Below are 56,787 nucleotides of genomic sequence, written 5' to 3' on the forward strand. Positions count from 1 at the left end.
GCGCTGCCCGCCCCCGCCGGCGCCGCCCGCGCCGAGACCGAGTGGATCGCCCCGCGCGGACTCACCGAGATGCGGCTCGCGGTGCTGTGGCAGGAGGTGCTGGGGGAGCGGTCCATCGGGGTCCGGGACAGCTTCTTCCACCTGGGCGGCAACTCGGTGCTCGCGGTGATGCTGCTGGCCGAGGTGGAGCGGCAGTTCGGCCGCCGGCTGTCGCTGGCCACCCTCATCCAGGGGCCCACCGTCGCCGAGATGGCCCGCACCCTGGACCGCAAGGGCGACACCGGCCGCCGCTCGCTGATCCGGCTGCGGCCCGGCGGCGAGGTGCCGGTGTACCTGCTGCCCGGGGCCGGCGGCAACCTGGTCTACTTCCACGAGCTGGTCGGCGCGCTGCCGGAACGGGTGGCGCCCTACGGCCTCCAGCCGTCGTTCACCCAGGACATCGCCGCCGCCACCCTCGTCCCGGAGCTGGCCGGTCAGTATCTGCCGCTGGTGCTCGAGGCCCAGAGCGAGGGCCCCTACCACCTCGTCGGCCACTCCTTCGGCGGCCACCTCGCCGTGGAGCTGGCGTCCCGGCTGCGCGGGCTGGGCAAGGAGGTCGGGCTGGTCGGCCTGGTGGACACCGCCGCGCCGCTGCCCGAGCGCCGGGAGCACTTCGAGGACTGGGACCAGGCCGCCTGGCTGGCCGCCCTGGCCCGGGTCTTCGGACGCGTCTTCAAACGCGAACTCGACCTGGACGAGACGGAGCTGCGGGCGCTGCCGGACGCCGGACAGCTGGACCGGCTGCGCCGGCTGCTGGCCGAACACCGTGTGCTGCCACCGGAGTTCGACGACGACGCCCAGCTGCGCGGCTTCGTCCGCGCCTACCTCGCCGACCAGCGCAGCCTGTACGCGCCGGCCGAGCCGCACGACCTCACCCTGACCTTCTTCCGCGCCGCCGAACTCCACCGCGACAACATGCCGCCCCAGGCGCTGTCCTGGCTCCTGGACGACCCGGCGCGCGGCTGGGGTCGCTTCTCCACCCGCCCGGTGGAGGTCCACGAGACACCCGGCGACCACCTGTCCATGCTCACCACCCCGCACGTCGACCGGCTCGCCGAGCTGATCGGACGACTCACCGGAGCCTGACGGCACCCACCCCACCCGACCATCCGTTTCCCCAGGAAAGCGAGACCCACCCATGCCGGTCCAGCTGCTGGATCTCCTCGCCTGCCCCGCCTGCGCGGGCACGGTCGAGCGCACCTCCGCACGGGAGATCACCTGCGCCTCCTGCGGTCGTGCCGCCACCGCGAGCGAGGGCTACCTCGACATGATCCGGGAACCCGGGAAGCCCGACCCGGCCGCCCCGACGACCGCCCAGAAGCTGATGGAGTCCCCGGCGTTCGTCCGGCTCTACGAGGTGGCCATGCGGCCCTTCTTCGCCCGGCTGTTCGCGGGCTTCGGCAGCCATGTGCCCGGATACTCCGAGGAGTTCGACGTCTACCACCACTGGCTGAAGCTGGAGGAGTCGCGCGAGGGCGCCTGGCTCGACCTGTCCTGCGGCGCCGGGTACTTCACCGACCGGCTGGCCGGCGCCGTGCCGAACGCCACGGTGGTCGGCCTGGACATCTCGGTGGCGATGCTGGAGAAGGCCCTGAAGGAGACCGTGGGCCGCCCCAACGTGCAGCTGGTCCGCGGCGATGTGCGGGGGCTGCCCTTCCGGGACGAGGTCTTCGACGGGGTCAGCAACCCCGGCTCGCTCCACCTGTACGCCGACCCGCAGGCGGCCTACCGCGAGGTGTTCCGCCTGCTGAAGCCCGGCGGCATCTACACTGCCTCCACGTTCGCGCTCAACGACTACCCGAGCAGTCGACTGGGGGTGAGGCTGACCGGCATCAGGCGCACCGATCTGCGGACGCTGCCGGAGGAGCTGGAGAAGGCCGGTTTCATCGACTATCGCCTGCGCAAGTTCGGTTCGGCCTTCATCTTCGCGGTCACCAAGCCCTGACCCGGCTTCCGGCCCGTCCGCTCGGTACGCCCCGGCCCGTACCGAGTCCCGTATCTCCCGCCCCCGGCTGAATCGAGGTACCGCATGTCGCTGCTCCTGCGCTTCTCCACCCGTCCCCGGCTGTTACTCTCCCTCACCGTCCTGCTGCTGATCGGCGCCGTGCTGGCCGGCGGGGGCCTCACCGACCGGCTGCAGCTGGGCGGCACCGAGGACCCGGCGGCGGAGTCCAGCAAGGCGGCGAAGGTCATGGACGCCAAGTTCCCGGCCGGCCGGCCGAACCTGGTGCTCCTGGTGGACGGGAAGGCCGACGATCCCCGGATCGCCGGGCAGGGCAAGCGGCTGGCGGACCGGCTGGCCGGGGAGAGCGGGATCACCGGAGTCGTCCACTACTGGCAGCGCAAGGACCCCGCGCTGCGCGCCGAGGACGGCGGGCACGCGCTGATCGTCGCGCGGATCAAGGGCAACGAGACGGAGGCCGGCAAGGTCTTCGACCGTCTGGACGACCACTACACGGGGCGGATCGGAGACCTGGACGTCTCCCTCGGCGGCACGGTGGCGGTGCGCAACGAGTCCCAGCGGCAGACCGCCGACGACCTGGTCAAGGCCGAGGTCATCGCACTGCCCATCGTGCTGGTGATCCTGGTGCTGGCCTTCGGCAGCGTGGTCTCGGCCCTGCTGCCGCTGGCCATCGGCGTGATCGCCATCATGGGCACCAGCGCGGTGCTCACCGGGATCACCGAGTTCACCGATGTGTCGATCTTCGCGCAGAACCTGACGACCGCCCTCGGCTTCGGCCTGGCGATCGACTACGCCCTGCTGATCGTCCGCAGGTTCCGGGAGGAGCTGAGGAAGGACCCCGATCCGGCCACGGCGCTGGCCGCCACCTTGCACACCGCCGGCCGCACCGTGCTGTTCTCGGCGTTCGTGGTGGCGGTCTCGCTGGCGGCCATGCTGATCTTCCCGATGTACTTCCTGCGCTCCTTCGCCTACGCCGGGATCTCGGTGGTGGTGCTGGCGGCGCTCGCCGCCCTCACCGTCCTGCCCGCCCTGCTGCGGCTCCTCGGCCACCGGGTGAACGCGCTGCGGATCGTCCGCGGCAGCCCGGAGGCCCGGGAGGCGGGGGCCGACCGGCGGTGGCGCCGCCTCACCGGCGGGGTGATGCGCCGCGGGCCGATCGTGGCGGTGTCCGTCACCGCGCTGCTGGTCCTGCTGGGGCTGCCGTTCTTGAAGGTGGAGTTCGGCACCGTGGACGACCGTCAGCTGGGCAGGTCGGCGGAGGCCAGGTCCGTCCACGACACCATCCGGGAGGACTTCGCGGCCAGCCCGACCGGCGGCGTCGACGTGGTCGCCGAACACCCCGAAAGCGGCGCCCTGGGCTCCTACGCCGCCAAGCTCTCCCAGGTGGCCAAGGTGGCCCGGGTCGACGCCCCCACCGGCAGCTACCGCGAGGGACAGCGCATCGCGCCGCCCGGTCCGGTCTCCGCGCAGCGCCAGGTCTCCGGCACCGGCTATCTGACGGTGTGGCCCACCCATGACGTGGAGGACATCTCCGCCGAGAGCCAGCGGCTGGTCAAGGACGTCCGGGCGGTCCCGGCGCCGTTCGACGTCAAGGTGGGCGGCCAGGCCGCCATGCTGGTCGACAGCCGGAAGGTCATCGGCGACCTGCTGCCCTACGCCCTGGTGTTCATCGTCGTGGTCACCCTCGTCATGGTCTTCGTGATGACCGGCTCACTCGTACTGCCGCTCCAGGCCGTCGTCCTCAACGCCCTCAGCCTCACCGCGATGTTCGGGGCCGCCGTCTGGGTCTTCCAGGACGGCCACCTCAGCGGGCTGCTCGGCTTCACCCCCACCGGTTTCATCGAGACCTCGCTGCCGGTGCTGATGTTCTGCCTGACGTTCGGCCTGTCGATGGACTACTCCCTGTTCCTGCTCTCCCGGATCAAGGAGAACTACCAGCGCACCGGCGACCACCGGGGCTCCGTGCTCGCCGGTGTCTCCCAGACCGGTGGCGTCATCACCGCCGCCGCCGTCCTGCTCGCCATCGTCATGATCGCCATCGGGACCTCCCAGATCGCGCTCACCAAGATGCTCGGCCTCGGCACCGCCCTGGCCGTCCTGGTGGACGCCACCCTCGTCCGCTGCCTGCTGGTCCCGGCCCTGATGGCCATCTTCGGCCGCACCACCTGGTGGGCACCGAAGTCCTGGCGCACCGAGCGCTTCACGCTCAGTGAGGAGGGACCGGCCGAGCGCCGGCCGGAGCCGACCGCGCCGCGGTGAGCCGGCCGGCGGACCGGCGTCACCGGGCGGAACGCCGTGGCCGCCACCGGGGGAGAACGCTCAGCCGAAGCCCTCACGGGTGATGTTGATGGCCTGGCGGAGGAGGTCCACGGCGTTCCGCTCGCCGCGCTCCAGGGCGGCCTGCCCGACGACACGGAGGGCGGCCAGCAGGGTCGCGGCGAGTACGTGGGCGCGCAGCGGCCCGTCCGGCCCGTCCGGGAGGCGCTCCCGCACGGCCTCCGCGAACCCCCGTTCGGCCGCGGCGTAGACGGCGACCAGCTCGGGCAGAAGCGCCGGATCCAGCCGCAGGGCCCGGTAGCGCTCCTCCCGCGCGGGGTCCGGGGTGTACTCGGTGGCCAGCTGTTCCGCGGCCCGCAGCAGCGCCGTCATCAGGGATTCCCCGGCGGGGCGGGTGCGGAAGAGCTCCACCAGCCGGGCCGTGAGCGCCCGGTCCTGGTGCAGCAGCGCCTGTTCCTTGCTGGCGAAGTAGTTGGAGAAGGTGCGCCGGGAGACGGTGGCGGCGTCGGCGATGGCCTCCACCGTGAGGTTCTCGACGCCGTGCTCGGTGGCCAGCCGCACGGCGGCGTCATGCAGCGCCTGGCGGGTGGCCGCCTTCTTGCGCTCACGCAGGCCGGTACTCATCGCGGACGAGCATACGCGAGCGGCCGTTCGTTTCCCACTGGGCAAGGTTGCGCATTGGGAACGTTTCTGTGAGGCTGACACCGCGTCACCGACCAGGAGAGGACGGCCCATGTCCACCCCCCGCGATCCGTCTCCCGCCGCCGGCTCTCCGGACCCGGCCGAGCCGGGGTTCGACCCGGAGGCCCTGCGCGCGAAGTACCGGGCCGAGCGCGACCGCCGGATCCGCCCCGACGGCAGGAAGCAGTACCGGCGCCTCACCGGGGAGTTCGGCGCCTACGCCGACGATCCGTACGTGGCGCCCGGCTTCACCCGCCGGCCGCTGACCGACCGGGTCGAGGTGGCGGTCGTCGGCGGCGGATTCGGCGGTCTGCTCGCCGGCGCCCGGCTGCGGCAGGCGGGTTTCCAGGACATCCGGATGATCGAACAGGGCGGGGACTTCGGCGGGACCTGGTACTGGAACCGCTATCCGGGGGTCCAGTGCGACATCGAGTCCTACGTCTACCTGCCGCTGCTGGAGGAGGTCGGCTACGTACCCCGGTGGCGGTACGCGCCGGGCGAGGAGATCCGGCAGCACGCGCGGGCGATCGGGCGCCACTTCGACCTCTACCGCGATGTCTGCTTCCAGACCCAGGTGACCGAACTGCGCTGGGACGACGCGGAGTCGGAGTGGATCGTCCACACCGACCGCGACGACCGGGTCCGGGCCCGCCATGTGGTGATCTCCAGCGGAACACTCAGCCGGGCGAAGCTGCCCGGCATCCCCGGGATCGAGACCTTCACGGGGCACGCGTTCCACACCAGCCGCTGGGACTACGCCTACACCGGCGGCGACGCGAGCGGCGGCCTGCACAAACTCGCCGACAAGCGCGTGGCCCTCATCGGCACCGGCGCGACCGCCATCCAGGTCGTGCCGCATCTGGGGCGGGACGCCGGGCACCTGTACGTGTTCCAGCGCACACCGTCCTCGGTCGATGTGCGCGACAACCGGCCCACCGACCCCCGGTGGGCCGCATCGCTGACGCCCGGCTGGCAGACCCGCCGCAGGGACAACTTCCTCACCGTCGTCACCGGCGGCCAGGTGGACGAGGACCTGGTGAACGACGGCTGGACGAGCACCGCACGGCTCCAGCAGAAGCTCGTCCCCACCGACAGCTACGCGAGCCTCCCGCCCCAGGAGCGCGAACGCCTCTACGAGATCGCCGACTTCCAGAAGATGAACGCGATCCGCGACCGGGTGGACTCCGTCGTCCGGAACACCGCGACGGCCGAGGCGCTCAAGCCCTGGTACCGCTACATGTGCAAGCGGCCCACGTTCAGCGACACCTACCTGGACACCTTCAACCGGCCCAACGTCACGCTGGTGGACACGGCCGACCACGGGGGCGTCGAGCGGATCACCGAGAACGCCGTGGTGGTCGGCGGGGTCGAGTACGAGGTGGACTGCGTCATCTTCGCCACCGGGTTCGAGGTCGGCGTCTCCGGGGTCACCTCGGGGCTCCTCCCGGTGCACGGCCGGGGCGGCGTCACCCTCACCGAATCCTGGAGCGACGGCCCGAGGACGCTGCACGGCTTCTACAGCCACGGCTTCCCCAACCTCTTCCAGCTCGGCCCGCTGCAGAACGCCAGCGCCGTCAACTACGTGCACATCCTGGACGAGCAGGCGATCCATGTCGCCGAGGTGCTCGCCGAGGCGCGAAAGCGCGGGGCCCGGTACGTCGAGCCGACCGCCGAGGCCGAGGCGGCCTGGTGTGCCACGATCCGTGAGAAGGCGGCGGACCTGTACGCCTTCCAGGCCGAGTGCACCCCCGGCTACTACAACAACGAGGGCATGCCCAGGGAGCGCAGCGAGTCGTTCGGCGACGGCCCGATCGCGTTCCACCAACTGCTCAGGCGCTGGCGCGCGGACGGCGGCATGGACCACGTACTCGTCATCTGACGCCGGGGAAGGGCTGACCAGACCGTGGGCACCACACCAGAACAGGGAGAGGCGATGCACCTCAGCCGGTTCGACGACACCGGCCGCAGGCAGACCACGAGCGACCGGCTGGAGGTACGGCGACTCACCAGGGCGAATCGGCTGTGGGGCTCCAACGGCGTCACCTTCGGTCCCGACGGGCGGCTGTACGTGGCGCAGTTCCTCGCCGGGCAGATCAGCGCCGTGGACCCCGTCTCGGGCGACGTCGATGTGGTGGTGCCGCTCGACGGCCCGGTGCAGGCGCCGGACGACCTGGCCTTCGGGGCGGACGGTTCGATGTACATCGCCGACCTGACCCCCGGCCGGGTGTGGCGGCGCAGCCCCGGGGGCGCGTACACGCTCGTCTCCGACCAGGTGTCGGTGCCCAACGGCATCACCTGCGTCGGCGACCGCCTCTTCGTCAACGAGATGAAGATGAACGGCCGGCTGATGGAGCTGTTCCCGGACGGCGGGGACCCCGCGGTGCTCACCGACGGGCTGGCCCTGGGCAACGCGATGCAGCTCGGCCCCGACGGCTGTCTGTACTACCCGCAGATGCTGCGCAACGAGGTCTGGCGCATCCCGCCGGACGGAGGGGTGCCCGAACGCGTGGCCGCGGAGGTGGACGACCCGGTCGCGGTGCGCTTCGACCGGGGCGGTGTCCTGGTCGTCCTCTCCCGTGGCATGGCCGGGGTGGTGACCCGTATCGATCTGGACACCGGGGCGCGCTCGGTCGTCGCCACCGGCATCGTGGGGCTGGACAACGCCGCGTTCGACCACGAGAACCGGATGTTCGTCTCCAGCTTCGCCAGTGGCGGGATCGCGGAGATCGGTGCCGACGGCCGGAGCCGGGTGGTGGTCCCGCAGGGGTTCGACGGGCCCTTCGGCATCACGGTCGACCTCGGCGGCACGGTGTACGCGGCCGACCACTTCCGTCTGGCGAGCCCGGAAGCCCCCGGCGCCGGCTCGGACTCCGGTTCCGGCTCGGACTCCGGCGCGGGCTCGGACTCCGGTTCTGGTTCCGGCTCCGGTTCCCTCGGGGAGGGGCAGCAGCCCGGGGTGGTCACCCATGAGCTGATGTACGCGGTGCACAACGTCACCGCCGACAACGGCCTGCTGCACCTCACCTCGCAACTCGGCGACGTGCGCACCCACGACCCGGTGAACCGGACCTCCCGGGTACGGGCGACCGGGCTGGACCAGCCCACCGGGATCGCCGTCGGGCCGGACGGCTCCCTCCTGGTCGCCGAAACCGGCGCCGGCCGCATCCTGCGCATCGACGACACCGACACCGTCAGCGTGCTCGCCGAGGGCCTCGACCACCCCGTCGACATCGCCTTCGACGGCGAGCAGCGCGCCTACGTCAGCGACGACCGGCGCGGCGCGGTGCTGCGGCTGGACGACGACGGGGAGGCGGCAGTCGTGGCGGACGGGCTCGGCGCACCGCAGGGGCTGGCCGTGCGCGGTGACGAGCTGTTCACGGTGGAGGTGGCGCACCGGCGGCTGCGGGCGATCTCGCTGACCACCGGGGAGAGCAGGATCGACGCCGAGAACCTGGCGGTCGGCCTGCCGCCCGGGATCACGCGCACCGAACCGGCTCCGGTGCCCGGTGTCCCGGGCCGTCCGCGCCAGTTCGCGGGGCTCGCCGTCGCCCCCGACGGGGCCCTTCTGGTATCGGCCAACGGGGAGGGGAGCGTGCTGCGGCTGACCCCACGCGCCGACTGAGCCGGGCGGCCGCACGCGCTCCGTGAGAGGCTGGACGTTCGTGGTTCGGGAGAGGGTTTCCGAAAGCGGGCTCAGGAGAGGTCGATCCACACCTTCCCCGGGGCGGTGTACGCCGCGGTGAACGCCTGCTGGACGTCCTCGAGGGGGTAGCCCGCGCCGACCACCGCGCCGAGCCGGGGCGGCGTCCGCGCTTCCAGGGCGCCGACGGTCTGCGCGAAGTCCACCGGGTGGTCGTAGATCATGCTGCCGATGAGCGTGATCTGGGCCGCCACCAGATCGCGGGGCGACACCCCGAGGGGAGCGGTGTTCATCCCGATCAGAACGGCGGTGCCGGGCGTGGCGAGCCGTCGCAGCCCCTGCTCGACGGCCCCGGGCGCTCCGGAGGTCTCGAAGAGAACGGGGAGTCCGCCCGTGTCCGGCGGCAGGGGGGTCGCGCCCAGCGAACACGCGCGGTCCAGCCGGGCCGCGTTGGGCTCCTGGACGTACACCGTCACACCGTGGCCGACCAGGGCCTGGCACAGCAGCAGTCCCTGGGAGCCCGCCCCGATCACCAGACAGCTCTGCCCCGGTGCGATGCCCGAGCGCCGCATCGCCGCCCGTGCCACGGTCGCGGGCTCCACACAGACCAGGTCCTCGGCCGGCAGATCCGGGGCGACCGGCCACACGAACGCGGCCGGCGCCACCACATACTCACTCAGCAGACCGGGAACGGTCAGTCCGACCGCGGCCCGCGCACCACAGGCCGACGTCCTCCCGGCCAGGCAGGTGTCGCAGGTCAGACAGCAGTAGTCCGGTTCGATGACCACGTCCTGGCCGGTGCGCAGACCGCTGACCTCGCCGCCCGTCCCGACCACGCGCCCCGTCCCCTCGTGGCCCAGGATCCACGGCAGCCGCGGTGGCCGGCGGTGGCCCGCGTGCACCGCGAGATCGGAGCCGCACAGCCCCGTGCCCCGCATGCGGATCAGCACGTCCCCCGGGCCGCAGGACGGCTCCGGCACGGACACCACCGACAGCGCACCGGGCTCCGTCAGGACGGCGGCCCTCACGGTGCCGCCTGCTTTCCACGGGGACGCGCCGACAGCATCATGCCCCGAGCGTGCCACACGTGGCCCTCGCGGCGACAGACCGCGCCACCGCCTCCCGGCGGGTGCCCCCGGGACCGGCAACCCGAGCGTTCACCGGGGGGTGTTCGGCCGTCCGGTGTCGTCCAGGCCGGTGACCCGCATGGTGATGTTCAGCCGCCCGGACCTCAGCCCGGTGGCCGGGTCGCCGGTCCCGGGCAGGATCCTGGGAACGGCGTGGTAGGCGTAGCGGGAGGGACCCCCGAAGACGAACAGGTCCCCGGAGGCGAGTTCCAGATCGGTGTACGGCCTGGTGCGGGTCTCAGTGTTGCCGAAGCGGAACACGCAGCTGTCACCGATGGTGAGCGAGACCACCGGGGCGGACGACCTCTCGTCCTTGTCCTGGTGCATGCCGAGTTTCGCCTGGGCGTCGTAGAAGTTGATCAGCGCGGTGTCCGGGGTGTAATCGGCCGCGGCCGTCTCGTCCGCGTACGCGTCGGCCAGGGCGCGGCGGCCCAACGCGACCATCCAGTCCGGGAATGCGGCGACCCGGGCGCCGTTCACATCGTCGGCGGTGCGGGTGTACGCGTAGGGCCGCCAGTGCCAGCCGACGCACACCGTCCGTACCGACATCACGCCCCCGCCCGGCAGTTTCGTGTGCCGGATCGGCACCGGGCCGGTGGCCCAGCCCCGGCAGGCGGTGACCAGCTGCCGCTGCTGTTCGAGGGTGAGCCAGTCCGGCACGTGGACGGCGCCGGGGGCCACCTCGAGGCGGGGACGGGGGATCAGGGCGTTCATACCGGGCTCTCCACGGGCGGGGGACGGTGTCAGGAGGCGTCGTGGAAGACCAGGCCCAGCGCGTGGCGGCGCCCGGAGCGGACGGTGCTGACACCGTGCCGCGTCGCACCGGCCGACCAGCCGCGCTTGGTGGCCACCGGACGGTCCCGGGTGGTGAAGATCAGCCCGTGGCCCTGCCGGAGGACGGTCGTGGTGCCCCGGGACTGCGCCCGGGGCCGCTGCTCGACCAGCAGGAACTCGCCGCCGGTGTAGTCCGTGCCGTACGCGTCGAGACCGATCACCACCTGGAGCGGAAAGACCAGGTCGCCGAAGACGTCCCGGTGCAGGGCGTTCCAGTCGCCGGGGCCGTAGCGCAGCAGGATCTGCGCGGACCGGTCCTGTCCGGCCGCATGGCACCTGGCCAGCCACTCCTCCAGGCTGTCCGGCCAGGGCGCCGGGCGGCCGAGCCGCGCCGCCCAGTCCCGGGCGATGGGCAGCAGCCGCGGGTAGAGCGCGGCGCGCAACTCGGCGACCGGTTCGGGCAGGTCATGGCCGAAGTAGCGGTACTGCCCGGAGCCGAAGCGGTGGCGGGCCATGTCGATCGTGCTCCGGAACAGCTCGTCCCGGTCGTAGAGCCCGGCGACGCGGGCGCACTGGTCGGCGGTCAGCAGCCGCGGGGTGAGCGCGCACCCGTAGGTGTCCAGCTCCTCGGCCAGCCGTGTCCAGTCGGCCGCGGCCACCCGCTGGTGCGGCCGTGCGGTGTCGGTCGTGGTGCTCATCGGTGTTCTTTCGGATCCGGGGGAGGGCGGGGACCGGGGGCGGGGCCCGCGCTCAGGCGGCCCGGAGGGCGCCTTCGTGGACGAGGAGCCGCTCCTTGCGTTCCAGCCCGCCCGCATAGCCGGTCAGCGCGCCACTGGCGCCGATGACACGGTGGCAGGGCCGTACGACCAGCAGCGGATTGCGGCCGATCGCGGTGCCGACCGAGCGCACCGCGGTGCGCGGCGCGCCGATCTGCCGGGCGATGTCGCCGTAGCTGACGGTGGTGCCGTACGGAATGGTCTCCAGCGCCTTCCAGACCCTGCGCTGGAAGTCCGTACCGCCCTCGACGCACTCGATGTGGAAGCGGGTGCGCGCACCGTCGAAATAGGCGCGCAGCTGGGAGACGATCTCGCTGAACGCCCCGGCGTCCTCGCGCCAGCCGTCCTGGACGACCGCCCCGCCCTTCTGGCCGGGCACGGACAGGGAGGTGAGCGCGGTGCCTCCGGGCGCGGTGGCGGACCTCTCGCCCACCAGCAGCAGCTCGCCGAGCGGGCTGTCGATCGTCGTGTGGACCGTCATGGCCGTGGTCCCTCTCTTCTCGCCGTTCTGTGGTGCACGGCTCCCAGCATGCGTCCTCCGCACCCGGAAAGCTGGCGGGATTCGGACATGGTGTTTCCGCGGCCGGGAGCGGGACCGGCCCGGCGCAGCGTACCCGCGGCCGCCGCAGGGCGGAGCACCGGCGCCCGGCGCCGTACAGGAGATCAGCGCGGGCCGGACGAGGACCAGGGACCAGGGACCGGGGACCGGGGACCGGGGACCGGGGTCCACACGGCGGGTCACCGCACCGGCGCCGCCTCCGCCTGGTACGCCGATTCCGGCCTGGCCACCGCGGTCGGTCCGGCCACCGGCTGAAGCACCGCGGTCACAGACCGTGGCGGCGGTCGCCCAGCACCGCCTCGCAGACCTGCGACTCCGATGCGGCGGAGAACGGGGCGGCGCCGCGCGTCCGGGCGGCGACGGCCTCGCGGGTCTCCTCGGCGATCAGATCGGCGTTGATCTGGGCGCCCGCGTTCGCGCCCGCCGCCGCGGCGCTGCCGACCTGGGCGGTCAGATCGGTGACATTGCCCGCGACCCACACCCCGGGCACGTCGGTACGGCCGGTCGCGTCGGACGGGAGGTGCTCACCGGCGCCACTGGGGTGCTCCACCGGCCGCAGCCCGAGCCCCTCCGCGAAGCCGATGCGCGCCACCATCCGCGGCGCGACGGCCAGTGCCTCCCGTTTCACCACGGTGCCGTCGTTCAGCCGCACACCGGCCAGCCGGTCGTCGACGATCTCCAGGGACGCCACCTCGCCGTCCACCACGCGGATACCACGGGCGGCCAGCTGCTCCGCCTCCTCGCCGGAGGGCGACGGCATGGTGTGGCAGAAGAGCGTGACATCGTCGCTCCACTGACGGAACAACAGCGCCTGGTGCACCGACAGCGGCCCGCTCGCCAGCACGCCGATGGCCTGGTCACGGACCTCCCAGCCGTGGCAGTACGGACAGTGCAGTACGTCCCGGCCCCACCGGGACCGCAGCCCCGGGATCTCCGGCAGCTCGTCGACCAGACCGGTGGCCAGCAGCAGGCGGCGGGCGCGGACGGTGCGGCCGTCGGCCAGGGCCACCCGGAACCCGGCCTCCTCCCGGGTCACCGCGCCGATTTCGCCGGACACCACCTGACCGCCGTAGCCGCGGACCTCGGCCCGGCCCCGCTCCACCAGCTCGGCCGGCGGCATCCCGTCCCGGGCCAGCAGCCCGTGCACCCCGGAAGCCGGGGCGTTGCGCGGGGCGCCCGCGTCGATCACCACCACCGACCGCCGGGCGCGGGCCAGCATCAGCGCCCCGCTCAGCCCCGCGGCGCCACCGCCGGCCACCACCACGTCGTAGTCGCTCTTCAGCTCATCGGTCACGTCGACCACCTCCACGGCAACCATGCGAGCCCGCTGGGCGAGGGGGCAAAAATTGTTGCCGGAATGGCAAAGGGCCCGGGCTCGCCGATACCGGGCCGGGCCTGCCGGTACTGGACCGGGCCCGTCGGTAACGGGACCAGGCGCGCCGGTGACGGACCGGGTCCGGTACCGGGCCGGGCTCGCCGACAGCGGACCGAACCCGCTGGTAACGGGACCGGGCCCGCCGAGACGGGACCGGCCCACCGGCCGCGCGTAGCGGCCGGCCCACGCGCCTCACCACCGGGCGAACCCCGGCTGACGCGGCTAGGGGACCGTCACCGCCTGGCACAGCGACAGCAGTTCGGCCGGTTTGCGCAGGATCACATCGGGCTCCGCCGCGAGCAGTGTCTCCTCGTCCGTCTCACCCCACATCGCGGCCACGGCGGTGATCCCGGCCCCCCGCGCGCTGGCCAGGTCGGTGACCGCGTCGCCGACCATCACCGTCCGGTCGGGGTCCGCGTCCATCACGTCCATCGCCTTCAGCACGATGTCCGGCGCGGGCTTGGGCCGGGCCACCTCGTCCGAGCCGAGGACCACCTCGAACTGCCCGCGGATGCCGAGTGTGTCGAGCAGCGAACGCGCCCGTGGCCCGCTCTTCCCGGTGGCCACGGCGAGCCGCACCCCGCGGTGGCGCAGCTCCGACAGCAGCTCGGGGACACCGTCGAACATCTCCACCAGATGGGCGAGCCGGTAGCTCTCGCGGACGAACGGGGCCTCCATCTCCAGCGGCAGCCCCATGATCCGCATGATGTCGGGGAAGTAGCGGCCCAGATGCCGGTTGTACTCCTCGAAGGGCGGTTCACCCTCACCGACGACCTCGGCGTAGGCGCGGGTGAACGCCTCGCGCATCACCGCGAAACTGTTGACGAGCACACCGTCGAGGTCGAAGACCACCGAGGTGACCGGGGCGGCGCCGGCTCCGGAGAGCGGGTCGCCGTAACTGATCGGATGGCTGTTCAGCGGATGGCTGTTCATGGGGCACTCCCGTAGTGCGGGCCGGTACGGCGGACCGCCGGCCCGAGTCTCGGGGGCGGTCCGGGGAAGCGGACGGAAGACGGCGGAGCCGGTGGGGCGGCAGCGGCCGGCGCGGTCACACCGGCGCCGACTCCCGGGGCCCCTGGGCCTCCTGGGGGGTCCGGGCCGAGGTGTAGACCCGTTCGATGGCGCCGATGGTCCGGCGCACCTCCTCGATCACCCGGCCCTGACCGGCCGGGTCGCGCAGCAGCGCGGGAAGCGCGTCCAGCTGCCGGTCGTACTCGGTGCCGACCGGTTCGGTGGGCACGGCCACCGGGCGGGTCCTGCCGTCCACGGTGCGGGTCAGAGTGGACTTCTCGAGGCGGTTCGGGCTGAATCCGAAGGTGCAGCGCAGGGTCGCGCTGCCCGCGCTGCCGTCGATCGTGATCCGGGTGGTGTCCAGCGCCTCGTGCGAGGCCCAGCTCGCGTGCAGTACCACGGAGCGGCCGTCGTCGGTGACGAGGAAACCGCGTGCGGTGTCCTCGACATCGGTGCCGCCCGAGGGCGCGGCGCCGCCCTCGCCGCGCCACGCGGCCCCGGAGGACCGCTGGGCGATGAAGTCGGCGGACACGGTGCCGATGGCGTGCCGGAACGTGGCGGTGGGCAGCAGCGGGACGGCGATGTCGAACAGGTGCCAGCCCAGGTCGACCAGCGCACCGCCGCCCGCGAGCGACCGCTGGGTGAACCAGCCGCCCCGGTCGGGTACGCCGCGCGCCCGCACCCAGGCGAGTTCGACATGGCGGATGTGGCCCAGCCGGGCGGCGATCCGGTACAGCCCGCGCACATCGGCGCGATAGCGCGCCGCGCTGCCCGCCAGCAGTACCGCGCCACCGGAGCGCTCCGCGGCGGCCAGCCGCTCGGCCTCCTCGGAGGTCAGGCACACCGGCTTCTCCAGGAACACCGCAATGCCCTTGGCCAGCAGCTCGGTGGCGACCGCGCAGTGCAGATGGTTGGGCACCGCGACCACCGCCAGGTCCACCTCGGCCGGGTCGAGGTCGTGGACCGCCGCCAGCACCGGCAGCCGGTCCGCGCCCTCGGTCCCGGCGACGGCCGCGCGGCCGCGCTCATCGGGATCGACCGCGGCGGTCACGGTGAAGGCGGGGTTGCGGAGGAGCCGGGGCAGCCAGATCGAGCGGGCGGCCCACCCCAGGCCCACCACGGCGGTCCGGACCGGCGCCGCGCCGACGGACGGGGCGCTCATGCGCCCGCGAGCACGTCGGCGACCACGGCGGCCACGTCGTGCATCTGCTCCTCGCTGCCCAGCAGCGTCCGGTGGTGCAGCCAGATGCAGTCGCGGGTGAGCGCCTCGGAGTGCGGGCAGCGGCGGGCCAGCTCGTCCACCGTCAGATCCGGCGCCGCCACCTCCCAGAAGGCGTCCGTACGGTAGACCGCGCGGAAGGCGACGAACGCGGGCACGCCCCGCTCGACGAGGACGTCGACGACCTTCGCACGCCGCTCCTCGGTGATGCCCGGCACCCGGAACATCGCCATGTAGTGCGGATTGCGGTCACCGCGGTCGTCGCGCGACTGCGGCACCACACCGGGGATCTCGGCGAGCAGCCGGCTCAGCACCGGCCAGCGCTGTTCACGCGTAGTGATCTGGTCCTCCAGCCGGGCGAGCTGGGCGCGCAGCACCGCGGCGGAGAACTCGTTCAGCCGGAAGTTGGAGCCCGAGGTGCGGTGGAAGTAGCCGCGGTCGGTGCGCGGACGTCCACAGCTGTGCCGGACGAAGCCCTTCGCGTACATCCCGGCGTCGGGGAAGAGCACGGCGCCGCCCTCACCGGCGGTCATCAGCTTCCCGTTCTGGAAGCTGAACGCCGCGACCGAGCCCAGCTCACCGACCTTCTTGCCGCGCCACCGTGCACCGTGCGCATGGGCCGCGTCCTGGACCAGCGGCACCCCGGAGTCGGCGGAGAGCTTGCCCAGCGCGTCCATGTCGCACATCTGGCCCGCCATGTGCACCGGCATGATCGCCCGGGTCCGCGGGCCGATGGCGGCCTCGACCGCCGACGGATCGATGCAGTAGGTGTCCGGGTCCACGTCCACCGGAACGGCCACCGCGCCCAGCCGCTGCGCGGCCTGCGAGGACGAGATGAAGGTGAACGCGGGAACGATCACCTCGGATCCGGCGCCCACGCCGAGCACCTCGAGGGCCAGTTCCAGCGCATGCGTCCCATTGGTGACCGCCAGCGCGTGCTCGCTTCCATGGGCCGCGGCGAATTCCGCCTCGAAGGCGTCCACCTCGCCGCCCCCGATGCGCCACCACTGCCCCTGCTCCAGGGCCCGGATCAGGCCCTCGCGCTCCTCGTCGCCGTACGTCGGCCATGCGGGCAGCTCGGATCCAAGTCGCACACCATTGCTCATGATTTCCCTACTCCCTTTACGCGTTATTGGAGGCAGGTCCGCAGCGGACGCAATAGCACGCTAACCGGCCGACGGAGAAACGTCATTCCCCCTCAGCGCCCCCCTATATCCCCCTTAAAATCATGGCCGACCATGTCCTCATGCCGTCCGGATGGGTGCCGTGCTATACATGGCACTTCCGTGATGAGTCGCTGTAATTCAGCCGAACCCGCCTGGTGAGGTGCGCTTTGAGCAGGCTGTTGTTGGTGAACGGACCGAATCTCGGCATACTCGGGCAGCGACAGCCCGAGATCTACGGAACAGATACGCTGCGGGACATCGAGCGCTGGGTCGGAGAAGAGGTCGCGGAGCGCGGCTGGAAAGTGGATTCCTACCAGTTCGATGGCGAAGCGGAGATCATCCGCACCATTCAGGGGAACTACGACACGGTCGGCGCCATCATCAATCCGGCCGCGCTCATGATGGCCGGATGGGGACTTCGGGACGCACTGGCCAACTATCCGCGGCCATGGATAGAAGTACATCTGTCGAATGTCTGGGCCCGCGAGCAGTTCCGGCACGAGTCGGTGACGGGCCCACTGGCCGCGGGCGTCATCTTCGGGCTCGGGGCACTGGGATACCGGCTCGCCGCGCGGGCCCTGCTCGAGAAGGTGCCGGACTGAGCCCCCGCACCGCCGTCACCACACACCGCGAAGGCCGACGAGCCGGGAGACGACCATCAGTCATCTGGGAATCGACATCGGCGGCACCAAAGTGGCGCTGCGCGTCGAACACGACGACCTGAGCGTGGCCGAGCGCTCCTTCCGCTGGGCCGAACCGGACGGCACGGACGCCACGCCGTCCGGCGACGCCACCGGGGACCTGGACCTGCTGGCGCGTCACGTCAGGGAGCTGTGCGCCGGCCGCCCCGGGCGGCTCACCGGCGTCGGGGTCGCGGTGCCCGCCACCCTCGACGCCACCGGCACGGTCACCGCCTGGCCCGGCCGCCCCGGCTGGGCCGGAGTGGACCTGCGCGCCACGCTGTCCGCGCTCTTCGGGGACATCGAGGTCGGCTGCGCCGACGACGGCGATCTGGCCGCCCTCGCCGAAGCACACCGAGCCGGCTGCCCCGACCTGCTCTACCTCGGCGTCGGCACCGGTGTCGGCGGGGGCATCGTGCGGAACGGACACCCCCTGCCCGGCCTGGGCCGCGGCTCCTGCGAAGTCGGCCACATGGTCGTGGACCGCGACGGACCGCCGTGCGACTGCGGCCGGCGCGGCTGTGTCCAGGCGGTGGCCTCGGGCCCGGCGACCCTGCGCCGGGCGGCGCGGCTGCGCGGCGAGGAGGTGAGCTTCACCGCGCTGCGCGGGGCCGTGCGCGACGGGGAGCCGTGGGCCGTGGCGTCGCTGCGGGAAGGCTGCGCGGCCCTGGCCGCGGCCGTGACCGGCGTATGCGAACTGCTCCGCCCCTCCCTCGTGCTGATCGGTGGCGGGTTCGCCGCGGCGATGCCGGGCCTGGTGGACACGGTGGCCGAGCTGACGACGGCGCTGGAGCGCCCGGGGCATCCGCTGCCGCCGGTCCGGCCCGCGCAACTGGGCGGACTCTCCTCGCTGCACGGCGCCGTTCTGCTGGCCAGGGGCATCGGTGACCAGGGCGTCGGGGGCGGTCGCCAGAAGGTGCCGGGGACGCACCGGGGCCTGCCGGTGTCCCCGGCCGGGGCCCCGCCGCCGTCGGCTTGACCCGCACACCGTGTCAGGTGCCGAACTCGGAAACACCCTGTTCACTATCGGGGAGTTCGCCCGGCACGGCCGCGTCCCGGTCCGGATGCCGCGCACCCGGCGCCCCAGGTCGAAGGAGTCCAGGAGGCGGTCCAGGGTGCCGTCCCACCCGGCCGCCATGCTGGGGGTCAACAGCAACCGCACCAGGTGGAAGGCGGCCCGCCGCCGCGCACATCGTCCTCGCGGGGGCCGAGCGCACCAGAGGCGCGCGCCACCCGCAGCACCCGCAGCCCCTGGCCCGGCCCGGCTGACGGCTTCGCTCGCACGGTTTCCTTAGAATCGCTCGCATGTCTGATCTGGTGACCGATGAGCTGATTGAGCTGCAAAAATCCGCCGATGCCGAGCACCGTCGGCTGTCCGGGCTGGAGGGCGAGGAGCGCAGGGCCCAGTGGGAGCGGTGGCGGGCGGCGGCGGAGCGGGCGCAGTCGGCGGTGACGGAGCACGCCGCGTCTGCCGGGCTGAGCAGATTCGAGGTGGAGCGGGCGGTGAAGAAGGCCGTAAGACATCCGGAGGACCCCTCCGCGACCTGACCCCTCCACGGCCTGGCCCTCCGGCCCACTGGCCCCTGGCCCCCGGCCCCCTGGGCTCCCCGCCCCCGGCGCTCTGGGCCCCGCCTGACGCGACCCGTCTCGCTCGCGGCGTCCGGCGCGGCACCTCGCCGGGACCCTCGCTGCGCGGCAGCCAGGTCTGGATCAGCATCGAGCGGACCTCATCGGCCGCCGGATCCAGGAATTCGGGGGCCAGCCAGCTCTCGTGCGCGCGCCGGTGACGGCCTCGGTGGCGCCGCCTCGCCCCTCGTCCGCACGGAGACCCACAACCCGCTCGCGGCGCGGGCGAGCCGGACCTCGGGGGCCGGGTCCATCAGACCAGCGGCGGTCATCGCACTCGCCGTGCCCGCGGGCCACGGCCGGGCCGCGCGGGGCATCGTTTCAGTGGCAGTGGCAGTGGCAGTGGCAGTGGCAGCGGCAGTGGCGGCGGAAGCAGCGGCCAGGCCACCGAACTCGCGGCGCGACCTCAGGTGCCGCGCCGGGGGCGGTTCCTACGGCACCCGCGCCGTCCACTCCTCGCTGCTGTACTTGGTGAGGGCGAGTTCCTCGGCGCGGGCCATCTCCTCGTCGGTGGCGTGTCCCTCCGTGAGGCCGTAGCGGGTGCGGAAGGAGCTGAGCATGCGGTCGATGATCGCGCCGCGCGGCAGGCCGGTCTGGCGGCGCAGCGGGTCGACGCGTTTGCTGGCGCTCCTGGTGCCCTTGTCGGACAGCTTCTCCTTGCCGACGCGCAGGACGTCGAGCATCTTGTCGGCGTCGATGTCGTACGCCATCGTCACATGGTGCAGGACCGCGCCATCACCGCCGGCCAGGCGTTTCTGCGCGGCACCGCCGATCTTGCCTTCCTCGGAGGCGATGTCGTTGAGGGGCTGGTACCAGGCTTTGATGCCCATGTCGCTGAGCGCGTTGAGAACCCAGTCGTCCAGATAGGCGTAGGAGTCGGCGAACGACAGCCCGGAGACGAGGGAGGCCGGTACCGAAAGGGAATAGGTGATGGTGTTCTCGGCCTCCACGAACATGGCTCCGCCACCGGAGATGCGCCGCACCACGGTGACGCCGTGACGCGCCGCGCCCTCGGGGTCCACCTCATTGCGGAGGGATTGGAAGCTGCCGATGATGACGGCCGGGGCTCCCCATTCCCAGACGCGGAGGGTGGGAGGGCGGCGTCCGGCCGCGACCTCCTCGGTGAGGACCTGGTCGAGGGCCATGTGCAGCGCCGGACTCTGCGGCCCCTCGTGGATCAACTGCCAGTCGTAGTCCGTCCAGTCGGTGGCATGGGCCAGCGCCCGCCGCACGGCGATGCCCACGGACTCGGCGGAGAAACCGAACATCACGGTGCCGGGGGGCAGCGCCGCCTCGATGCGCGCGGCGAGCGCCTGCGCGTCCGCGTCGGCGGGGGCGCCCTCCAGGGCCCGGTCGATGGCGGGCAGCGCCTCGTCCGGCTCCAGGAAGAAGTCCCCCGCGACCCGCACACCGCGCAGCGCGCCGTCGTGGACGTCGAGATCCACGACGACCAGCTTGCCGCCCGGCACCTTGTACTCACCGTGCATAACCTGCCCCGCCTCCTGTTTCCGGTTCGGCGCTCAGGGCGATTATCCCGCGCCGCGCCGCGTCGCCTGCCCCGGCCGAGGCAGGCCCCGTCACGTCTCACGCAACCCTCGCCGCGCCGCAGGCCCCACCGCGCCGCCGACTCCGCCGCGTCCCGCTCCGGCCCGGACGGTTGACACCGCGGCGGGCTTCACTGACCATGTGAAGGCTCTTTGGGAGCGCTCCCACGCTCGTCCCCCCATCGTGAGGCCGTACGGCACCGCCCGCTCACCGCCACCCGTGCACCCCGGCACCTGTGCACCGTGCGCCCGTGCACCGTGCGCCCGTGCGTACGGGCGCCGCCGTACGGGCGCGGCCGGGCCGTGCCGCATGGCCGCCTGGAAGGAGGACCATGCGCATGACTCCGAGAACCGCGCTGGTGGCCGCGGTGCTGCTGGTGGCGGGCGGCGGTCTGGCCGACCCGGTCAGCGCCTTGCCCGACAGGGGCGCGCGGCCGGCCGCCGCGGACGGCCCCGCGCTCACCGTCGACGCCACCACCGGGCGCCACGCGATCGACCCGCACATCTACGGGATCAACTTCGCCGACGAGTCGCTGGCCCGGGAGCTGCGACTGCCGGTCCGGCGATGGGGCGGGAACGCCACGTCCCGTTACAACTACCAGCTCGACGCCTACAACGCGGGCGCGGACTGGTACTTCGAGAACCTCTTCTACGACAACGGCACCGAAAAGCTGCCGGACGGCTCCGAAGCCGACAAGTTCATCGAGCAGAACCGGCGCACCGGCACCGACACCGTGCTGACCGTGCCGATGAGCGGCTGGACGACGGCCGCCCGCAACGCCGCCTGCGGCTTCAGCATCGCCAAGTACGGGCCCCAGAAGGGCAGCGACGCCCAGTGGCGCCCGGACTGCGGCAACGGTGTGAAGAGCGACGGCACCCAGGTGACCGGCAACGACCCGGCCGACACCAGCGTGGCCGCGGGACCGGAGTTCACGGGGGACTGGGTGCGGTATCTCAAGCGCGCCTACGGGAGCGCGGACAACGGCGGGGTGCGCTTCTACAACCTCGACAACGAGCCCGACCTGTGGCACAGCACCCACCGGGACGTTCACCCGGACGGAGCGGGCTACGACGAGCTGCGGGACCGCGCCTACGCCACCGCCGCCGCGATCAAGGACGCCGACCCGGGGGCGAAGACCCTCGGCCCGGTCGGCTGGGGCTTCAACTCCCTGGTCTACTCCGGCCTGGACCAGAAGACCTGCAACGAGAAGGGCGGCGACTGCTGGTCCGACCCGCCGGACCGGGCGGCCCACGGCGGATCGCAGTTCGCCCCCTGGTACCTCCAGCAGATGAAGGCGTACGAGCAAAGCCACGGGCGCCGCGTCCTGGACTACTTCGACGAGCACATCTACCCGCAGCAGTCCGGGGTGTTCGGGGACGCCGTCGACGCGGACACCCAGGCCCTGCGGCTGCGCTCCACGCGGCAGCTGTGGGATCCCACGTACGTGGACGAGAGCTGGATCAACCAGCCGGTGCAGTACATCCCGCGGATGCGCTCGCTGGTCGACGAGAACTACCCGGGGACCAAGCTCGCCATCACCGAGTACAACTGGGGCGCGCTGAACCACATCAACGGGGCCCTCGCCCAGGCCGATGTGCTCGGCATCTTCGGACGGGAGGGGCTGGACCTGGCCACCCTGTGGGACCCGCCCACCTCCACCGAGCCCGGTGCCTACGCCTTCCGGATGTTCCGCAACTACGACGGCGAGGGCGGCGCCTTCGGGGACATCGCGGTCCACGCGGCCAGCGCCGACCAGGAGAAGCTCGCGGTCTACGCGGCCGAACGCGAAAGCGACCACGCGCTGACTGTGATGGTCATCAACAAGACCACCGGTGATCTGACCGCCCCGGTGTCCCTGACCGCCGGCACCGGCACGGCCGGCTCGGCACAGGTCTACCGCTACGGCCAGGACGACGTCACCGCGATCGAGCACCTGGCCGACCAGCCGCTCACCGGCGGCGGCTTCACCACGACCTTCCCGGCCTACTCCATCACCACCTATGTGGTGCCCGCCGGGTCCTCCGGGGCGCAGCCGCCGACCGCTCCCGGTGCCCCCGCGGCCACCGCGGTCGGCCCGGACCGGGTGACCCTGTCCTGGACCGCGTCCGCCGCCGGTTCGTCCCCGGTGGCGAGCTACCAGGTGTACTCCGGCGACCCGGCCGGCACCGCCCCGGTCGCCACGGTCGACGCCCCCGCCACCAGCGCCACCGTCACCGGACTGTCCCCGGCCACCGCCTACACCTTCCGTGTGGTGGCCAGGGACACCGCGGGCCGCGGCTCCCCGCCGTCCGCCCCGGTGCGGGTGACCACCGGTGCGGCCCAGCCCGCCGTCTGCACGGTCGACTACCGGGTGGGCAACGACTGGGGCACCGGCTTCACCGCCACCGTCACGCTCACCAACCGGGGCCCCGCGCTGAACGGCTGGCGGCTCGGCTTCTCCTTCACCGGCGACCAGAAGGTCACCCAGGGCTGGAACGGCTCCTGGAGCCAGAGCGGCACCGCGGTCACCGCCAAGGACGCCGGCTGGAACGCCGCCCTGGGCACCGGCACGTCCACGACCCTCGGGTTCAACGGCTCCTACACCGGTACCAACGCCGCGCCGCGCGACTTCACCCTGAACGGCGCGTCCTGCACCGTCCCCGGCACCGCGGCCGCCGCTCGGATCGCGCCCCCGGCCGGACGCGCGCCCGGCGCGGAGGCCGTGCGGGGGTCCGTACGCCGGTGACGCGGCGGGTCACGCTCCCGTGGTCGAGCCCGGACGGACGATCATGATGATGGTCACGGTCGCCCACAGCAGGTTGAACGCTCCCGTGAACATCGCCAGCTGGACGGTGTCGGTCCGCTCCAGGGCGTTGTCGGCACCGAGGGCGTCGAGGACCTCCTCCTGCCGCGGCAGGACGAAGGCGACCAGGATGCCGGCGGCCGCGGCGGTCAGGGCGATGGAGGCGGTGAGCCAGCCGTCGCCGAGAACGCCCATCGCGGCGGCCGTGGCGAAGCCGAAGAGCGGCACGGCCAGGCCCAGCTTGGCGTAGATCCGGCAGATGCGGTGCAGCAGCCGGACCGTGCCCAGGTCCGCCTCGTCCCCGGCGGTGGCCGCGTGGGCGCGGCGGGCCGCCGGCGGGAACATGCTGGCGGCGACCGTGACCGGGCCGATCGCGACGATGGCGGCCAGGACGTGCACGGAGAGCAGGAACTTGGTCATCGGATGGCGTCCGGCTCCGTTTCGAACGTGGTGGGCACCAGCGTCTCCTTCCGAGCGTGGGGCGGGTGGTGCCCGCCCCACGCTAGGGAGCCGGAGGACGATCACCCAGGGGCTCGAGCGACAGATGTCAACGGATTCTCGCCATGCCGGGCCGGGACCGCGGCGAGCGGGGTGATCCGGTCGCCCCCATGCCCGTAGGCAGGGAAGGAGTCGCCCTCCCATGCCCGTGGGCAGAGAAGGAAACGCGCGGACGCCCCTCCCGGTGGGAGGATCCCCGCGACGTGTGCACGCCGGTGCGGACCGTGGAGGGTGAGGATGTACGCGATGTCCCTGGGTGAGGACGGTGCGGAACTGCGTCCGCTCGAGCCGTGGCGGGCCGGGGAGTTCCTGGCCCATATGGACCGGGGACGGGAGTTCATCGGGCGGTACATCGCGCTGGCGGACGCCGTCACGGACCTGGAGTCGGCCCGGGCGTACCTCCAGGGGTACGCGGACAAGACGGCGGCCGACACCGGGCGGATCCACGGCATCTGGACGGACGGCAAGCTGGTCGGCGGCGTCCTGTTCCGGACGATGGACATCGCGCAGGGCACCGCGGAGGCGGGCTGCTGGCTGGAGCCGTCGGCGGTGGGCAAGGGGCTGGTGACCCGGGCCGCCCGCCTGATCATCGACTGGGCCGTGGAGGAGCGGGGCGTCCACCGCGTGGAGTGGCGGGCCGCGGCGGCCAACGAGGCCAGCCTCGCCGTGGCCCGGCGGCTGGGGATGACCAGGGACGGTGTGCTGCGGGAGGGCTCCTGCCACCGGGGCACACGGTACGACGTGGAGATCTGGTCGGTGCTGGCGCCGGAGTGGCGGGCCGGGAGGAAACCGCCCCGGGCGGCGGGCTGACGGCATGGCCGACTTCCTGACCGGTGAGGACCACCGCACCGTGCTGGTCTGTTTCGCGCCGGCCCGTCCGCAGGTCCGCCCGCTCGCCGCGGACGACTCGGCGGAGCCCGGCGGGGAGGTGCACCCGGTGCGGACCTGTGTGGTCCACACCTGCAAACGCGCCCGGCGGTACGGTCCCGCCTCGCCGATCACCGCCATCGCCGCCCGCCACCTCGGCCCCGATCTGGTCACCGGCAGGACCTGGGGCTGAGCGAGCGCGTCGAGCGGTTGACGGCGCGGAAATTTTCGCGGCCGATCGACCCGTGCGGTAAACCCCGCCGGGTCCGATCGCGTCCTGATCAACAGTGGCCGCGCGGCAGTGGTTTGGCCTCGGTCGGGGCCGGTTTCCCGGGTGCTATGTGCACCGTGTATACATGCGCTGTATACATGCGCCGTATACCTGCGATGTATAGACGCGGTGCGCGGCCGCGCCACGCGCACCTGGAACCACAGACGGAAAGGCATCCATGTACGGCAAGGCATTCGCCCCTGAGTACCAGGGCTCCCTGACCACTTTGTCCGTGAACTCCTCCCTGGTGGACGTACTGGCGGCGGCCACCGAGCAGTTGCGGGCCGCCGAGCGGGGCGGTTCCCCGGCCGAGGCCGCCCGCGCCGGGCTGGCGGTCGCCGAGGCGCACCGGAGGCTGGGCCAGGTGGACGAGGCCGACCGTGAGTGGAAGGCCAGCTACCGGGCGGCCCGTGCGGCGGGGGACCTCGGGGCGATGGCGTGGGCGCTGTGGAGCGGAGGCACGCTCGCCCGGCAGCGGGGCGCGCTGGCGCTGGCGTGGCGGCTGCTCGGGCTCGCGGCCGACCTCGGCGAGCGCGGCGGGGACATCGTCGTCCGCGGCTACTCGCTCGCCGGGATGGCGGAGACCGGCCGTATTCAGGGGGACTACGAGGCGGTGGGCGAGCTGCACGAGAAACTCCTCGCCGAGGCGCGCAAACGCGGCGAGGCGCGGCACACCGTATGGGCGCTGGAGGGCATCGCCCAGATGCACCGCAACACCGGGTCCTACGACTCGGCCTATGCGATGTTCGAGGAGGCCGCGGGGATAGCCGCGCAGGCCGATGACCGGCGCGGCCACGCGTGGGCGCTGCGCGGCATGGCCGACATCATCTCCGTCCGCGACGGGGACGCCGAGCGCGCCCTGAAGCTGCTCTCCGAGGCCGAACTGACCTGCCGTGAGATGAACCTGGTGAGCGCGCTGGCGTACAACCACAAGATGCGCGGCAACGTGTTCTACCGCGCAAGCCGTTACGAGGAGGCGCGTGCCATGTACCAGCAGGCGTGGGACGAGTTCCGCGGCATGAGCGAGCCGCGCGGCGAGGCCCTCGCCCGGCTCGGGCTGATCAAGTCCCGGGCCCGGCTGGGCCGCGACCGCGACCGGACCGCCGAGGACCTGTCCGAACTGGCCGCTGTGCTGGAGCGGATCGGGCTGCGGCATGTCCGCCGGATGGTGGAGCGCGCCCGGGAGGAGTTCGGTCTCACCGAGGCCCTGGAGGTGGCCCGGTGACGACGGCGTTCCCCGTGCTCCTCGGGGCGGACGGGACCACGGCGACCGCGGCCGACATCCTGGACCGCTGCCGGGAGTTGGTGCGCCCGGCCCTGGCCGGGACGATCGAGCGGCTGCACCCGTGGGTCGGTGAGATGGCCGCGTACTCCTTCGGCTGGTGCGACGTGGGCGGAACGCCCGCCGGGGGAGCGGGCGGCAAGGGGGTGCGGCAGGCGCTGGCCGTGCTGGGCGCGGAGGCGGCCGGGGCGTCCGGTGAGGCGGCGGTCGCCGGCGCGGTGGCCGTGGAACTGGTGCACACCTTCTCGCTGCTGCACGACGACATCATGGACGGCGACCAGACCCGGCGGACCCGCCCCACCGTGTGGAAGGCGTACGGGACGGGTCCGGCCGTCCTCGCCGGTGACGCCCTGTTCGCCCTGGCGGTGGAGGCCCTGGCCGCGGTGGACGGCGCCGGAACCGCGGCTGCGGTGCGGCGCCTGGGCGCGGCGATGGGCGACCTGGTCCGCGGTCAGGCGGACGACCTGCTCTTCGAGTCGCGCCCGTGGACCGGACCCACGGCGGTGGGGCCGGAGGAGTACCGCACCATGGCCGAGCACAAGACCGGCGCGCTGCTCGGCTGCGCCGCCGCGCTGGGCGCCGCGCTGGCCGGGGCGCCGGAGACCACCGTGGCCGCCCTGGACCGGGCGGGGCGGTACATGGGCGTGGCGTTCCAGGTGGTCGACGATCTGCTGGGCATCTGGGGCGATCCCGCCGTCACCGGCAAACCCGTCCACAATGATCTGCGGCAGCGCAAGAAGACCTTCCCCGTGCTCGCCGCGCTGACCGCCCGGGGCCCCGGCGCCCCCGCCGCCGGGCGGCTGGCCGCCCTGCTGGCGGAGGCCCCGGATGTCCCGGACGACGCCACCACGCACCGGGCCGCCGCCCTGATCGAGCAGGCCGGCGGCCGCTCCGCGGCCCTGGCGGAGGCCGACCGCCACATCGCCGCCGTGGAGACCTGCCTGGACGGACTGCCGCTGGCCCCGGGGGCGGTCGCGGAGCTGCGCACACTGCTGGACTTCCTGGTACGGCGCGAGATCTGACCGGGTGAGGGGCGGGCCCGCCCCTCACCCGTGCCGACCGGGGCCCCGTCGCGGTGGCGGTGGCGGACGCGGCCACCGCCCTCGACCGGATACGGGCCCACCGCCCGGCGCTGGGTAGGAGGATCCACCACACGTCTCGCGAGGAGAGGACGACAGATGACACGCATCGTGCGCTTCGCCGACGACGCCGGAACCGTCCGGACCGGGGTGGCCGACGACTCCGGCGGGGTGCGGGCCTTCCCCGGGGCGCCGCTCGTCGCCGAACTGCTGCGGCTGTCCGGGGCGGAGCTGCGGGCCCTGGTGGAGAACACCTCCTCCGGCCCGGCCGCCGCCCATGAGGGAGAGGTGCTGCTGCTGCCGCCGCTGGACGGGCTGATGGAGCTGTGGGCCGCGGGGGTGACGTACGAACGCTCCCGCGAGGCCAGGGTGGAGGAGAGCGCCGAGCAGTCGGTGTACGAGCGCGTCTACGACGCCGAGCGCCCGGAGCTGTTCTTCAAGGCGCAGCCCTGGCGAGTGGTGACCGACGGCGAGCCGATCGCCGTACGGGACGACTCCGAGCTGAACGTCCCCGAGCCCGAACTGGCGCTGGTCCTCAACCGGCACGGCGAGACCGTCGGCTATCTGGTCGCCGACGACGTCAGCTCGCGGTCCATCGAGGGCGAGAACCCGCTCTACCTCCCCCAGGCCAAGATCTACGCCGGAAGCGCCGCCGTGTCCCCCGGTATCGTGCCCGCCTGGGAGGTCGGCGCGCCCGACGCGCTGGGCATCACCCTGACGGTGTGGCGCGACGGCGAGGCGGCCTACCGGGCGGCCACCTCCACGGCCGCGTTCCACCGCACCCCGCGGGGACTGGTGGACCACCTGTGGCGCTGCCAGCCCTTCCCGGACGGCGCCGTGCTGTCCACCGGCACCGGCATCGTGCCCCCGCTCGACTTCACGCTGCGCGCCGGGGACGTGGTGGAGATGTCCGTCGAGGGCATCGGCACCCTGCGCAACCCGGTGCGCACCGGCCGGGCCGGACTGGACTGGCTGGTGGAGGCCCTCGGCGATCCGCTGGCGCGCCGCGCCCACCGGAGCCGTTTCCCGGCGTGACCCGGCCTGGGGTGACCCGGCCCGGTGATGCGGCCTGGGTGTGCGGCCCCGGGTGATCCGGCCCGGGTGATGTGGCCCGGTGATGCGGCCTGGGTGACCTGGCGCGGTCCGGCCTGGGTGATGTGGCCCGGTGATCCGGCCCGGCGTGATCCGGCCCGGTCCGGCCTGGGCGGTCCGGCCCCGGATGATGCGGCCCCGGATGATGCGGACCGGTGATGCGGCCTGGGTGACCTGGCCCGGTCCGGCCCGGGGTGATGCGGCCCGGGTGGTCCGGCCCGGGTGATGTGGCCCGGGGTGATGCGGACCGGTGATGCGGCCTGGGTGACCTGGCGCGGTCCGGCCTGGGTGATGTGGCCCGGTGATCCGGCCCGGCGTGATCCGGCCCGGTGATGCGGCCTGGGTGTGCGGCCCGGGGTGATCCGGCCCCGGATGATGCGGCCTGAGTGACCCGGCCCGGTCCGGCCCGGGTGATCCGGACCCGTGATCCGGCCCGGCGGCGGTCGCCCCCGCACTGCCGGGGCCGGGCGCGCCACGGCCGGTCCTCAGCGCGCGAGCGACGCCGCGTCGCCCATGACGACGACGGGCCCGAGCCCGGGGTCCAGCGCCCGGAGCAGCTCCGTCATGGGGCCCGCCCCGAGGCTCACGCATCCGCGCGTGGGGCCGCCGTGGTCGATGTGCAGCCAGATGCCGCCGCCCCGCTCCGGACCGAGCGGGCGGGTCCGGTCCAGGGGGGAGGTGCCCGGCTCGCGGTTGTAGTCGATGGCGATCACGTGGTCGAACGAGCCGGCCAGGGGCTCGCCGCCGAAGCCCGTACCGCTCGCGACGAAGCCCGCCGACCGGTGGTAGGGCAGCCGGGTTCCGGGGTCGGGGAGCCGTCCGCCGGCGTCCGTGAGGGCGTAGACGCCGATGGGGGAGCGCAGATCACCTTCCCGGTGGTGGTCGGTCCAGCCCCGCAGGGCGTTGTGCGCCGGCCGGCTCGTCCCGGCCCGCCAGCCCGGCCCGGTCCGCTCGTACAGGACCGCCGTGGAGTCCGGCGCGTCCCGGTCGCGGCCGGTCACCACCAGGACCTGCCGGGACCGGCGCGGCACCCCGGCCCAGGTCCGGGGTCCCAGGCCCGGGGGCCTGCGGGGCGCCTCCCGCCAGGTGGCGCCCGGGGTGTGGCCGGTCATCTCGCCCTCCCGGCAGCGGTGGTACGTCCTCCCGGTACCGACGTTAACCGCGTCCCCGGCCGAACCGTCCAGGACGCGTCCGGAGCCCGGTACCGCCGCCCGGTACCGCCGCCCGGTATGTCCCCCTTGGGGAACGCTTGCACGATTACCTGAGTACGCTGCACCTATGGGTGTGTATCTCCAGGGTTCGCTCTTCGACCAGACCGACGACGTCGGTCTCGGCTCGCTGCGCGGGGCGCGCAGGACCGAACTGGGGTCCGGGGCCTGGATCGACCTGCTGCCCGGATGGCTGAGGGGAGCGGACGGCCTGTTCGCCCGGCTCGTCGCCGAGGTCCCCTGGAAGGCCGAGCGGCGGCACATGTACGAGCAGGTGGTGGACGTTCCCCGGCTGCTCGCCTACTACGGCGCCGAGGACCCGCTGCCGCATCCGGTGCTGTCCGAGGCCCGGGCGGCGCTCTCCGCGCACTACGCCGACGAACTGGGCGAACCCTTCACCACCGCCGGGCTGTGCTACTACCGCGACGGCCGGGACAGCGTGGCCTGGCACGGCGATCGCACCGGCCGTGGCAGGAACGAGGACACCATGGTCGCCATCCTGTCCGTGGGCGCGCCCCGGGACCTGCTGCTCCGCCCGCGCGGTGGCGGCGGCACCGTGCGACGGCCGCTCGGCCATGGCGATCTGCTGGTGATGGGCGGTTCCTGCCAGCGGACCTGGGAACACGCGATCCCCAAATCCTCGCGCGCCACCGGCCCACGGATCAGCGTCCAGTTCCGCCCCAGCGGCGTGGGGTGAGGCGGGCCGCGCGGTCACCCCTGGCCGTGGTCCGGGGCCGCCGCCGGGTCGTATCCCAGATCGGTGGTGTGGGTCTCCTTCAGGAACCACACGCACACCGCCGAGATCAGGGCGATCACCACGATGTAGCCGGACACCGGCACCGATGAGTCGGTGGAGGCGACGAGCTGGGTGGCGAGGACGGGGGTGACACCACCGCCGACGATGCCGCTCGCGTTGTAGGCCACGGAGGCGCCGGTGTAGCGGTAGCGAGTGGCGAACATCTCCGGGAGGAACGCGCCCATCGGGCCGTACAGCGCGGCGAAGGCCAGCATCCCGATGGCCATCGCGAGCCCGATGAGCAGCGGTTCACCGGTGTTGATCAGGGCGAACATGGGATACGCCCACAGCGCGGCCAGGATGCCCGCGCTCAGGCAGACGGTACGGCGGCCGATGCGGTCGGACAGGACGGCCAGCACCGGTGTGGCCAGTCCGAGGACGAGTGCCGCCGCCATCGCGCACAGCAGCAGCATGTCCTTGTCGAGGTCCAGCACGGTGGTGCCGTAGGACAGCGCGAAGGTCGTGATCGTGTAGAACAGCGTGTGCGCGAGGATGAACGCGCAGGTGGACAGGGCCAGCGTGGCGCCCTGGCGGCGGACCACATCGACGATCGGCGCCTTGGTCCGCTCGTTCCGGTCCATCGCCTCCCGGAAGACCGGGGTCTCGGCGATCCGCATCCGGATGTAGTAGCCGACCACCACCAGCGCGGCGCTGGCGAGGAACGGGATCCGCCACCCCCAGGACTCGAAGGCCGCGTCGTCCATCACCCGGCCCAGCAGCAGGAACGAGCCGCCGGCCACGATGAAGCCGATGGCGGGGCCCATCTGCGGGAAGCTCGACCACAGCCCCCGCTTGCCCCGGGGCGCGTACTCGGTGGCCAGCAGCACCGCGCCGCCCCACTCCCCGCCCAGCCCGACACCCTGGAGAAAACGGCAGAGCACCAGCAGGACGGGGGCCGCGATGCCGACCGTCCCGTAGGTGGGCAGCAGTCCGATGGCGACCGTTCCCGTCCCCATCACGAGCAGGGAGGTGACCAGCATCGCCTTGCGGCCGGTGCGGTCCCCGAAATGGCCGAAGATGACGGCGCCGATCGGCCGGGCGACAAAGCCCACACCGAAGGTGGCGAACGCGGCCAGGGTGCCCGCGAGCGCGGAGAAGGTGGGGAAGAACAGCTTGCCGAGGACGAGCGCGGCCGCCGTTCCGTAGATGTAGAAGTCGTAGAACTCGATCGCCGTTCCGATGAAGCTGGCGACCGCGATCCGTGTGGTGGACACGGTGCGGTCGGCGGGCGGGGCGATGGTGGACATGGCGGCGGCTCCCAGGTGACGTGCACTGCGGTCGGAGTATCGGGTGCGGCACGGGGGCGTGCCACCGTTTCCTGTCGGGAATCGGCCGGGCGCTTTCCTCTCTTTGTCGAAAGGCCGGTCTTCGCCGGAAGGCCGGCCGGAAGGCCGCCGGCCGCGCACCGGGCGGCGGCTCACCCCCGGCCGGCCGAGCGCATCAGGGCGTACAGCCGCAGCCCCAGGTGGAGCGTGAGCCGGTTGTCGCCGTCGGCCAGGTCCAGTCCGGTGAGTTCGGCGATCCGCTGCAGCCGGTAGTACAGCGAGGTGCGGTGCAGGTGCAGGGCGTGCGCGGTGCGCGGCGCCGAACCCCCGTGGTCCAGATAGGCCGTGAGGGTGTCCACGAGACGGCCCGAGGGGTCCCGCGCCAGCAGGGCGCGCAGTGGCGCGGGCAGCAGCGCGGGAGTCAGCCGGTCCGGCGGGATCAGCGACAGGGGTGCCAGCGCGCCGAGCTCGGCCCAGTGGACGACGCCGTCGGCACCGGGCCGGGTGGCGGCCGCCCGAGCGGCACCGGTCGCCTGCTCGCACGACATCCATGCCTGTTCCGCACCGCCCTCCACGGTCTCGCCGATCCCCGCCACACACTCCGCCGAGCCGTTCAGCACGGACCGCACCTGCTCCAGGAGGACCGCCGCGCGGGCCCGCAGCAGCTCCTGGGGCACCGGCCGGTCGGAGCAGGTCAGCAGCAGCCCCAGCGGTCCGTCCAGACAGAACTCGGTCCGCAGCGCCCGGTCGCCCGCCACCCGCTCCAGCCCGGTGCGCAGCGCCACCTCCACCGCCCCCGCGCGGTCGGCCGGCGGATCGCCGACGACCCGCGCCACCGTGACGCCGGCCCAGCGGGCGGACGGCAGCCGGCCGCCACGCGCCAGCGCGTCCCGCCCGGCCTCGCGGACGGTGGCCGACGGGCTCAGCAGCTGCCGCACCGCCTCCTCACGGGCCACGCGTTCGGTGTCCCGCGCGGTGAAGTCCCCGTACATCAGGGGCGCGAGGGCGCGGGTGGCCTCGCGGACGGCGTCGACGCCGGCGGGGGAGAGGGAGCCGTCCGGGTCGATGACGACGAGCAGGCCCAGCAGCTGGTGCCGCCACCGTATCGGCGCGCACAGCCGCGCCCGCATGCCCAGGTCCTCGCGCGGCGGGATGACACCGGGTTCGGTCCAGCGGTCGACTCCCTGGGCGAGGATGTGCCCGGCCGCCGCGCTGCCCGCGTCCCGCTGCAGCACCGCCCGTACCCGCACCCGGTCCTCGTCGCCGAAGTGGCGGCTGGCGCAGAGGATGCGCACCCGTGGGTCGTTGACCGCGACGGAGCGGCCGATGCGCTCCGCCAGCTCGTCCACGACGTCCTGAAGCCGGCTTCCGAGCATCGCCCGTCACCTCCCACCGGACGGGCGGGGTGGCCCGTCACTGCTGCCGATCGGGAAGATCATTCCGCATGTCCGGGCCGATGTGAAGGGTGATGACCTGCTGTTTTCTACAGATCGAGGAGCCGGTGCGGGGTGTTTGCGACGGCCGTCGGTGGCCCTCGGGGCGCGCCGGTGTCCAGGATCGGGCCATGCACAGGGGACGACGACTGGCCGACCGCACCGCCCTCGTCTTCGGGGCCGGCGCCGGCCCGGACGGGGTGAGCAACGGCCAGGCGGCCGCGCTCGCGTTCGCCCGGGAAGGGGCGCGGGTGGCGGCGATCGACATCGACGCGGACCACGCGCGCCGCACGGCCGGGGCGATCACGGCCGAGGGCGGTACGGCGCTGCCCCTGACGGCGGACGTCACCGACGAGGAGCAGGTGGCCGCCGTCGTCGCGGCGGCCGAGCGCGCCCTGGGCACACCCACGGTGCTGCACAACAACGTCGGCGCGGCTCGTCTGGGCGACCTCACCGGACTCGACCTCGCCGACTGGCAGTCCGCCCTCTCGATCAACGTCGGCAGTGTCTTCCTGACCTGCAAACACGTGCTGCCGCGCATGGTGGCGGCGGGCGGGGGCGCGGTGGTCAACGTGTCCTCGATCGCCGCGATACGCGACACCGGCTACCCCTATCCGAGCTACAGCGCGGCGAAGGCGGCCGTCAACCAGCTCACCGTCGCCCTGGCGCTGCGTCACGCCGCCGAGGGCATCCGGGTGAACGCCGTCCTGCCCGGCCTGATCGACACGCCCCTGGTGGCCCGGCAGATCGTGGCCGGGGCGGACGACCCCGAGGCCGCGCTCGCGGCCCGGCACGCGGTGAGCCCCACGGGCCGGATGGGCAGCCCGTGGGATGTCGCGGCGGCCGCCGTCTTCCTCGCCTCGGACGAGGCGGCGTACATCAACGGCGTATGCCTGCCCGTGGACGGCGGTCTCACGGCGCGCTGCTGATCGGCTGATTTTGGTCCAGACCATTGACATATACGGCTGCGGGCGCTGTCATGGGGGACCGTCAGCTCTTGAGCGCGCTCCCGGGCCGATTCCTCGCCTGGGGCCGGACCGCGGAGAGTTTCCGGTGGGTTTTCTTTGTCATGATCGTGACAAATTTTTCCCGGTCGTGGGAGGGCCACGGCGCATGACCTCCGGCGGTGCCGCGGGCTCCCCGTAACACCCTTCCCCGCCGCGCCGCGCTCCACCCTTCCGGCGGACGTCCCGGTCCGAGGCGGCAGCGCGCCGCCCATGGACCGCCCCGCCCGACGCGCGCCCGGCCATCCGGACACCCCATCACGTCGAAAGAGGAACCATGCGGAAGATCCTGACCGCCGTGGCCGCGCTGGCCGCCGCGGTCCTGGTGGCCCTGAGCCCGAACTCCGGGACCAGCGCGGGCGCCGCCCCCGGCACCGGGGCGGAAACGCTGTCCGGCGCCGCACCGGCCGCGGCCGCGGCGGTGGATCACACGGTGACGTTCGTCAACGACACCGGGAAGAAGGTGTGGATCGGCAGCGATGTCAACGCCGACGGATCCCGGCAGTTCGCCACGTTACCCATCCTGGAGCCCGGGGAGTCGGGCACGGTGACGATCCCCGAGACGGCGGATCCCGGCCATTGGCGTGGCAAGTTCTTCGCCCGTCAGGGGTGCACGGGGACGCCGGGCAGCACCTTCCACTGCCAGGTGGGGGACTGCGGCAGGTTCGCCGACCACTGCGAGACGGCCGAACAGCCCACCAGCCTCGCGGAGTTCAACTTCGACACCAGGGACACGCTGGCGCCCTGGTACAACGTCAGCTACGTCAACGCCTTCTCCCAGCCCGTCACCATCGCCCCCGACAACGCCACCGGCGGTGGCGGCTGCGACACCATGGGCTGCTCGCAGAACCTGCTGCCGCTGTGTCCTCCCGACGATCTGACGCGCTGGCCGGACGGCACGCCGATGCTGTGCACCAGCCCCGACCGGGACGCCAAGACCCCCTACAGCGACATGATCGCCGCCCACTGCCCCAAGGCGTACGGCTGGTCCAAGCAGGACCAGGAGCCGGGGAACCAGGTCATGCAGCAGTGCGGCCGGTGCAGCGGTTTCACCGTCACCTTCCACAGCGTCGTCTGACCTGCCGTCGGCCATGTCACTCCGGGCCGGACGAGGGCCGGACGAGGACCGGATGAGGACGGGACGAGGACCGGATGAGGAAAGGAGAGACGACGTGCGGAGGATACGCCTCCTCACCGTTCTGCTGGCGGTGCTGACCCTGCTGACCGCGGGCAGCCAGGCGGGCGCCGGGGCGTCCGCGGCGGCGGGGCAGAAGAAGGGCGTCAGCGCCTGGAACTTCGACGGGGTCACCGGAGCGATGGCCGATGCCGGGGTCGGCTGGTTCTACACCTGGGCCTCGGGCAAGGAACGGATCGAACCCCCGGCCGGTGTCGAGTTCGTGCCCATGATCTGGGGTGCCGGCTCGGTGACCGACACGGAACTCGACCGGGCTAGGAGCGAGGGCACGACCCTGCTCGGCTTCAACGAACCGGACCTGGCCGGCCAGGCGGACATGTCGGTGGAGCGGGCCCTCGAACTGTGGCCCCGGCTGCAGTCGACCGGTATGCGGCTCGGCGCCCCCGCCGTGGCCTACGGCGGCGATGTCGCCGACGGCTGGCTCGACCGCTTCATGAAGGGCGCCGCCGACCGCGGCTACCGGGTCGACTTCATCCCCCTGCACTGGTACGGCGCCGACTTCGACCCCACCCGCGCCACCGACCAGCTGCGCGGCTACCTCCAGGCCGTCCACGACCGCTACCAGAAGCCGGTCTGGCTCACCGAATACGCGCTGACCGACTTCTCGACCGGCACCCCGAGGTATCCGTCCCCGGAACAGCAGGCCGCGTTCGTGACGAAGTCCACCGCCATGCTCCAGGGGCTGTCCTTCGTCGAACGGTACGCGTGGTTCACGCTGTCCGCCGACCGCGGCGGCACCGGTCTCTACAACGGCACCACGCCCAACCAGATGGGCGCCGCCTACCGCGCGGCCGGCTGACGGACAGCCCGCCCGCGTGCGAACCCCCCACCACGACACATCGAAATGAGGTCCTCGCCATGCGCAAGGGAATGCTGGCCGGCCGACTGGCCGCCGGAGCCGTCGCACTGACCGCCGTGCTGGGTGCCGCCCCGACGAGCACCGCCGCCACCAGCGACACCCCGCCGGCCGGTGAGAACTGCTGGGCCACCCACTACGGCTACATACCCCCGGGTGCCTACACCGCCAGCGGTGAACTCTTCGACAACAACGCGGACACCGCGGCGACCTCTCTGAGCCGCGATCCGCAGCTGCCGTTCGGGACCAAGGTGAAGGTCACCAACGTGGCGAACGGCGCCTCGCTGGTCGTGCGCATCAACGACCGCGGCACCTTCGCGTGGACACCGTCGGTGCCCAAGTGCCTGGACCTGACCGACGGGGCGTACGCCCGGCTCGGCGGAGTCCTCAACCCCGACTCCGGCCACATCGTGGTCAAGGAGGAGATCGTGCCCTGACCCCTGCCGGGGTGGTACGGAGGAGATGACGTGTCCGCCCCGGAACGCGGTTCCGGGGCGGACACGTATGGGGGGGACCTCCGTTGACCGAGGCCGGTCCTTCAGACCATCGGGGCGAAGAAGAAGGTGTCGCGGCGCGCGAAGCGCAGTGCCGCGTCCAGCTCGAAGAAGTCGGCGAACTCCAGCGACACCTCGCGGCCGTCCTTGAGCACGCCCTCGAACACGCCGTTCACCGCCACCCGGCGGCCGTCCGCGACGGTGGTGACGACGGTGTGCTTCCCCTCGGCGATGACCCGCTCGCCGGTGTAGAAGGCCATCAGATCGGCCTGGCCGCGCATCGGCTCATAGCCGGGGCGGCGGTAGACGGCGGTTTCGGCGAAGAGGGCGCGAGCAGCCCCGAGACGTCGTCGGCGTCGACTAACCGGTAGTACTCCCGCACCTTGGACACAGCGGTGTCGGCGGTGTCGTCCATGGTCGCGATCGTCCTTAACGTGAAGCGGCTGGGCGGGCACCAAAGGTGCGGGCCCGGGACAGGAAGGCTGCTGGACTCGGCCCTGTGGGCCAAGCGGAGCTGACCATGGGAGACGTGGCCGTGCACCTTCACTCGGCCACCAGCGGTGGTGCGCACCTCGGTGCGAACGGCTCTGGGGTGGGTGTATCCGGCCGGGCCGCCGAGCGCGCGCTCGACGGCACCGGTAGTGGCCCGGGCGAGCGCCGCCGAGGGCACCGGTAGTGGCCCGGGCGAGCGCCGCCGCACCGGCCGTGTCGCACACCACCAGGGTCCGGTGGAGCAACCGGCCGGCGCGTGACAGCACCGGCGCCGTGTGCCACTCCTGAAGCGGGGACGCTGCCACCACGACCGCCGCGGCCCGGCGGCAGGCGGGCGCGGGTCCACCGCGGCGTGTCACAGTGCGGGCGGGACCACCTCCATCCGCCGTGCCACACAGCCGACGCACCCCGGCGCGTGGCGGCGCAGCACCTCGAAGGCGATGTCCGTCCCCTTCAGCCCGCGGTCCGCCAGGCCACCGATGCTGACCAGGGCCGGATCGCGCACCAGACCGCGCCCGATGTCCGCCTCCCGCACTCCGGGAGCCACCGTCCGCAGCAACTGGTGCTTGTCCGCGTGGACCGCCAGCCGCCCGGCCCGCACACCGGCGGCGGCGACGAGCAGCACACCGGTGCACACCGCGAACAGCTCGGCTCCCCGGGCCGCCGTGTCACGGACCGCGGTACGCAGCCGCTCCGACGCCGCGGCCGCCTCCGCGCCCCGCCCGCCCGGCACCACCAGCACATCGCAGTCCGCCAGGGCGTCCAGGGACGCGATACCCGTGAGCCGTGTGCCGCCGGAGGTGGTGACGTCCGGCCCGGGGGCGACCAGCGCCACCTCGAGCCCGTTGTCGTGCTGGGCGCACCGGGCGCCCTTGTCCAGGGGGGCCAGGGCCCCGAACAGGTCGAGTTCATCGACCCCTTCGTAGGCCAGCACCCGTACGGCGGTCATCCGCCGACCCCCGTGAGCAGGGCCATCAGATCATCGTGGACCTCGGGCGCCGACACCAGGAAGCCCCCGCCGAACAGGTCGGCGGGAACGCCGTCCGGCACCGGGACCAGATGGCCGCGCACGGCGCCTGCCTCCCGGGCGACCAGGGACGCGGCGGCGACGTCCCACGGGTGCAGCGTCTCGGTGTGCGCGTCCAGCCGGCCCGCGCCGACCCAGCAGATGTCCAGGGCGGGGGAGGCGGCGCGGCGGATGTCCTGGCAGTGGGTCAGCAGCAGCTCGATCCGCTTGAGCAGCGGCCCCAGGTCCGAACGCATATGGGGGAAACCGGTGCTGACCACGCTTCTGCGCAGCTCACCCGGGGAGCCGACGTTGATGGGACGCCCGTTGAGTCGTGCGCCCTTGCCCAGCGCCGCGGTGAAGGTCTCCCCCAGGAAGGGGGCGCACACCGCCGCGGCCCTGGTGACACCCTCCTCGGCATAGGCCACGGAGACGGACACGTACGGGTGGCCGCGTGCGTAGTTGGCCGTGCCGTCGATGGGGTCGACCACCCACACCGGCCCGTGGAGGTCCGGCGGTTCGCCGTCGCCGGACTCCTCGGACAGCACGGGCACGTCCGGGAACGCGGCCCGCAGTGTCTCGAGGATGGCGCGGTCGGCGAGCAGATCGCCCTGGGTGACCGGCTCGGCGTCGTTCTTGTACGCCACGCCGCGATCGGTGCTCCGCGCCACGATCACCCGGCCGGCGGTCTCGGCCGCGCGCACGGCGGCGGCGAGGAGTTCTTCGTCAGTCCTGTGCGTCATCGCCCGCATTATCCTGCCAGCGCCGCGAGGGTTTCCCGGCGAACCCCCGGGTCGAGCATGTCGGCGTTGATGTAGAGACGGCGGCAGGACGCGATCAGCTCGAGCATGCGGGTCTTCATCGCCGAGAACGCCGCGCCGTAGGCGAGGACGTCGTTGCCCAGGTGCGCGAGCACGTCGTCCTTCAGACCGTAGGTGCCGATGGCGAAGGCGAACAGATCGAGGAACGCGGCGAACGGCTCGACGTCCATCTCCTCGAAACGGCGCGGCCGGTCCGCGTCGTAGTCGATGATGCACAGGTTGCGCACGGTGGCCTGGGCCGGAGGCTGGTGGTCGAAGAGCAGCGCCGGGTCGACCCGGTACTCCGACGCCTCCAGGTGCGGGGCGAGCCCGGCCGAGTCGATCAGCTCACCGAAGCACCGGTCGTGGCGCACCCGCATGGCGGACGGGATCCCGTGCACCGTCAGCCCGTCGACCAGCACATGGGTGTTGCTGAGGAACGTACCGCCGTCCACGCACGCCTGGGTGAGGAAGACCGTCTTCCCGCCGCTGCCCCGGCCGAACAGCAGATTCGCCCCGGAGCCCGGCTGGATGAAGGCCGCGGCCTTCAGATGCAGCAGATCGTGGTCGACCGCGAAGACGGTCAGCAGGTGCTTGGTGAAGTACGGCCAGATGACGCGGTCCAGCCTGCGGCCGAACACATAGATCCGGTTTCCCCGCGTCACCAGGTGGGCCGGCGCCCCGTGGTGGTGGGTCAGGTAGAAGCCGCCGCGGAACCGGTCGGCGCGGAAGGTCCGGTCCCGCAGTGAGGAGACGATCCGCTCGTCGACCGGGTCGGCGTCGAGGTCGACACAGACCACCTCGTAGTCGACCCGCCCGGGGACGGACGGGTCGACGAACCGGGTGAAGTACGAGTAGCCGTCGAAGTCGGTCAGGTTGCTGGAGATGCGGACCCGGAAGAGGTTGAGGTCGACCACCGCGGAGGAGCGCAGGGTGTACTGGCCCCCCAGCAGGTTTTCCACGTCGTCCCCCGAGGCCGCCGTCGGCGTCTCGGTGCCGGACACGGTCATCCCGCCGTCCCCTCCTCCGCGGTGCGTGACACCGCCAGCGCCTTGTCCAGTTCGGCCCCGAACGCATCGGCGTCCGCGCAGTGCAGCTCGCTCAGGTCGCTGTGGGCGCCCAGCCGCAGCTGGTGGACGCGCCCGGGGTAGCCGAGCGACCGGATGTGGCGCACCACGGCGTCCACGTAGTCCGCCACACCGCCCGGGAAGGTCTGTGCGCTGTCCTCCTCGACCTGGACGAAGACCTCCGGTCCGGGCAGGTGGTCGAGGGTGAGCACGTCCCAGTGCGCGGAGCCGGGAATGCCGACCGCGGGCACTCCGTGCTGCCAGGCCGTCCAGCAGTCCGACTCGCCCTCCACCACGATCTGGTAGCCCACCTCGGCGGCCCGCCGCAGCGCCTCGGGGGTGCTGTAGGCCACGATGGGGGCGTCGTCACCGGGCAGCCACGAGGAGCCTCCCGCCCCCCGGATGCCGGTGCGCAGCCGGGTCCTGCCCGCGGTGCCGTCCGCGGCCCGGTAGGCGAACCGGACGCCTTCGGCGCTGTCGCTGAGGCCGAAGCGGCGCAGCGCGTCGGCGGGCAGCCGTTTGAGTTCGGCGAGCCGCTCCACCGTGACGGGTGCGCTCGTCATACCTTCTCCTGCTCGTTGTCGGGACGGGGGGCGGGCTCGGCCGGGAGCCCGGTGGGGTGGCCCACGTCGGGGAGGATCGGGACGGCGTCGAAGTGCCGGGCGCTCAGCTCGGCCGCGACCGCCACCCGGTCCCAGTGGGACCAGGCCACGCCGAGCCGGTCGGCGAGCGCCAGCAGCGCCTGCCAGTCCCTGCTGCGGCCGGAGCGCACCGCGTGCAGCAGGGCGCGCAAGCCGGTGGCGTCCGTCCGGTCCGCCAGCAGCACCTCCAGCCTGTCCAGCGCGGGCCGCCAGGTCAGGGCGGAGGGCTCGGAGCGTGCCTCGACCTCCGCCAGTGTCTTCAGCACGGCGTCGGTGGCGTCGTCGGCGGCGTCCATCCGGGCGAGCAGCCGGTTCCGCTCCGGGCGGTCGAAGAAGATCCCCAGGTCGCGGACGACATCGGCGGGCTCGTCGGCGACATGGACGTAGGTGAGCACCGACGCCTGCGCGGGGCCGGCGATGGTGCGCAGGTCCGCGGGACCGCGGTCCTCCGGACGGCTGGGCCCCTTCATCGAGCTCAGCCGGGTGGCCGCCGGGACCGCGGAGGGGGCGCGGTCCTCGCGCAGCAGCACATAGAGCGCGTCCCCGGCCGGCATGATCATGTCCATCACGTCGATCCGCTCACGGGTGGCGATGTTGAGCTGATAACGCCACACCTCCCGCGTCGTGTGCCGGTCGAACCGGAACACCTCGCAGGCGACCGGGACGAACCCCGCGCCGCACACGGCGCGCAGCAGCCGTTCGCCACCCCTGGTGGCCACGGCGTCGGGCCGCAGCACCAGCGAGGCGGCCCGGTGCAGCCGCGCCACCGCGTCCGGACCGTCGCCGAACGCGGCTCGCAGGTCGTCCCAGGCGTCCCGGAAGTACGGATCGCCCGCGTAGACCTCGCGTTTGCGCGGCACCCTGCTCAGCTCGGGTGGAACCCGGCAGGCGTTGTCCGCCGAGGCCACCGTTCACCCCCTCTCGTGGAGCATGCCGTCGGACCAGATGGCGGGCACCTTCCCCCAGTCCATCGCGCTGGCCACATCGGGGAAGAAACCCCTGCCGTTGCCGTTCGCGCTGGTGTTGCACAGCAGGGGGATACCGCTGAGCCGTTCGTACGCGGTGAGGATCTCGAAGATCAGCTCGTCGTCGTTCCGCCCGACCGTCTGCACCCTGGCCGTACCGTCCAGGTGGCAGATGGCGGGCACCTTGTCCCGCCACTCCTCGCGGACATGGTGGTCGAACAGCATGAACGGGTCGCGCGTACCGGGGTCGAAGACCTCGGGCGCCCGCTCCTCCAGGCAGACCGGCGCCACCGGGCGGTAGGACTCCCGGCCCTTGACCTCGTTCAGCCGGTCCTTCATCCCCGCCTCCACCGCGGGCGCCAGGATGCTGCGGTGCCCCAGGGCACGGGGGCCGAGTTCGGCCCGGCCGTGCAGGACGACGACCGGCTCCCCGGTGCGGTGCAGATGGGCCGCCAGCTCCGCCGGGGTCATCGTGCGCGACCGCCACCCGGGCCTCGGCTCGCTCGCCACGAGCTGCGGCCCGGCGTAGGTGTCCCACCGCAGGGCCGGCGAGTGGCCCGACCGCAACAGCTCACAGCACGCGGTGCCCAGCGCGCTGCCCGCGTCGTTGGGGAAGGGCGGCACCCACACCCGGTCGACCGGCACCCGCTCCCGCACGTCCCGGTTCCACTTGATGTTCAGGGCGCAGCCGCCGACCATGCACAGATTGCGGGTGGACCGTCCGTCCCGCCCGATCAGCTCGGTCAGCCCGGCCACCAGGGCACGGCCCAGGAACTCCTGGATGGAGGCCAGCGCGTCGTCGGGGGTGACCCCCGGCAGCGGCTGGCCGGCGCGCATCAACTCCAGGATCCGGCGCCCCGCCCGCTCGGTCAGCCGGTCGTCGGTGGTCTCGCCCTCGCCGAGGACCGTGCGTTCGGCGTCGGCCCGCAGCGCGTCCAGCGCGGCGACGGCGGCTTCGTCCGGGGTGCCGTGGGCGACATAGGCCATGATCTTGCCGGGGAGCGCCAGGGTGTGCGGCCACTCCAGCGGCGCGTCGTACGGCGGATACGCCTGGGCCAGCGTGTGGTAGGTGTCACCGAGCATATGGTGCACCGCGCCCACGCTCTCCATGCGGCGGGTGGCCGGGTCGTAGTGGTACAGGAACGGGAACATCGCCCCGTCCCAGCACAGGATGTACGAGGGTTCCGGCCCGGCCGCGAACGGGCTGGAGCAGTACGCGCTGGCCACGTGCCCCGCGTAGTGCGGATAGCTGGTGCAGGGCAGGTCCAGCACATGCGACGGGTACGGGCGCAGCAGGTTGTCGTCCAGCAGCCCGCGGCGGTAGGGGGCCAGCTCGACGCGGACCTCCTGGCCGCCCCACGGCTTCACCTTGTGGGTCTTGCGCCAGCCGTCGATCACCAGCCGGTCGACGTCGGCCAGCCGGTAACCGTACTCGGCCAGCAGGTCCACGACGATCTGGAGGTCGTCGATCCGCTGGTGCCGGGGGTTGTTGCCGAGCTTCTCCAGCTCCACCGAGCAGACCAGCCGGCCGTCGTCGACGATGGCGACACCGCCGTCATGGGTGAGTTTCACCCCACAAATGATCACGCCTTCGCTCCCTCGGCGAGCCGGGGCAGCGGGGTGCAGCCCGCCGCGACGAGCAGCTCCCGCGCCCGTGGGTTGCGGTGTGCGGTGATCTCCCCGCCGTCCGCCGGGAGCCGCACCCGTTCACAGGCGTGGTCGTAGCGGTCGGTGCCCGAGTGGCCGAGGACGACCCGGAAACCGTGCGAGCCCTGCTCGTCCGCCGCCAGCCATACGGTCGCCGTTCCGGTGTCCCCGGACGGGACCTCGGGGGCCCGGGGCAGCTCGTCGGGGTTCGCGGTGATCTTGTCGATCCCCTCGGCGAGGGTCTGCAGCAGCTTGGCGTCCAGGGCGAGTTCGTCCAGCAGCGGGCTCAGCTCCGCCCAGATCGCCTTCTCGGTCTCCTCACCGGGGTCGTCGGTGTCCTCCAGCGCGTCGAAGTACCGCTCGAAGAAGTAGAAGTAGCAGTCCCGGTCGGCCTGGTCGACCCGGCGCATGGCCTGGTCCAGGCACTGGTGCAGCCACTTCGGCATCGGTGTGAGGCTGCGGTCCTCCCGGATCCGCGCGATGAACGCCTCGCGGGCGGCGAGCACCGCCATACTGCGCGGATCGGCCTCATAGGTCCGGTGGAACCGCCGGAACGCCGGCTCGAACGCGTTGACCTTGGGGTCGTCGAACGTGTAGATCCAGCGTTCGCCGAGCGCCGAGTCGTCCACCCGGCCCTGCGCGATCAGGCGCCGGTACTCCGGGGTGCCCCAGTAGATGTTCATCTTGTTCTGCAGATGCTGCACCTTGGCGTATCCGGAGTCGCGGATCCAGCGGTACTGCTCCTTCAGCTCCGCGAAGGTCATCTCCGGATCGAACATGATGTAGCCGAAGTTGATCTGGTGCGGGGACATACCGATCTCGCGCAGTTCGCGCAGCGCGTTGTTGTTGTCCTCGACCGTCGTCCCCTTGTCCCAGCGCACCAGCACCGAGTCCACACCGGACTCCACGCCGATGAACAGCCGGTGCATCCCCACGTCCATCAGCCTGCGCACCAGGGACCGCTCGATGGTGTCGGCCCGCATCTCGGCGTAGAAGTTCACCTCGAGTTCGCGCTCGAGGAGGGTGTCGCAGAACTCGTGCACCCACCGGATGCCGTTCGGCGAGGGCATGATGAACAGGTCGTCGACGAAGGAGAACCGGCTGATGCCGTACTGCGACTTGATGGACTCCATCTCGTCGGCGATGCTCCCCGGACTGCGGCGCACCACATTGTGGTCCCCGTAGATCTGGTGGATGGAGCAGAAGGTGCAGGACGCGTAGCACCCCCGTGAGGCCACCAGATAGGCGGACGACGGAGTGGCCCCCTCACTGATCATCTGCGCGAGGTCGTGGCGGGCCGGGAACGCCAGCTCGTCCAGGTTGCGGATGCGGGGCCGGTCGGGGTTGCGCCGGAAGGCGCCGTCGGAACGGAACGACAGGCCGCGCATCTTCTCCAGGGGCAGGCCCTGGCTCAGCCGCGCCGCGAGCTCCACGATGGCGTGCTCGCCCTCGCCCCGCACGATGGAGTCCACGTGCGGGCAGTCATCCAGGATCTGCTGGTCCGCCGCGCTGGGGAACACACCGCCCAGCGTGATGTGCACCTCCGGCCGTGCCGCCTTCACCAGCTCGGCGATCTGCTTGGCGGCGCGGTAGGTGCGCTGGGACTTGGCGGAGATGCCGATCAGCCGGATCCTCGGGTCGGCCAGCAGCCGCTCGGCGACGTCCGGCGGGCCCAGGCTGAGCAGCTCCGCGTTGATGCTGGTGGTCTCGAAGCCGTGGCGGTCCAGGGCCGCCGCCAGGTACCCGAGGGCGAGACTTTCGCGGTACTTGAGCCGGTTCTTCTGCCACGCCTCCACCAGATAGGGGTGGACGAGACCGACCACGAAGTCCTCGTCCTCGTTGTGGTGGTCGTGGAACGGGTCGATCACGGTGAGGGACAGCTGGCTTCTCTTCATCGTGTCCTCATGTGTCCTTCGCACTTGTGATGCGGTGTCGCACGCCGCTGGAAGACGCCGGTCAGCGCAGCAGCCCCGCCTCGGCCAGGCGGTTGCGGGTCAGGTCCAGATCACGGTCGGTCAGCTTGCGTTCCCCCGGCTCCTGCACACCCTGGGCGGCCGCCGCGCCCAGACGGGTGCGGGTCAGCCCCTTGGCGAGGTCGTAGATGCGGAAGCTGGAGCGGTCCCTCGGCCCCTGGATGACCAGGCTGACCGTGCCGGGACTGGCGTAGGTGGAGTGCACGAACGCGTTGTGCAGCGTGTAGCTGGTCCCGGGCAGCTGCTCCTGGATGAACCGGGGCTCCGGACGCGTCGCGGGGGACTCCTCCGCGCCCCAGATGTCCTCCACGTTGCCGTACAGCAGATGGCGGTAGCTGCCGTGCAGGATCAGCGAGCTGAAGCTGGCCCGGTGGTTGTGCGCCTCCTCCACGGCCTCCTCGGAGAAGATGTGCAGCCGCAGCCGCAGACCGCTTCCGGGGTCGTCGTGCAGGACGTACTTCTCGAAGGCGTTGAACCGCTCGGACTTCGACGCCAGCTCCTCGGATCCCCGCATCCGGTCCCACAGCAGACCGAGCACGGCGGGATCGGACAGGGCGGGCAGCGCCTTGGCCGCCGCCTCGTGGACCCGTTGCAGTTCGCCCCAGTCCACGCCCTGGAAGGCCTCTTTCATGATCTCGATGCTCACGGCACCTCCTCGATCGGATGCGGCTTGTCAACCTCTGCCAACGTCAGCCCGGGAGCCCGCGCCCCCGGCACCGTGACGGCGTACGCGCCCGCCGCGGCACCCCAGCGCAGTGCCTCGGGAAGGGAGCGGCCGCGCAGGTACGCCGCCACGAAACCCGCCGCGAACGCGTCGCCCGCGCCCGTGGCGTCGACCGTGTCCACCCGGCGGGAGCGAATCCGGCGTACCTCCCCGGCCTCGCCCGCCATCGCCCCCTCGGGGCCGAGCGTGACCACGACGGTCTGGTCCCGGCCCCGGCACACCCCGCCCAGGTGCCGGGCGTCCGGCTCGGCGCCGAACGCGGCCCGGTACTCGGCGCGGTTGACCGCGAGCCACCGCACCGAGGCGGCCTGTCCGGGCAACCGCGCGGCCTGGAGCCCGCCGGGGTTCCAGAACACCGGGGTCGCGGCCTCGGCGGTCAGCTCCAGGACCCGCAGCGCCACCGGCTCCGGCGGGTCGAACAGCACGACGGCCGCGTAGGCGCCGAACGGCACCGTCTCGCAGCTCTTCGGATCCCACAGATCGGTGGCGCCCCGGTGCATCAGCATGTGGCGCCGGCCCGGGTAGACCGGGATGAACACCCGTCCGGTGGACGCTCCCGGCAGCGTCTGCGACGGCTCCGTGTCCACCCCGGCGCCGGCCAGCTCCGCCAGCATGGCCGCGCCCTCGGCGTCGTCGCCGACCACGGTGGCCAGGGAGACCCGGCAGCCGAGCGCGGCCAGGACGGTGGCGCAGTTGCCGCCGTGGCCGCCGCTGGCGGTGGCCAGGCCGGTGACCCGGGCCGCGCCGTCGTCGGGCGGCTCGGTGTCGGTGCGGATGATGAGGTCGGTGTTGAGGCTGCCGACCACGAGCACCCGCGCGGCGGCCCGGCTCATCGCCCGTCCGGTACGAACGCGACCCCGGAGATCTCCACCAGGTGGTCCCGGATCGCCAGCGACGAGACCTCGACCAGGGTGCTGGACGGGGCGGGGTCGGCCAGCACGCGGTTGCGCACGGTCGAGACCGCGGTGAAGTCGTCCAGGTCGACGAGGTAGATGACGAGGCTGACCAGGTCGGCGAGGGTGCCGCCGGCGGCCTTGAGCACCTCCGAGATCCGGTGGAACACCGTCTCGGCCTGCGTCGCCGCGTCCCCGGGGCCGATGGTCCGCCCCTCGCCGTCGGCGGAGACCTGGCCGCTGACGAAGACCAGTCGCCCTCCCCCCACCGGCACGGACACCGCGGGGGAGTAGCGGCCGATCGGCGGTGTGTGCCCGGCGGGCTGTACGGCGTGCACCGCGGACCCGGTGGCCGGCGTTTCAGACATCGGTCAGCTCCTCGGGTGCCACCTCCGGGAACGGCCCGAAGGACGAGTGGATCGACGACAGCTGGACCTCCCGCACCTCGACCCTCGGCTCCATCGCGAACAGCGTGGTCACCACCTCGGCCACCTCGGTCCGCGACAGCGCCTCCGGCCGGTCGCCCGGCTGTTTGCCCCGGAAGTAGGTGTCCACCCGGCTCGGCACCAGGACGGTCACCCGGACCCCGCTCTCCCGCAGCTCCCGGCGGGCGGTCTCCAGCAGCGAGCGGAACCCCGCCTTGGAGGCGCAGTAGGCGCCGCGCTGGGGGAACGAGCCGTAGGAGGAGTCCGAGGCGAGGCCCACCAGTTGCGCGCCGCGGTGCCCGCGCAGCAGCGGCATGGCCACCCGCAGGGTGTGGAAGGCGCCGTCGAGATTGGTGCCCACCACCGCGCGCCAGTCCTCGACGGCCATCTCCTCGATGGACGACCAGATGCCGCCACCCGCGTTGATCACCGCCCCGCGCAGCGTGGCGATCCCGGCCAGCGAATCCGCCACCGCCTTGTCCACCTCCGCCGCGACGGAGACGTCGACGGAGGCGATCCGCACCGGCGTGCCGTGCTGGGCGGTGATCTCCGCCGCGATCTCCTCCAGTTCCCGGCCGGTGCGGGCCCACAGCACCAGCGGGTAGCCGGCCTCCGCGAGGGCGAAGGCCACCGCCCGGCCGATGCCCCGGGTCGCCCCGGTCACCAGCACCCAGTCCTCGTCACGCACCGCCGCGGTCATGCGATCCGCGCGGCGAGGCTGTCGTAGCTGGCTTCGACCTCCACCTCGGTGTACGCCCCGTGCCCCTTGGGCGGCGACTTCAGCAGCGGCACCGCCGCCGGTACGAAGCCCTTCTCGCCGACGCGGACGGCCGCGGCGGCGATCCGGATGAGGTCGATGATGACCCCCGCCGCGTTACTGGAGTCCTGGACCTTGAGCTTGAGGTCGATCTCCACCGGGGTGCCCGCCCAGCCCACGCCTTCGATGTTGAGGTAGCCGACCTTGTGGTCCTCCAGATGGGCCACGAAACCGGCCGACGGGATGACATCGACCCGGTCGAGCTGGACACCGGCCTTCGCCAGCGCGTTGAGCTTGGAGTCGCGCTTGGACGCGCCCCGGTCGCGCAGATTGCGGAAGTCCTGGTTGCCGCCGAGGTTGAGCTGGTAGGAGCTGTGCAGGCTGATGCCGCGCTCGGCGAGCAGCCCCAGCAGGGAGCGGTGGACGATCGAGGTTCCCAGGTGGCTGGCCAGGTCGTCGCCGATGAGCGGCACCCCCGCGGCGATGAACCGGGTGCTCAGCTCCTCGTCGCGGCCGACCGACTCGGGGGTGCAGTTCACGAACGCCACCCCGGCGGCCAGCGCCGCCTCCGCGTAGGCGGTGGCCGCCCACTGCAGACCGGTGGGCAGCGAGTACAGCAGCACCTCGGCGCCCGCGGCGCGCAGCGACTCCGCGAGCCGCACGATCTGGTCGGACAGGGGTCCGGCGTGCTCGTCGCTGTCGGTGAGGCCCTGTTCGACGGTCACCCCGGTGGGCTCCAGCCGGACGTCCAGCCGCGGATAGTTGTTCGGAGGACGGAGCATCGCGTCGTACAGTTCGGTCCCGATCTTGCCGGGGTCGATGTCATAGGCGGCGACGAACTGGACGTCGTACACCGCCAGTCCGCCGATGGACCCGCGCCGGACACCGGGCAGCGCGTCGATGTCCGCGCCGCCGGCGACCGCGTCGGCGTAATGGAGAATCCCTTGGGCGAGGGCGGATATGTTGTTTCCGACACCCGCGACGGCGAGTTTCACAGGAACGGTCATGGGTCGTCCTCCCCGGTTGCCGGTCGAGTTCGGCCGCGTCCGCCCGAAAGCGATCCCGGGGTGCCGAAGAGGCCGGTCGCGGCACGCGCGGAACCGCTCAGCGCGTTTTCGAGGTTCTTTCCGCCTGAACGAAAACTGACTGTAGGGAGCATTCGTGTTGCCGGTCAAGCACCCGGAGAGGCTCTCTCCGGGCATAACGAAAATGCTATCCCGGCGCCAATTGGAAAACTATGGGCCGAAGGCGCCCGCGAAGCCGGAGGAATGGGGCCGAGAACGGCGTCCAATGGGGCAGGACGGCTGCTTCGCCGGGCCTTCGGTAGCGAAGAAATAGATTGGAGATAGAAAAAATATAGGCGCGGGCGGATCCCCTCGGGACTGCTGGTTTGCGTCGTTGACCATGGTGTGCGGCGGCTGCTAGCGTTCCGCGCATCTCCTGCGCCGGCGGTAATGCCGACCGCATTCCGAGTATTCATCCCGATAGGGTCTGACGAAAAATGAAGGACGAAGGCCGACCGAAGAACATCCTGGAACACATCGTCGGCCGGGTGGCTTTGGCCCCGCAGGCCGTCGCCGCCTGCGATCCCGCGCCGATCACCTATCGGGAACTCGCCCGGGAATCCGACCGGCTGGCCGCCGTACTGGCCGAACGGGCGGGCCGGCCGTCACCGGTGGTGGGGGTGCACGCGGACCGGGGCAACCGGCTGCTCATCGCCCTGGTCGCCATCCTCAAGGCGGGCGGCACCTATCTGCCGCTCAACCCGGACCTGCCCGCTCCCCGGTTGTCGGCCATGGTCGAGGACGCCGCACCGGACCTGGTGCTGACCGACCGCGCCCACCGGTTCGCGGACCTGACGACCCTGCCCCTGGACACCGCCCCCGCGCAGCGGGACACCGCCGGCGCGCAGCGCACCCCCGGCACGCGGGCGGCCGACGCGTTCCGCTCCCTGCTGTACACCTCCGGATCCACCGGCCGGGCCAAGGGGGTGCTCAGCGGGCAGGAGGGGCTGCGCAACCGGCTGGTGTGGATGGGCGACGCGCTCGGCATCGGCCCGGAGGACCGGATCCTGCAGAAGACGCCGATCAGCTTCGACGTCTCGCTGTGGGAGCTGCTGTGGCCGCTGATGAACGGCGCGTCGGTGGTCTTCGCACGGCCGGGCGGCCATCTGGACGGCCGTTACCTCCACGGCCTGATCCGGGACCGGCGCATCACCGTGCTGCACTTCGTGCCCGCCATGCTCGGCGCGTTCCTCCAGGCCAACCCCGGACACGGCGCCGATCCCGCGCTGGACTCGGTACGGCTGCTGGTCACCAGCGGCGAGGCGCTCACCGGCGAACTGGCGGCCGAGGCGCTGGACCGCTTCGGCGCGGCCCGGCTGGCCAATCTGTACGGGCCGACCGAGGCGTCCATCGACGCCACCTGGCACCTCGTCGGACCGCGGGACCTGCGGGGCCCGGTGCCCATCGGGCGCCCCATCGCCGGGATGGCCGCGCATGTGGTCGACGCGGACGGCAGACCCGTCGGGCCGGGTCGCGCCGGGGAGCTGTGGCTGTCCGGCGCCGGGCTGGCCGAGGGGTATGTGAACCTCCCCGAGGCCACCGCCGCCGCGTTCCTGGAACACCCCCCGCTGATACCGGCGGACCGCGTCTACCGCACCGGGGACCTGGTCCGGCAGCGCGAGGACGGGGTGCTCGAATTCCTCGGCCGCCGGGACCGCCAGGTGAAGTTCCGCGGTGTCCGGGTCGAACTCTCCGAGATCGACAGCCATCTGTCCCGGTACCCCGGGGTGAACTCCGCGCACACGCTGGTGCGCCGCTTCGACGGCGGCAGCCGGCTGGTCGCGTTCGTCGAACCCGCCCCCGTGGTCCTGGCCGCCGCCGGGGACCCGGACACCCCCTTCTTCCGGCTGCCCGCCTTCGCCGCCGAGCTGCGCGGCCACCTGGCCCAGCTGCTCCCCGCCTCCGTGGTGCCCGGCCACTTCGTGTTCGTCCGCGCATGGCCCACCGGCACGCACGGAAAGCTCGACGAGTCGCGGCTGCACGCCCACCTCGACGACCGCGCGGGCGCCGCCCGGCCCGCCCCGGACGGCACCGGGCGGGAGGCGATCGCCGGCCAGGTGCTCGGCATCTTCCGGAAGGTCCTTAAGACCGAGGACATCGAGGCCGGGGACAACTTCTTCGAGGCGGGCGGCGGCGGTTCCCTCCAGGCCGTCCGGGCGGCCCAGGACATCGAGGAGTACGTCCAGCGCATCTTCGGCCTGGACATCTCGGCGGACGCCTCCATCTTCATCCACCCCACGGCCCTGGAGCTCGCCGATGAGATTGAAAGAGGCATTGCTGCGCGACTGGCGTCGTGAGTCGTTCGACGAGATCGACTCCTATCTGCTGCGGGCCGTGGGGGGCAGGCGTCCCGAGACCGTGCCCGCGCCGCTGGACGCCGTGTACGACCGCGCCGAGCGCAGGCGCGTCGCCCATCTGCTCCACGGGGACCAGGACTTCGACCGGTTCGAGGGGCTGGAGGCCGCACGCCGCTTCGCCGCGGTGACGGCCGCCCACCAGATGGCCGCGTGGCAGGAGATCACCGCCGCGTTCGACGCGGCCGGCATCGCCGTCGCGGGCAACAAGGGCCCGTTCCTCGGCGCCCTGCTGGACCGCCCCGCCGGGCGCATGCCCGTCACCACCGACCTGGACCTGCTGGTCGCGGAGGAACAGGTGGCGGCGGCGGTGGCCGTGCTGGAATCCCTCGGCTACATCCGCGGACTGAACATCCAGGACCACGCCTTCGTCCGGATGAGCAGCCGGTCGGTGCGCGAACTGGAACAGGAACAGGGGTCGTTCGGCCAGCTCGCGCCCATGTGCCGGCTGCTGAAACTGCCCGAGCTGGACGACATGCAACCCGGGATCGAGCGCTGGCTGCCCGACCGCAAGATCGTGTGGACCTCCGCCGGGATCCGCTCGGTGCTCAGCGTCGATCTGCACTTCGACCTCGGCCACCGCAGCGCCTCCGGGGTCGCCTACCCGATCCCGGCCGCCGAGCTGCTCCGCGACGCCGTGACGGTCCGCCACCGGGGCGCCGAGCTGCGCACCCTGGACGCGGACACCATGACATGGCTGCTGTGCTACCGGGCGTACCTGGACACGGCCGTCTTCGGCGAGCGGCGCTTCAAGCCGTTCGCCGACGCCGCGGAGCTGATCCGGGCCCGGGGCCGGGCGGGGGCGGCATGGGACACCGCGACCGACCGCTATCCGCACATCGCCGGCCCGGTGGCCCGGACGCTGCGGTTCCTCACCGACGAATGCGGTGCCGACCTCGGGGCGCCGGTCCCCGCGCCCGTCCCGGACGCCGACGAGGCGCCCGCGCCGCCCGCCCCGCGCTCCGCCCATATCGTGGTGTGCCACGGCTGGGGCAGCCGGGAGCGCTCGGCGCCGTGGGTCGCGGAGCTGCGGTCCCAACTGGCCGCCGCGGACGTGACCGTGGAGGAGTCCGCGCCGTTCCGGGACGTCGCCGACCCGCTGACGGTCGGCGCGGCCGTCGCGGAGCTGCGCGAACGGGCGCATGCGGTGCGGACGCGGTCCCCCGGTACGGCCGTGGGGTTCGTGGGCGTCAGCCTCGGCAGCACGGTCGCGCTGGCCGCGGCGCTCGCGGACCCCTCGCCCGACTTCCTGGTGGCGGTCAGCCCGGTGGTCGACCCGGTGGCCGAGTCCACGGGCGACGACGGGGGCTGGAGCTTCCTGGGCTCCGCCGTCAGCCCCGCGTTCGCCGAGGACCTCACCGCCTGCTCCCCGGGCCGGCGGCTGGGCCGGGTGGGGTGCCCGGTGCTGGTGCTGCACGGAGGGCAGGACAACGAGCGGCGCACACACGACGCGCATCTCCTGGCCGCCGGCGCGGCGGCGCGGGACGGGCGTTCGGCGCGGCAGGAGTTCCCCGCGGGCAACCACACCCTGGACAACGCGCCGGTGGGAGCCGCGGCCGCGGTGTCGACCTGGCTGGACCGGCTCGGCCTGGTCGCGCTCCGCTCGGGGAACCGGAGCTGAGGCAGCCGGATGGGTACGTCGGAACACGAAAGTTCGGAGAGAGCGGTATGCGCAAGAGAGTCCTTCTGGTGAACGGCGGCAAGCCGGAACCGATCCGGATCCTGGAGCAGGACCCGGAGGTCGAGCTGTTGGCGCTCACCGACCACGAGTACCGGTACATGATCGGCGCCGGCACCGAGACCGTCGCCATCGAGGACACCCGGGACCTGGAAGCGGCGCGGAAGGCCGTGCTGCGGCTGGCCGCCGGGCGTGACATCGACTACGTGGTGGCCCCCGGGGAGCGCGGCCAGCTGGTCGCCGCCTATCTGCGGTCCTACTTCGGGGTGCCCGGGACCGGGCTGGAGGTGGCGACCGCCTTCACCAACAAGGACGCGATGAAGAAGGCGCTGCGCGCGGCCGGCCTCCCGGTCGCCGACAGCAGGCTGATCACCGGGCTGGACCGGCTCGCCGACGCCGGTGAGGAGATCGGCTGGCCGGTCGTGGTGAAGCCGGTGGTGGGCTCGGGCACCGCCCTGACGTTCCTGATCCGCTCGGCGGCGGAGGCGGCCGGGTTCCTCCGTACGTCCGACGCCGCGGAACTGGGCGCGTGCGGACAAGCGCTGCTGGTCGAGAAGTTCGTGCGGATGACGAAGGAGTACCACTGCGACGGCATCGTGTCCGGCGGTGAGGTCGCGTTCGCGCTGCCGTCCTGCTACTTCGACCCCCTGCTGGGCAACCTGGACCGGATCTCGGGCTCCTACACCCTGCCCGAGGACGACCCCGACCAGGAGGAGATCCTGCGGCTGAACGCCCGTGCGGTGCGGGCGCTGGGGCTGGAGGACGGCGCGACCCACCTGGAGCTGTTCCGGACCGACACCGGCTTCGTGATCGGTGAGATCGCCTGCCGTCCGGCCGGCGGCGGTGTGCCCGAGGCCGTGCTGCGCCACTGCGGTGTGGACCTGTGGGCCGAGATGGTGCGGGTGTGCACCGGCGGCCGGGCGGACATCCGCCCCCGCCGCACCGACAAGGTGACGCTGAACGTGATGATCCCGCCGGAGGAGGGCCGGGTCGTGGAGATGACGCCCGCCGAGCGGTTCCTGGAGATCCCCGGCGTCACCAGGGCCGAGATCAGGGCGCGGCCCGGGGATGTGCTGGAGTCGCCGAAGCGGTCCACGGTGATGGCGGCGCTGCTCTTCGTGGAACTGCCCGGCATCGACGTCATGGAGGACCGGCTGGCACAGATCGCCGGGGCGCACAAGCTGGTGACCGAGCCGGTGTGAACGACGGCCACCGCGGCAGCGGTGCCCGGCCGGGGCGGGCGGCCGGGTGCCAGCCCGCCACCGGCGCGGCGCGCGGACACCGGACGATCGTCAACCGTCCCGGGCGGCTGCCCGCCCGGTGGCGCGCCCGGCGTGGGCTACTCCGTCAGGTGGCACACCGCGCGCCCCGGTCCGCCTCCCGGCCGTACACCTGGACGAGGGTGTGGCACCGGTACACACCGCGTTCGACCTCCGTGATGAGGTTGGCGTCGGCCAGCTCGACCAGCAGCCCGGCCGCGGTCCTGCGGGGTATCCCGGCCAGCGCCGCCGCCGACGGGAGGTCGAACTCCCGGGCGAAATTGCGGCTCAGCGCCGCCAGGAGGGCGGCGGCCCCGGGGGAGAGCCCCGACCACGACCAGGAGACCACCCGGCCCAGATTCCGGAACAGCCGTGACGCCGAGGACGACACCGGCGAGTTCCTCGCCGCCCGCAGATCCTCCACCAGGTCCGCGGCCGGGGCCCCGGGGTTGCCCGCCGCCTGGGCCACCATCAGGGCCATCGCCAGCGGCAGCCCCTCACACAGCTCGACGATGTCGTCCACCACATCGGGCGCGAGCGACAGACGGGTGCTGTCCAGCCGGCGCCGCACGAACTCGTGCGACTCCCCGGGGGACAGCACATCCAGCTTCACCGTGGTCGCGCCGATGATGGCGGCCAGACTGCTGAGGTCCGCGCGGCTGGTCACCAGCACACAACTGCCCGGCGCGCCCGCGACCAGCGGCCGGGTCAGCTCGTCGGTGCGGGCGTTGTCCAGGACCAGCAGGAAGCGGACCCGCGACAGCAGGGTGCGGTAGCGGGCCAGCAGCGCCAGACGGTCCCTCGGCAGGTCCCGGATGTCGTCGCCCAGCGACTGGAGCACCAGGCGCATCGCCTCGTCGACCGGCATCGGCGACCCCGAGGCGTCATAGCCCTGCAGGTCCAGGTAGACCTGCCCGTCCGGGAAACGGTCGGCCACCTGGTGCGCCCAGTGCACGGCCAGCGCCGACTTGCCCACGCCCGGCATCCCGGTGATCAGCCCCACCGACACCGAGGTGGGCCGCTGGTCCTCGGCCGGCAGCATGGCGTGCAGCCGGGCCAGTTCCTCCGTCCGCCCGGCGAACACCTGGAGGTCCGAAGGCAGTTGCGCGGGAGCGAGGTCGGTCAGGGGGGCCGTTCTCCTCGGGGCCGTCCGCATCCGGCCGGCGGCCGTGTGCGGGGCGCGCAGCAGCTCCGGGTCCGAGCGCAGCACCCGCTCGTGCAGATTCCGCAGCGAGGCGCCGGGGCCGACGCCCAGCTCGTTCGCCAGCGTCCGGCGGCACTCCTCGAACGCCAGCAGCGCCTCGGCCCTGCGCCCGGCCCGGTACAGCGCGGAGATGAGGCTCTCCCACAGCCGCTCCCGGAGCGGATTGTCCCGCACCAGGCTGAACATCTTCGACAACTGCACACTGGCGAGGCCGTCGTCCTCCGACAGCAGGAGCAGGTCCTCTATCGCCGAGAGCCGCTCCTCGGCCAGCCGGGCCCGCCGGCTCTCGGCGAACGCGCCGGGGATGTTCGACAGCGCCGTGTCCCCGTTCCACAGCGCGAGCGCCGCCCGCAGCCGCTCACGGGCCTGCGCGTGGTCCTCCGCGAGCCGGTGCAGCTGTGCCTGCTCGACGTGTTCGCGGAAGTCCATGAGGTCCAGCGAAACCCGGTCCAGCGGCATGGAGTAGCCGTGTCCGGACGACTCGATGACGGACGGCCGCCGCGACCCCGGCAGGTCCAGGGCACGGCGGAGGCGGTAGACGTAGGTGCGGATGCCGCTCTCCGCGGTGGTCGGCGCGTCGTCGCCCCACAGGGCGTCGACCAGTTCGCCGACCGACACCCGGCCTCCCTCCTTGAGCAGCAGGACACTCAGCAACGCGCGCTGAAGGTGGGGGCCGATGTCGACCTCGGTCGTGCCACGCCATGCGCGGACCGGTCCGAGGACCGAGAAACGGAGCCTTGACGAGTCGTTCGTCGCAGGCAAGGGAACCACTCCGTCCTCACGTTGGTACGGATTCCGTGCTGAATGGGGGGCACGGAATCCGGTCTGCTGGGCAACGGGGCCGCGAAGAGCCCTGGTGAGCGCGGAGGCGCTTACCGGGCCGTCTCCCCGCGACACCGGCGCAGCAGATAACCCAGCTCCAGCGAGGTGGAGTCGACGCGGGGGTCCGGATGCGCCAGCCGCACGACCTCCAGACCCGCCCGTGCGAACAGCCCCTCCCAGTACGAACGCGTCTCCAGCCGCTGTTCGGTGACGGTGTGGAGCAGGTAGTACGGGTTGTAGTAGGCGAGCCCCAGGCCGTTGCCCATCAGCTCCTGGTCCTCCGGGCGGTGGTCGACCTCGATGACCACCCAGTGCGCGTCCGGATGCGCCTCGACGCTGCTCCGCAGGATCGCGAGGACCGCCTCCTCGCCCGCTTGTTCCAGCACTTCCTGGAGGACGAAGGCGGCCATGAACACCACGGGGCGGCCGGCGGGCA

General features: G+C 72.6%; 51 protein-coding genes (1 of these 51 only partly in view). 22 read left to right on the forward strand and 29 right to left on the reverse strand.

The annotated features are described in order from the left end of the window. The 3 genes from AXW62_RS14925 to AXW62_RS14935 all read left to right on the forward strand — a co-directional run. On the forward strand, positions 1–1,125 hold a 1,125-nt coding region (locus AXW62_RS14925; RefSeq protein ID WP_252368614.1), incomplete at its 5' end, for a thioesterase domain-containing protein. Between the two features lie 52 nt (positions 1,126–1,177). Then, positions 1,178–1,984, forward strand: coding sequence for a methyltransferase domain-containing protein (locus AXW62_RS14930; RefSeq protein ID WP_060944968.1), 807 nt, complete (start codon positions 1,178–1,180; stop codon positions 1,982–1,984). 84 nt (positions 1,985–2,068) lie between these two features. Then, entirely contained in the window at positions 2,069–4,261 is a 2,193-nt protein-coding gene (locus AXW62_RS14935; RefSeq protein ID WP_060944969.1) for an MMPL family transporter, read from the forward strand. A gap of 60 nt (positions 4,262–4,321) precedes the next feature. On the opposite strand, the gene AXW62_RS14940 is transcribed toward AXW62_RS14935, so the two are convergent. After that, the gene (locus AXW62_RS14940; RefSeq protein ID WP_060944970.1) at positions 4,322–4,903 is read right to left on the reverse strand and encodes a TetR/AcrR family transcriptional regulator; all 582 of its coding nucleotides are present in this window, start codon (positions 4,901–4,903) and stop codon (positions 4,322–4,324) included. Between the two features lie 109 nt (positions 4,904–5,012). On the opposite strand from AXW62_RS14940, the gene AXW62_RS14945 reads away from it, so the two are divergent. Further along, a complete protein-coding gene (locus tag AXW62_RS14945; protein ID WP_060944971.1) occupies positions 5,013–6,839 on the forward strand; it encodes a flavin-containing monooxygenase in 1,827 nt (608 codons plus the stop codon). Between the two features lie 54 nt (positions 6,840–6,893). Beyond that, the gene (locus AXW62_RS14950) at positions 6,894–8,582 is read left to right on the forward strand and encodes a hypothetical protein (RefSeq protein ID WP_060944972.1); all 1,689 of its coding nucleotides are present in this window, start codon (positions 6,894–6,896) and stop codon (positions 8,580–8,582) included. A 71-nt stretch (positions 8,583–8,653) separates the two neighbouring features. Here AXW62_RS14950 and AXW62_RS14955 read toward each other — a convergent pair whose 3' ends face one another. The 8 genes from AXW62_RS14955 to AXW62_RS14990 form a co-directional block, all read right to left on the reverse strand. Next, positions 8,654–9,628 (reverse strand): zinc-dependent alcohol dehydrogenase, encoded by a 975-nt coding sequence (locus AXW62_RS14955; protein ID WP_060944973.1) that lies wholly within the window; start codon positions 9,626–9,628, stop codon positions 8,654–8,656. A gap of 129 nt (positions 9,629–9,757) precedes the next feature. Beyond that, positions 9,758–10,441 (reverse strand): alpha-ketoglutarate-dependent dioxygenase AlkB family protein, encoded by a 684-nt coding sequence (locus AXW62_RS14960; RefSeq protein ID WP_060944974.1) that lies wholly within the window; start codon positions 10,439–10,441, stop codon positions 9,758–9,760. A 29-nt stretch (positions 10,442–10,470) separates the two neighbouring features. Beyond that, positions 10,471–11,199: a 2OG-Fe(II) oxygenase gene (locus AXW62_RS14965; RefSeq protein WP_060944975.1), complete on the reverse strand. Its 729-nt coding sequence runs from the start codon at positions 11,197–11,199 to the stop codon at positions 10,471–10,473. Positions 11,200–11,251: 52 nt separating this feature from the next. Continuing rightward, positions 11,252–11,758 (reverse strand): methylated-DNA--[protein]-cysteine S-methyltransferase, encoded by a 507-nt coding sequence (locus tag AXW62_RS14970; RefSeq protein WP_060944976.1) that lies wholly within the window; start codon positions 11,756–11,758, stop codon positions 11,252–11,254. A 343-nt stretch (positions 11,759–12,101) separates the two neighbouring features. Beyond that, complete coding sequence (locus AXW62_RS14975) at positions 12,102–13,154, reverse strand: NAD(P)/FAD-dependent oxidoreductase (RefSeq protein WP_174556394.1); 1,053 nt, start codon at positions 13,152–13,154, stop codon at positions 12,102–12,104. A 279-nt stretch (positions 13,155–13,433) separates the two neighbouring features. Further along, positions 13,434–14,144, reverse strand: a complete 711-nt coding sequence (locus tag AXW62_RS14980; protein ID WP_079105604.1) for an HAD-IA family hydrolase — start codon at positions 14,142–14,144, stop codon at positions 13,434–13,436. 115 nt (positions 14,145–14,259) lie between these two features. Beyond that, complete coding sequence (locus AXW62_RS14985) at positions 14,260–15,384, reverse strand: Gfo/Idh/MocA family protein (RefSeq protein ID WP_060944978.1); 1,125 nt, start codon at positions 15,382–15,384, stop codon at positions 14,260–14,262. Then, positions 15,381–16,547 carry a DegT/DnrJ/EryC1/StrS family aminotransferase gene (locus AXW62_RS14990; RefSeq protein WP_060944979.1) on the reverse strand — a complete coding sequence of 389 codons (1,167 nt, stop codon included), beginning with the start codon at positions 16,545–16,547 and terminating at the stop codon, positions 15,381–15,383. The genes AXW62_RS14985 and AXW62_RS14990 overlap by 4 nt, the downstream gene beginning before the upstream one ends. A 227-nt stretch (positions 16,548–16,774) precedes the next feature. Between AXW62_RS14990 and AXW62_RS14995 the strand changes: the two genes are divergently transcribed. From AXW62_RS14995 to AXW62_RS15005, 3 genes are all read left to right on the forward strand, one after another. Beyond that, positions 16,775–17,209, forward strand: a complete 435-nt coding sequence (locus AXW62_RS14995; RefSeq protein WP_060944980.1) for a type II 3-dehydroquinate dehydratase — start codon at positions 16,775–16,777, stop codon at positions 17,207–17,209. A gap of 76 nt (positions 17,210–17,285) precedes the next feature. Further along, the gene (locus AXW62_RS15000) at positions 17,286–18,266 is read left to right on the forward strand and encodes an ROK family protein (protein WP_370682913.1); all 981 of its coding nucleotides are present in this window, start codon (positions 17,286–17,288) and stop codon (positions 18,264–18,266) included. 326 nt (positions 18,267–18,592) lie between these two features. After that, positions 18,593–18,835 (forward strand): hypothetical protein, encoded by a 243-nt coding sequence (locus AXW62_RS15005; RefSeq protein WP_060944981.1) that lies wholly within the window; start codon positions 18,593–18,595, stop codon positions 18,833–18,835. Positions 18,836–19,344: 509 nt separating this feature from the next. Here AXW62_RS15005 and lplAB read toward each other — a convergent pair. Next, positions 19,345–20,400: a lipoate-protein ligase LplAB gene (gene lplAB / locus AXW62_RS15010; protein ID WP_060944982.1), complete on the reverse strand. Its 1,056-nt coding sequence runs from the start codon at positions 20,398–20,400 to the stop codon at positions 19,345–19,347. A gap of 395 nt (positions 20,401–20,795) precedes the next feature. On the opposite strand from lplAB, the gene AXW62_RS15015 reads away from it, so the two are divergent. Continuing rightward, a complete protein-coding gene (locus AXW62_RS15015; RefSeq protein ID WP_060944983.1) occupies positions 20,796–23,183 on the forward strand; it encodes a glycoside hydrolase family 44 protein in 2,388 nt (795 codons plus the stop codon). Between the two features lie 9 nt (positions 23,184–23,192). Here AXW62_RS15015 and AXW62_RS15020 read toward each other — a convergent pair whose 3' ends face one another. Continuing rightward, entirely contained in the window at positions 23,193–23,660 is a 468-nt protein-coding gene (locus AXW62_RS15020; RefSeq protein ID WP_030824439.1) for a DUF2269 family protein, read from the reverse strand. A 315-nt stretch (positions 23,661–23,975) separates the two neighbouring features. On the opposite strand from AXW62_RS15020, the gene AXW62_RS15025 reads away from it, so the two are divergent. The 5 genes from AXW62_RS15025 (at position 23,976) to AXW62_RS15045 (ending at position 28,272) form a co-directional block, all read left to right on the forward strand. Continuing rightward, on the forward strand, positions 23,976–24,548 hold the full coding sequence (locus AXW62_RS15025; RefSeq protein ID WP_060944984.1) for a GNAT family N-acetyltransferase: 573 nt from the start codon (positions 23,976–23,978) through the stop codon (positions 24,546–24,548). Between the two features lie 4 nt (positions 24,549–24,552). Then, positions 24,553–24,798, forward strand: a complete 246-nt coding sequence (locus tag AXW62_RS15030) for a hypothetical protein (protein WP_060944985.1) — start codon at positions 24,553–24,555, stop codon at positions 24,796–24,798. Between the two features lie 256 nt (positions 24,799–25,054). Further along, positions 25,055–26,101: a tetratricopeptide repeat protein gene (locus AXW62_RS15035; protein WP_060944986.1), complete on the forward strand. Its 1,047-nt coding sequence runs from the start codon at positions 25,055–25,057 to the stop codon at positions 26,099–26,101. Next, positions 26,098–27,180 (forward strand): polyprenyl synthetase family protein, encoded by a 1,083-nt coding sequence (locus AXW62_RS15040; protein WP_060944987.1) that lies wholly within the window; start codon positions 26,098–26,100, stop codon positions 27,178–27,180. Before AXW62_RS15035 ends, AXW62_RS15040 begins: the two co-directional genes overlap by 4 nt. A gap of 156 nt (positions 27,181–27,336) precedes the next feature. Beyond that, positions 27,337–28,272 (forward strand): fumarylacetoacetate hydrolase family protein, encoded by a 936-nt coding sequence (locus AXW62_RS15045; RefSeq protein WP_060944988.1) that lies wholly within the window; start codon positions 27,337–27,339, stop codon positions 28,270–28,272. 542 nt (positions 28,273–28,814) lie between these two features. Here the strand turns inward: AXW62_RS15045 and AXW62_RS15050 are convergent. Continuing rightward, on the reverse strand, positions 28,815–29,513 hold the full coding sequence (locus AXW62_RS15050; RefSeq protein WP_370682914.1) for a hypothetical protein: 699 nt from the start codon (positions 29,511–29,513) through the stop codon (positions 28,815–28,817). A 94-nt stretch (positions 29,514–29,607) separates the two neighbouring features. Here AXW62_RS15050 and AXW62_RS15055 point away from each other — a divergent pair, with 94 nt between their 5' ends. Then, positions 29,608–30,234, forward strand: coding sequence for an alpha-ketoglutarate-dependent dioxygenase AlkB (locus AXW62_RS15055; protein ID WP_030824461.1), 627 nt, complete (start codon positions 29,608–29,610; stop codon positions 30,232–30,234). 14 nt (positions 30,235–30,248) lie between these two features. Here the strand turns inward: AXW62_RS15055 and AXW62_RS15060 are convergent, their stop codons facing one another. Beyond that, the gene (locus AXW62_RS15060) at positions 30,249–31,580 is read right to left on the reverse strand and encodes an MFS transporter (protein ID WP_060944989.1); all 1,332 of its coding nucleotides are present in this window, start codon (positions 31,578–31,580) and stop codon (positions 30,249–30,251) included. Between the two features lie 170 nt (positions 31,581–31,750). Beyond that, positions 31,751–32,974: a PucR family transcriptional regulator gene (locus tag AXW62_RS15065; RefSeq protein WP_060944990.1), complete on the reverse strand. Its 1,224-nt coding sequence runs from the start codon at positions 32,972–32,974 to the stop codon at positions 31,751–31,753. Between the two features lie 188 nt (positions 32,975–33,162). Here AXW62_RS15065 and AXW62_RS15070 point away from each other — a divergent pair, with 188 nt between their 5' ends. The 4 genes from AXW62_RS15070 to AXW62_RS15085 all read left to right on the forward strand — a co-directional run bounded on the left by AXW62_RS15070 (position 33,163) and on the right by AXW62_RS15085 (position 36,523). Continuing rightward, complete coding sequence (locus AXW62_RS15070) at positions 33,163–33,960, forward strand: SDR family NAD(P)-dependent oxidoreductase (protein WP_030824470.1); 798 nt, start codon at positions 33,163–33,165, stop codon at positions 33,958–33,960. 352 nt (positions 33,961–34,312) lie between these two features. Next, positions 34,313–35,113: a thaumatin family protein gene (locus AXW62_RS15075; RefSeq protein WP_060944991.1), complete on the forward strand. Its 801-nt coding sequence runs from the start codon at positions 34,313–34,315 to the stop codon at positions 35,111–35,113. A 94-nt stretch (positions 35,114–35,207) separates the two neighbouring features. Then, positions 35,208–36,029 carry a glycoside hydrolase family protein gene (locus tag AXW62_RS15080; protein ID WP_244502942.1) on the forward strand — a complete coding sequence of 274 codons (822 nt, stop codon included), beginning with the start codon at positions 35,208–35,210 and terminating at the stop codon, positions 36,027–36,029. Positions 36,030–36,088: 59 nt separating this feature from the next. Next, positions 36,089–36,523 carry a septal ring lytic transglycosylase RlpA family protein gene (locus AXW62_RS15085; RefSeq protein ID WP_063817026.1) on the forward strand — a complete coding sequence of 145 codons (435 nt, stop codon included), beginning with the start codon at positions 36,089–36,091 and terminating at the stop codon, positions 36,521–36,523. Positions 36,524–36,624: 101 nt separating this feature from the next. Here the strand turns inward: AXW62_RS15085 and AXW62_RS46930 are convergent, their stop codons facing one another. The 13 genes from AXW62_RS46930 to AXW62_RS15150 all read right to left on the reverse strand — a co-directional run bounded on the left by AXW62_RS46930 (position 36,625) and on the right by AXW62_RS15150 (position 48,977). Continuing rightward, the gene (locus AXW62_RS46930) at positions 36,625–37,479 is read right to left on the reverse strand and encodes a nuclear transport factor 2 family protein (RefSeq protein ID WP_306305056.1); all 855 of its coding nucleotides are present in this window, start codon (positions 37,477–37,479) and stop codon (positions 36,625–36,627) included. Next, positions 37,428–38,021, reverse strand: coding sequence for a DJ-1/PfpI family protein (locus tag AXW62_RS15095; RefSeq protein WP_060944992.1), 594 nt, complete (start codon positions 38,019–38,021; stop codon positions 37,428–37,430). The genes AXW62_RS46930 and AXW62_RS15095 overlap by 52 nt, the downstream gene beginning before the upstream one ends. Then, entirely contained in the window at positions 38,018–38,821 is an 804-nt protein-coding gene (locus tag AXW62_RS15100; RefSeq protein WP_060944993.1) for an inositol monophosphatase family protein, read from the reverse strand. Before AXW62_RS15100 ends, AXW62_RS15095 begins: the two co-directional genes overlap by 4 nt. An 8-nt stretch (positions 38,822–38,829) precedes the next feature. After that, complete coding sequence (locus AXW62_RS15105; RefSeq protein ID WP_060944994.1) at positions 38,830–39,888, reverse strand: FomB family phosphonate monophosphate kinase; 1,059 nt, start codon at positions 39,886–39,888, stop codon at positions 38,830–38,832. Further along, positions 39,885–40,508: a toprim domain-containing protein gene (locus AXW62_RS15110; protein WP_060944995.1), complete on the reverse strand. Its 624-nt coding sequence runs from the start codon at positions 40,506–40,508 to the stop codon at positions 39,885–39,887. Before AXW62_RS15110 ends, AXW62_RS15105 begins: the two co-directional genes overlap by 4 nt. Beyond that, positions 40,505–41,494, reverse strand: coding sequence for a nucleoside-diphosphate kinase (locus AXW62_RS15115; protein WP_060944996.1), 990 nt, complete (start codon positions 41,492–41,494; stop codon positions 40,505–40,507). Before AXW62_RS15115 ends, AXW62_RS15110 begins: the two co-directional genes overlap by 4 nt. Positions 41,495–41,497: 3 nt before the next feature. Beyond that, on the reverse strand, positions 41,498–43,123 hold the full coding sequence (locus AXW62_RS15120) for a carbamoyltransferase N-terminal domain-containing protein (protein ID WP_060944997.1): 1,626 nt from the start codon (positions 43,121–43,123) through the stop codon (positions 41,498–41,500). Positions 43,124–43,134: 11 nt separating this feature from the next. Beyond that, the gene (locus AXW62_RS15125; RefSeq protein ID WP_060944998.1) at positions 43,135–45,093 is read right to left on the reverse strand and encodes a B12-binding domain-containing radical SAM protein; all 1,959 of its coding nucleotides are present in this window, start codon (positions 45,091–45,093) and stop codon (positions 43,135–43,137) included. 61 nt (positions 45,094–45,154) lie between these two features. Beyond that, positions 45,155–45,817: a hypothetical protein gene (locus AXW62_RS15130; RefSeq protein WP_060944999.1), complete on the reverse strand. Its 663-nt coding sequence runs from the start codon at positions 45,815–45,817 to the stop codon at positions 45,155–45,157. Beyond that, a complete protein-coding gene (locus tag AXW62_RS15135; RefSeq protein ID WP_060945000.1) occupies positions 45,814–46,728 on the reverse strand; it encodes a carbohydrate kinase family protein in 915 nt (304 codons plus the stop codon). Before AXW62_RS15135 ends, AXW62_RS15130 begins: the two co-directional genes overlap by 4 nt. Further along, complete coding sequence (locus tag AXW62_RS15140; protein WP_051885676.1) at positions 46,725–47,156, reverse strand: RidA family protein; 432 nt, start codon at positions 47,154–47,156, stop codon at positions 46,725–46,727. The genes AXW62_RS15135 and AXW62_RS15140 overlap by 4 nt, the downstream gene beginning before the upstream one ends. Next, positions 47,149–47,913, reverse strand: a complete 765-nt coding sequence (locus AXW62_RS15145; protein WP_060945001.1) for an SDR family oxidoreductase — start codon at positions 47,911–47,913, stop codon at positions 47,149–47,151. The genes AXW62_RS15140 and AXW62_RS15145 overlap by 8 nt, the downstream gene beginning before the upstream one ends. Continuing rightward, complete coding sequence (locus tag AXW62_RS15150; RefSeq protein ID WP_060945002.1) at positions 47,910–48,977, reverse strand: myo-inositol-1-phosphate synthase; 1,068 nt, start codon at positions 48,975–48,977, stop codon at positions 47,910–47,912. The genes AXW62_RS15145 and AXW62_RS15150 overlap by 4 nt, the downstream gene beginning before the upstream one ends. Before the next feature lie 494 nt (positions 48,978–49,471). On the opposite strand from AXW62_RS15150, the gene AXW62_RS15155 reads away from it, so the two are divergent. Genes AXW62_RS15155 through AXW62_RS43935 form a run of 3 tightly spaced genes read left to right on the forward strand, consistent with a single transcriptional unit; the run spans position 49,472 to position 54,268 of the window. Then, the gene (locus tag AXW62_RS15155) at positions 49,472–51,331 is read left to right on the forward strand and encodes a non-ribosomal peptide synthetase (protein WP_060945003.1); all 1,860 of its coding nucleotides are present in this window, start codon (positions 49,472–49,474) and stop codon (positions 51,329–51,331) included. Beyond that, positions 51,291–53,009, forward strand: a complete 1,719-nt coding sequence (locus tag AXW62_RS15160; protein ID WP_079115632.1) for a nucleotidyltransferase family protein — start codon at positions 51,291–51,293, stop codon at positions 53,007–53,009. The genes AXW62_RS15155 and AXW62_RS15160 overlap by 41 nt, the downstream gene beginning before the upstream one ends. A 47-nt stretch (positions 53,010–53,056) precedes the next feature. Further along, on the forward strand, positions 53,057–54,268 hold the full coding sequence (locus AXW62_RS43935; protein WP_060945005.1) for an ATP-grasp domain-containing protein: 1,212 nt from the start codon (positions 53,057–53,059) through the stop codon (positions 54,266–54,268). A gap of 145 nt (positions 54,269–54,413) precedes the next feature. Here AXW62_RS43935 and AXW62_RS43940 read toward each other — a convergent pair whose 3' ends face one another. Continuing rightward, positions 54,414–56,291 carry an AfsR/SARP family transcriptional regulator gene (locus AXW62_RS43940; protein WP_159060884.1) on the reverse strand — a complete coding sequence of 626 codons (1,878 nt, stop codon included), beginning with the start codon at positions 56,289–56,291 and terminating at the stop codon, positions 54,414–54,416. Between the two features lie 110 nt (positions 56,292–56,401). Continuing rightward, a protein-coding gene (locus tag AXW62_RS43945; RefSeq protein WP_060945007.1) for an SAM-dependent methyltransferase crosses the window boundary here: on the reverse strand, positions 56,402–56,787 show its final stretch. It continues 664 nt past the right edge of the window; only the last 386 of its 1,050 coding nucleotides appear in the window; the start codon falls outside the window, past its right edge; it ends in the stop codon at positions 56,402–56,404.

The sequence above is a fragment of the Streptomyces hygroscopicus subsp. hygroscopicus genome (assembly GCF_001553455.1).
In the GTDB taxonomy this organism is placed as follows: Bacteria; Actinomycetota; Actinomycetes; order Streptomycetales; family Streptomycetaceae; genus Streptomyces; species Streptomyces hygroscopicus.

Excerpts from the sequence above, each read along its gene's own strand:
- AXW62_RS14930 (WP_060944968.1), top strand. The coding sequence starts at position 1,178 with ATGCCGGTCCAGCTGCTGGATCTCCTCGCCTGCCCCGCCTGCGCGGGC.
- AXW62_RS14935 (WP_060944969.1), top strand. The coding sequence starts at position 2,069 with ATGTCGCTGCTCCTGCGCTTCTCCACCCGTCCCCGGCTGTTACTCTCC.
- AXW62_RS14940 (WP_060944970.1), bottom strand. The coding sequence starts at position 4,903 with ATGAGTACCGGCCTGCGTGAGCGCAAGAAGGCGGCCACCCGCCAGGCG.
- AXW62_RS14945 (WP_060944971.1), top strand. The coding sequence starts at position 5,013 with ATGTCCACCCCCCGCGATCCGTCTCCCGCCGCCGGCTCTCCGGACCCG.
- AXW62_RS14950 (WP_060944972.1), top strand. The coding sequence starts at position 6,894 with ATGCACCTCAGCCGGTTCGACGACACCGGCCGCAGGCAGACCACGAGC.
- AXW62_RS14960 (WP_060944974.1), bottom strand. The coding sequence starts at position 10,441 with ATGAACGCCCTGATCCCCCGTCCCCGCCTCGAGGTGGCCCCCGGCGCC.
- AXW62_RS14965 (WP_060944975.1), bottom strand. The coding sequence starts at position 11,199 with ATGAGCACCACGACCGACACCGCACGGCCGCACCAGCGGGTGGCCGCG.
- AXW62_RS14970 (WP_060944976.1), bottom strand. The coding sequence starts at position 11,758 with ATGACGGTCCACACGACGATCGACAGCCCGCTCGGCGAGCTGCTGCTG.
- AXW62_RS14975 (WP_174556394.1), bottom strand. The coding sequence starts at position 13,154 with ATGGTTGCCGTGGAGGTGGTCGACGTGACCGATGAGCTGAAGAGCGAC.
- AXW62_RS14980 (WP_079105604.1), bottom strand. The coding sequence starts at position 14,144 with ATGAACAGCCATCCGCTGAACAGCCATCCGATCAGTTACGGCGACCCG.
- AXW62_RS14985 (WP_060944978.1), bottom strand. The coding sequence starts at position 15,384 with ATGAGCGCCCCGTCCGTCGGCGCGGCGCCGGTCCGGACCGCCGTGGTG.
- AXW62_RS14990 (WP_060944979.1), bottom strand. The coding sequence starts at position 16,547 with ATGAGCAATGGTGTGCGACTTGGATCCGAGCTGCCCGCATGGCCGACG.
- AXW62_RS15005 (WP_060944981.1), top strand. The coding sequence starts at position 18,593 with ATGTCTGATCTGGTGACCGATGAGCTGATTGAGCTGCAAAAATCCGCC.
- lplAB (WP_060944982.1), bottom strand. The coding sequence starts at position 20,400 with ATGCACGGTGAGTACAAGGTGCCGGGCGGCAAGCTGGTCGTCGTGGAT.
- AXW62_RS15015 (WP_060944983.1), top strand. The coding sequence starts at position 20,796 with ATGACTCCGAGAACCGCGCTGGTGGCCGCGGTGCTGCTGGTGGCGGGC.
- AXW62_RS15020 (WP_030824439.1), bottom strand. The coding sequence starts at position 23,660 with ATGACCAAGTTCCTGCTCTCCGTGCACGTCCTGGCCGCCATCGTCGCG.
- AXW62_RS15025 (WP_060944984.1), top strand. The coding sequence starts at position 23,976 with ATGTACGCGATGTCCCTGGGTGAGGACGGTGCGGAACTGCGTCCGCTC.
- AXW62_RS15030 (WP_060944985.1), top strand. The coding sequence starts at position 24,553 with ATGGCCGACTTCCTGACCGGTGAGGACCACCGCACCGTGCTGGTCTGT.
- AXW62_RS15035 (WP_060944986.1), top strand. The coding sequence starts at position 25,055 with ATGTACGGCAAGGCATTCGCCCCTGAGTACCAGGGCTCCCTGACCACT.
- AXW62_RS15045 (WP_060944988.1), top strand. The coding sequence starts at position 27,337 with ATGACACGCATCGTGCGCTTCGCCGACGACGCCGGAACCGTCCGGACC.
- AXW62_RS15055 (WP_030824461.1), top strand. The coding sequence starts at position 29,608 with ATGGGTGTGTATCTCCAGGGTTCGCTCTTCGACCAGACCGACGACGTC.
- AXW62_RS15060 (WP_060944989.1), bottom strand. The coding sequence starts at position 31,580 with ATGTCCACCATCGCCCCGCCCGCCGACCGCACCGTGTCCACCACACGG.
- AXW62_RS15065 (WP_060944990.1), bottom strand. The coding sequence starts at position 32,974 with ATGCTCGGAAGCCGGCTTCAGGACGTCGTGGACGAGCTGGCGGAGCGC.
- AXW62_RS15070 (WP_030824470.1), top strand. The coding sequence starts at position 33,163 with ATGCACAGGGGACGACGACTGGCCGACCGCACCGCCCTCGTCTTCGGG.
- AXW62_RS15075 (WP_060944991.1), top strand. The coding sequence starts at position 34,313 with ATGCGGAAGATCCTGACCGCCGTGGCCGCGCTGGCCGCCGCGGTCCTG.
- AXW62_RS15085 (WP_063817026.1), top strand. The coding sequence starts at position 36,089 with ATGCGCAAGGGAATGCTGGCCGGCCGACTGGCCGCCGGAGCCGTCGCA.
- AXW62_RS15095 (WP_060944992.1), bottom strand. The coding sequence starts at position 38,021 with ATGACCGCCGTACGGGTGCTGGCCTACGAAGGGGTCGATGAACTCGAC.
- AXW62_RS15100 (WP_060944993.1), bottom strand. The coding sequence starts at position 38,821 with ATGACGCACAGGACTGACGAAGAACTCCTCGCCGCCGCCGTGCGCGCG.
- AXW62_RS15105 (WP_060944994.1), bottom strand. The coding sequence starts at position 39,888 with ATGACCGTGTCCGGCACCGAGACGCCGACGGCGGCCTCGGGGGACGAC.
- AXW62_RS15110 (WP_060944995.1), bottom strand. The coding sequence starts at position 40,508 with ATGACGAGCGCACCCGTCACGGTGGAGCGGCTCGCCGAACTCAAACGG.
- AXW62_RS15125 (WP_060944998.1), bottom strand. The coding sequence starts at position 45,093 with ATGAAGAGAAGCCAGCTGTCCCTCACCGTGATCGACCCGTTCCACGAC.
- AXW62_RS15135 (WP_060945000.1), bottom strand. The coding sequence starts at position 46,728 with ATGAGCCGGGCCGCCGCGCGGGTGCTCGTGGTCGGCAGCCTCAACACC.
- AXW62_RS15140 (WP_051885676.1), bottom strand. The coding sequence starts at position 47,156 with ATGTCTGAAACGCCGGCCACCGGGTCCGCGGTGCACGCCGTACAGCCC.
- AXW62_RS15145 (WP_060945001.1), bottom strand. The coding sequence starts at position 47,913 with ATGACCGCGGCGGTGCGTGACGAGGACTGGGTGCTGGTGACCGGGGCG.
- AXW62_RS15150 (WP_060945002.1), bottom strand. The coding sequence starts at position 48,977 with ATGACCGTTCCTGTGAAACTCGCCGTCGCGGGTGTCGGAAACAACATA.
- AXW62_RS15155 (WP_060945003.1), top strand. The coding sequence starts at position 49,472 with ATGAAGGACGAAGGCCGACCGAAGAACATCCTGGAACACATCGTCGGC.
- AXW62_RS15160 (WP_079115632.1), top strand. The coding sequence starts at position 51,291 with ATGAGATTGAAAGAGGCATTGCTGCGCGACTGGCGTCGTGAGTCGTTC.
- AXW62_RS43935 (WP_060945005.1), top strand. The coding sequence starts at position 53,057 with ATGCGCAAGAGAGTCCTTCTGGTGAACGGCGGCAAGCCGGAACCGATC.